The sequence below is a fragment of the Brevibacillus sp. HB2.2 genome (genome assembly GCF_013284275.1).
GTDB lineage: Bacteria > Bacillota > Bacilli > Brevibacillales > Brevibacillaceae > Brevibacillus > Brevibacillus brevis_D.
Genome location: NZ_JABSUV010000002.1, coordinates 57,428 through 115,098, shown reverse-complemented (window position 1 = coordinate 115,098; position 57,671 = coordinate 57,428). Strand labels below are relative to the sequence as shown.

At 47.0% G+C, this 57,671-nt stretch carries 56 protein-coding genes and 1 pseudogene (2 of these 57 running past the window's edge); 4 read left to right on the top strand and 53 right to left on the bottom strand.

The window, feature by feature from the left end; translation table 11 throughout:
• From serA to HP401_RS01810, 3 genes are all read left to right on the top strand, one after another.
• Positions 1–12 carry the final stretch of a phosphoglycerate dehydrogenase gene (serA, locus tag HP401_RS01820; RefSeq protein WP_173603856.1) on the top strand. It extends 1,572 nt beyond the left edge of the window, so only the last 12 of its 1,584 coding nucleotides appear in the window; the start codon falls outside the window, past its left edge; its stop codon occupies positions 10–12.
• Between the two features lie 117 nt (positions 13–129).
• Positions 130–1,413, top strand: coding sequence for an ArsB/NhaD family transporter (locus HP401_RS01815; RefSeq protein ID WP_173603855.1), 1,284 nt, complete (start codon positions 130–132; stop codon positions 1,411–1,413).
• A 13-nt stretch (positions 1,414–1,426) separates the two neighbouring features.
• Entirely contained in the window at positions 1,427–1,702 is a 276-nt protein-coding gene (locus tag HP401_RS01810) for a hypothetical protein (protein WP_041749386.1), read from the top strand.
• 40 nt (positions 1,703–1,742) lie between these two features.
• Here HP401_RS01810 and HP401_RS01805 read toward each other — a convergent pair whose 3' ends face one another.
• The 43 genes from HP401_RS01805 to HP401_RS01595 all read right to left on the bottom strand — a co-directional run bounded on the left by HP401_RS01805 (position 1,743) and on the right by HP401_RS01595 (position 43,966).
• Positions 1,743–2,873, bottom strand: coding sequence for an HAD family hydrolase (locus tag HP401_RS01805; protein ID WP_173603854.1), 1,131 nt, complete (start codon positions 2,871–2,873; stop codon positions 1,743–1,745).
• Between the two features lie 14 nt (positions 2,874–2,887).
• Positions 2,888–4,672, bottom strand: a complete 1,785-nt coding sequence (locus HP401_RS01800; protein ID WP_173603853.1) for an ATP-binding protein — start codon at positions 4,670–4,672, stop codon at positions 2,888–2,890.
• A 1-nt stretch (position 4,673) separates the two neighbouring features.
• On the bottom strand, positions 4,674–5,390 hold the full coding sequence (locus tag HP401_RS01795) for a response regulator transcription factor (RefSeq protein ID WP_012686105.1): 717 nt from the start codon (positions 5,388–5,390) through the stop codon (positions 4,674–4,676).
• 88 nt (positions 5,391–5,478) lie between these two features.
• Entirely contained in the window at positions 5,479–6,708 is a 1,230-nt protein-coding gene (ccsB, locus tag HP401_RS01790; protein WP_173603852.1) for a c-type cytochrome biogenesis protein CcsB, read from the bottom strand.
• A 24-nt stretch (positions 6,709–6,732) separates the two neighbouring features.
• Positions 6,733–8,367 (bottom strand): cytochrome c biogenesis protein ResB, encoded by a 1,635-nt coding sequence (gene resB / locus HP401_RS01785; RefSeq protein ID WP_173603951.1) that lies wholly within the window; start codon positions 8,365–8,367, stop codon positions 6,733–6,735.
• Positions 8,368–8,380: 13 nt separating this feature from the next.
• The gene (gene resA, locus HP401_RS01780) at positions 8,381–8,905 is read right to left on the bottom strand and encodes a thiol-disulfide oxidoreductase ResA (RefSeq protein ID WP_012686102.1); all 525 of its coding nucleotides are present in this window, start codon (positions 8,903–8,905) and stop codon (positions 8,381–8,383) included.
• 107 nt (positions 8,906–9,012) lie between these two features.
• On the bottom strand, positions 9,013–9,762 hold the full coding sequence (locus HP401_RS01775) for a pseudouridine synthase (protein ID WP_173603851.1): 750 nt from the start codon (positions 9,760–9,762) through the stop codon (positions 9,013–9,015).
• Between the two features lie 114 nt (positions 9,763–9,876).
• Complete coding sequence (locus tag HP401_RS01770; protein ID WP_007724050.1) at positions 9,877–10,410, bottom strand: spore maturation protein; 534 nt, start codon at positions 10,408–10,410, stop codon at positions 9,877–9,879.
• Positions 10,411–10,421: 11 nt separating this feature from the next.
• Positions 10,422–11,012 (bottom strand): nucleoside recognition domain-containing protein, encoded by a 591-nt coding sequence (locus HP401_RS01765; RefSeq protein WP_012686100.1) that lies wholly within the window; start codon positions 11,010–11,012, stop codon positions 10,422–10,424.
• Positions 11,005–12,174, bottom strand: coding sequence for a D-alanyl-D-alanine carboxypeptidase family protein (locus HP401_RS01760; protein ID WP_173603850.1), 1,170 nt, complete (start codon positions 12,172–12,174; stop codon positions 11,005–11,007). The genes HP401_RS01765 and HP401_RS01760 overlap by 8 nt, the downstream gene beginning before the upstream one ends.
• Positions 12,175–12,317: 143 nt before the next feature.
• Complete coding sequence (gene scpB / locus HP401_RS01755) at positions 12,318–12,902, bottom strand: SMC-Scp complex subunit ScpB (protein ID WP_173603849.1); 585 nt, start codon at positions 12,900–12,902, stop codon at positions 12,318–12,320.
• A complete protein-coding gene (locus tag HP401_RS01750) occupies positions 12,892–13,656 on the bottom strand; it encodes a segregation/condensation protein A (protein ID WP_142496195.1) in 765 nt (254 codons plus the stop codon). The genes scpB and HP401_RS01750 overlap by 11 nt, the downstream gene beginning before the upstream one ends.
• Positions 13,657–13,675: 19 nt before the next feature.
• Complete coding sequence (locus HP401_RS01745) at positions 13,676–14,344, bottom strand: site-2 protease family protein (RefSeq protein WP_064199941.1); 669 nt, start codon at positions 14,342–14,344, stop codon at positions 13,676–13,678.
• A 185-nt stretch (positions 14,345–14,529) separates the two neighbouring features.
• Positions 14,530–14,961, bottom strand: coding sequence for a peptidylprolyl isomerase (locus HP401_RS01740; RefSeq protein WP_017248063.1), 432 nt, complete (start codon positions 14,959–14,961; stop codon positions 14,530–14,532).
• Positions 14,962–15,028: 67 nt separating this feature from the next.
• Positions 15,029–17,302 (bottom strand): GGDEF domain-containing protein, encoded by a 2,274-nt coding sequence (locus tag HP401_RS01735; protein WP_173603848.1) that lies wholly within the window; start codon positions 17,300–17,302, stop codon positions 15,029–15,031.
• Positions 17,303–17,426: 124 nt separating this feature from the next.
• Positions 17,427–18,749, bottom strand: a complete 1,323-nt coding sequence (gene lysA, locus HP401_RS01730; protein WP_173603847.1) for a diaminopimelate decarboxylase — start codon at positions 18,747–18,749, stop codon at positions 17,427–17,429.
• Positions 18,750–18,928: 179 nt separating this feature from the next.
• Positions 18,929–20,398 carry a spore germination protein gene (locus tag HP401_RS01725; RefSeq protein WP_173603846.1) on the bottom strand — a complete coding sequence of 490 codons (1,470 nt, stop codon included), beginning with the start codon at positions 20,396–20,398 and terminating at the stop codon, positions 18,929–18,931.
• Positions 20,382–20,966: a stage V sporulation protein SpoVABEA gene (gene spoVAEA / locus HP401_RS01720; protein ID WP_173603845.1), complete on the bottom strand. Its 585-nt coding sequence runs from the start codon at positions 20,964–20,966 to the stop codon at positions 20,382–20,384. The genes HP401_RS01725 and spoVAEA overlap by 17 nt, the downstream gene beginning before the upstream one ends.
• Positions 20,967–20,995: 29 nt before the next feature.
• Complete coding sequence (spoVAE, locus tag HP401_RS01715; RefSeq protein WP_007724093.1) at positions 20,996–21,346, bottom strand: stage V sporulation protein AE; 351 nt, start codon at positions 21,344–21,346, stop codon at positions 20,996–20,998.
• Positions 21,346–22,371 carry a stage V sporulation protein AD gene (gene spoVAD, locus HP401_RS01710; protein WP_173603844.1) on the bottom strand — a complete coding sequence of 342 codons (1,026 nt, stop codon included), beginning with the start codon at positions 22,369–22,371 and terminating at the stop codon, positions 21,346–21,348. Before spoVAD ends, spoVAE begins: the two co-directional genes overlap by 1 nt.
• A 13-nt stretch (positions 22,372–22,384) precedes the next feature.
• Complete coding sequence (gene spoVAC, locus HP401_RS01705) at positions 22,385–22,870, bottom strand: stage V sporulation protein AC (RefSeq protein WP_041749384.1); 486 nt, start codon at positions 22,868–22,870, stop codon at positions 22,385–22,387.
• Positions 22,871–22,951: 81 nt separating this feature from the next.
• Positions 22,952–23,371, bottom strand: coding sequence for a stage V sporulation protein AB (locus tag HP401_RS01700; protein ID WP_012686088.1), 420 nt, complete (start codon positions 23,369–23,371; stop codon positions 22,952–22,954).
• A complete protein-coding gene (locus tag HP401_RS01695) occupies positions 23,368–23,982 on the bottom strand; it encodes a stage V sporulation protein AA (protein WP_173603843.1) in 615 nt (204 codons plus the stop codon). The genes HP401_RS01700 and HP401_RS01695 overlap by 4 nt, the downstream gene beginning before the upstream one ends.
• 193 nt (positions 23,983–24,175) lie before the next feature.
• Entirely contained in the window at positions 24,176–24,931 is a 756-nt protein-coding gene (gene sigF / locus HP401_RS01690; RefSeq protein ID WP_005827375.1) for an RNA polymerase sporulation sigma factor SigF, read from the bottom strand.
• An 11-nt stretch (positions 24,932–24,942) separates the two neighbouring features.
• Positions 24,943–25,392, bottom strand: coding sequence for an anti-sigma F factor (gene spoIIAB, locus HP401_RS01685; protein ID WP_007724107.1), 450 nt, complete (start codon positions 25,390–25,392; stop codon positions 24,943–24,945).
• Positions 25,392–25,742, bottom strand: coding sequence for an anti-sigma F factor antagonist (spoIIAA, locus tag HP401_RS01680; protein ID WP_007724108.1), 351 nt, complete (start codon positions 25,740–25,742; stop codon positions 25,392–25,394). Before spoIIAA ends, spoIIAB begins: the two co-directional genes overlap by 1 nt.
• Positions 25,743–25,889: 147 nt before the next feature.
• Positions 25,890–27,074, bottom strand: coding sequence for a D-alanyl-D-alanine carboxypeptidase family protein (locus HP401_RS01675; protein ID WP_173603842.1), 1,185 nt, complete (start codon positions 27,072–27,074; stop codon positions 25,890–25,892).
• A gap of 130 nt (positions 27,075–27,204) precedes the next feature.
• Positions 27,205–29,277 (bottom strand): methyl-accepting chemotaxis protein, encoded by a 2,073-nt coding sequence (locus HP401_RS01670; RefSeq protein ID WP_173603841.1) that lies wholly within the window; start codon positions 29,275–29,277, stop codon positions 27,205–27,207.
• 179 nt (positions 29,278–29,456) lie between these two features.
• Positions 29,457–30,416, bottom strand: coding sequence for an ABC transporter ATP-binding protein (locus HP401_RS01665; RefSeq protein ID WP_064199932.1), 960 nt, complete (start codon positions 30,414–30,416; stop codon positions 29,457–29,459).
• A 14-nt stretch (positions 30,417–30,430) separates the two neighbouring features.
• The gene (locus tag HP401_RS01660) at positions 30,431–31,420 is read right to left on the bottom strand and encodes an ABC transporter ATP-binding protein (protein WP_012686081.1); all 990 of its coding nucleotides are present in this window, start codon (positions 31,418–31,420) and stop codon (positions 30,431–30,433) included.
• 14 nt (positions 31,421–31,434) lie between these two features.
• Positions 31,435–32,352 (bottom strand): ABC transporter permease, encoded by a 918-nt coding sequence (locus HP401_RS01655; protein ID WP_016739968.1) that lies wholly within the window; start codon positions 32,350–32,352, stop codon positions 31,435–31,437.
• Positions 32,353–32,358: 6 nt separating this feature from the next.
• Positions 32,359–33,291: an ABC transporter permease gene (locus tag HP401_RS01650; RefSeq protein ID WP_016739967.1), complete on the bottom strand. Its 933-nt coding sequence runs from the start codon at positions 33,289–33,291 to the stop codon at positions 32,359–32,361.
• 249 nt (positions 33,292–33,540) lie between these two features.
• Complete coding sequence (locus HP401_RS01645) at positions 33,541–35,190, bottom strand: peptide ABC transporter substrate-binding protein (RefSeq protein ID WP_173603840.1); 1,650 nt, start codon at positions 35,188–35,190, stop codon at positions 33,541–33,543.
• Between the two features lie 115 nt (positions 35,191–35,305).
• Complete coding sequence (locus HP401_RS01640) at positions 35,306–35,776, bottom strand: Lrp/AsnC family transcriptional regulator (protein ID WP_012686077.1); 471 nt, start codon at positions 35,774–35,776, stop codon at positions 35,306–35,308.
• A 330-nt stretch (positions 35,777–36,106) separates the two neighbouring features.
• Positions 36,107–37,414, bottom strand: a complete 1,308-nt coding sequence (locus HP401_RS01635) for a pyrimidine-nucleoside phosphorylase (RefSeq protein ID WP_173603839.1) — start codon at positions 37,412–37,414, stop codon at positions 36,107–36,109.
• Between the two features lie 24 nt (positions 37,415–37,438).
• On the bottom strand, positions 37,439–38,248 hold the full coding sequence (locus tag HP401_RS01630; protein ID WP_173603838.1) for a purine-nucleoside phosphorylase: 810 nt from the start codon (positions 38,246–38,248) through the stop codon (positions 37,439–37,441).
• 60 nt (positions 38,249–38,308) lie between these two features.
• The gene (gene deoB, locus HP401_RS01625) at positions 38,309–39,481 is read right to left on the bottom strand and encodes a phosphopentomutase (protein ID WP_173603837.1); all 1,173 of its coding nucleotides are present in this window, start codon (positions 39,479–39,481) and stop codon (positions 38,309–38,311) included.
• Positions 39,482–39,600: 119 nt separating this feature from the next.
• On the bottom strand, positions 39,601–40,488 hold the full coding sequence (gene xerD / locus HP401_RS01620) for a site-specific tyrosine recombinase XerD (RefSeq protein WP_012686073.1): 888 nt from the start codon (positions 40,486–40,488) through the stop codon (positions 39,601–39,603).
• 94 nt (positions 40,489–40,582) lie between these two features.
• Entirely contained in the window at positions 40,583–40,822 is a 240-nt protein-coding gene (locus HP401_RS01615) for a YqzK family protein (protein ID WP_012686072.1), read from the bottom strand.
• A 156-nt stretch (positions 40,823–40,978) separates the two neighbouring features.
• Positions 40,979–41,443, bottom strand: a complete 465-nt coding sequence (gene fur / locus HP401_RS01610) for a ferric iron uptake transcriptional regulator (protein WP_007720739.1) — start codon at positions 41,441–41,443, stop codon at positions 40,979–40,981.
• A 94-nt stretch (positions 41,444–41,537) separates the two neighbouring features.
• Positions 41,538–42,164, bottom strand: a complete 627-nt coding sequence (gene spoIIM, locus HP401_RS01605; RefSeq protein ID WP_016739960.1) for a stage II sporulation protein M — start codon at positions 42,162–42,164, stop codon at positions 41,538–41,540.
• A gap of 67 nt (positions 42,165–42,231) precedes the next feature.
• On the bottom strand, positions 42,232–43,404 hold the full coding sequence (locus tag HP401_RS01600; protein ID WP_173603950.1) for an endonuclease Q family protein: 1,173 nt from the start codon (positions 43,402–43,404) through the stop codon (positions 42,232–42,234).
• 4 nt (positions 43,405–43,408) lie between these two features.
• Positions 43,409–43,966, bottom strand: a complete 558-nt coding sequence (locus HP401_RS01595; RefSeq protein ID WP_012686069.1) for an NUDIX domain-containing protein — start codon at positions 43,964–43,966, stop codon at positions 43,409–43,411.
• Positions 43,967–44,071: 105 nt separating this feature from the next.
• Here HP401_RS01595 and mciZ point away from each other — a divergent pair.
• Positions 44,072–44,128, top strand: a pseudogene (gene mciZ / locus HP401_RS35675) (Z-ring formation inhibitor MciZ); the annotation flags it as partial.
• Here mciZ and HP401_RS01590 read toward each other — a convergent pair.
• The 10 genes from HP401_RS01590 to HP401_RS01545 all read right to left on the bottom strand — a co-directional run.
• A complete protein-coding gene (locus tag HP401_RS01590) occupies positions 44,127–45,326 on the bottom strand; it encodes a DUF3866 family protein (protein ID WP_173603836.1) in 1,200 nt (399 codons plus the stop codon). The pseudogene mciZ and the gene HP401_RS01590 sit on opposite strands and share 2 nt — an antisense overlap.
• Before the next feature lie 144 nt (positions 45,327–45,470).
• On the bottom strand, positions 45,471–46,592 hold the full coding sequence (locus tag HP401_RS01585) for a M20/M25/M40 family metallo-hydrolase (protein WP_173603835.1): 1,122 nt from the start codon (positions 46,590–46,592) through the stop codon (positions 45,471–45,473).
• A 91-nt stretch (positions 46,593–46,683) separates the two neighbouring features.
• Positions 46,684–47,100 carry a methylmalonyl-CoA epimerase gene (mce, locus tag HP401_RS01580; protein WP_012686066.1) on the bottom strand — a complete coding sequence of 139 codons (417 nt, stop codon included), beginning with the start codon at positions 47,098–47,100 and terminating at the stop codon, positions 46,684–46,686.
• Positions 47,101–47,429: 329 nt separating this feature from the next.
• A complete protein-coding gene (locus HP401_RS01575) occupies positions 47,430–49,577 on the bottom strand; it encodes a copper amine oxidase N-terminal domain-containing protein (RefSeq protein ID WP_173603834.1) in 2,148 nt (715 codons plus the stop codon).
• A gap of 240 nt (positions 49,578–49,817) precedes the next feature.
• Entirely contained in the window at positions 49,818–51,155 is a 1,338-nt protein-coding gene (locus tag HP401_RS01570; RefSeq protein WP_217365897.1) for a dihydrolipoamide acetyltransferase family protein, read from the bottom strand.
• Between the two features lie 20 nt (positions 51,156–51,175).
• On the bottom strand, positions 51,176–52,159 hold the full coding sequence (locus HP401_RS01565) for an alpha-ketoacid dehydrogenase subunit beta (protein ID WP_007720847.1): 984 nt from the start codon (positions 52,157–52,159) through the stop codon (positions 51,176–51,178).
• Positions 52,160–52,172: 13 nt separating this feature from the next.
• Positions 52,173–53,165 (bottom strand): thiamine pyrophosphate-dependent dehydrogenase E1 component subunit alpha, encoded by a 993-nt coding sequence (locus HP401_RS01560; RefSeq protein WP_012686063.1) that lies wholly within the window; start codon positions 53,163–53,165, stop codon positions 52,173–52,175.
• 18 nt (positions 53,166–53,183) lie between these two features.
• The gene (lpdA, locus tag HP401_RS01555) at positions 53,184–54,605 is read right to left on the bottom strand and encodes a dihydrolipoyl dehydrogenase (RefSeq protein WP_173603833.1); all 1,422 of its coding nucleotides are present in this window, start codon (positions 54,603–54,605) and stop codon (positions 53,184–53,186) included.
• A gap of 137 nt (positions 54,606–54,742) precedes the next feature.
• Positions 54,743–55,834 (bottom strand): Glu/Leu/Phe/Val dehydrogenase dimerization domain-containing protein, encoded by a 1,092-nt coding sequence (locus HP401_RS01550; RefSeq protein WP_007720838.1) that lies wholly within the window; start codon positions 55,832–55,834, stop codon positions 54,743–54,745.
• A 234-nt stretch (positions 55,835–56,068) separates the two neighbouring features.
• Positions 56,069–57,671 carry the 3' portion of a sigma 54-interacting transcriptional regulator gene (locus tag HP401_RS01545; RefSeq protein WP_173603832.1) on the bottom strand. It continues 467 nt past the right edge of the window, so 1,603 of the gene's 2,070 nt are visible here — the last part of the coding sequence; the start codon falls outside the window, past its right edge; it ends in the stop codon at positions 56,069–56,071.

Genomic DNA, 57,671 nt, shown 5'->3' with positions numbered 1-57,671 from the left:
ATCGAACTGTAGCTTCTCCCTTTCACAGAGAATAGACCTGGCCTTTTGCCGGGTCTTTTTCTTTACCCTGATTTTGGTTAGAGCTATAATGGGACAAGATAATTCTGCACACCAAGGAAGGAGCTTCTTATGACGAATCAGGCATTATTCGCTATTGGTATCTTTTTAGTTACCTATGCATTTATTATTAGCGAAAAGTTACATCGAACCATTGTCGCCATGTCTGGCGGAATTCTCATGGTCTTGTTCGGGATCATTACACAGGAACAAGCAATTCACCATATCGACTTCAACACGCTCGGCCTACTGATTGGGATGATGATCTTGGTTGCCATTACGGCGCAGACCGGTGTTTTCAAGTATGTAGCCATCCGTGCAGCAAAGATCGCAAAGGGCAAACCGATTCGTATCCTCGTCTACCTGAGCTTGATCACGGCCATTGCCTCCGCCTTTTTGGACAACGTTACTACTGTACTTCTCATCGTACCTGTGACGTTTAGCATCGCGCGCCAGCTCCAGCTTAATCCGATTCCTTTTTTAATCAGTGAAATTATCGCCTCCAATGCTGGAGGAACTGCTACGTTGATCGGTGATCCACCGAATATCATGATTGGCAGTTCTGTGCCGGAGCTTGATTTTATGAAGTTTCTCGTGAATTTGAGTCCAATTATCATCGTGATTATGGCTGTCACCGTTGTTTGCTTGGTGCTCATATACCGTAAGCAGTTAGTAACATCACCTGAGTTGAGTGCAAAAATCATGCAGTTAAATGAGCGTGATGAGATTACCGACAGCCGTTTACTGAAAAAGTCCTTAACCGTCATGGCGCTGACGATTCTAGGCTTCATGCTGCACGGAGCGCTTCATTTAGAATCGGCCACGATCGCTCTGACAGGTGCTTTTCTCTTACTTCTGCTAACAGGAGAACACTATCTAGAAGATGCGATAAGCAAAGTGGAATGGAATACGATCTTTTTCTTCATTGGTCTATTTGTTCTCGTCTCCGGTTTAGTTGAAACTGGTGTGATTGCAAAACTCGCCAATGAAGCGATGAAATTGACAGGTGGAGATTCACTTAAAACCTCCCTGTTAATCCTCTGGTTGAGCGCAATCGCCTCTGCCTTTGTTGACAACATCCCATTCGTTGCTACCATGATTCCGATGATCAAGGAAATGGGCTCCCTCGGGATCACCAATTTGGAGCCGCTTTGGTGGAGCCTTGCACTCGGGGCGTGTTTAGGTGGTAACGGTACTTTGATTGGGGCTAGTGCCAACGTGATTGTGGCTGGCTTGGCTGCCAAGGAAGGATATCATATCGGCTTTTTCAGCTTTATGAAGATCGCCTTCCCGTTAATGATCCTGTCAATCTTGATTGCTCATGTCTACGTTTATCTACGCTATTTTATTTGGTGAGGAGGAATCACTCTTGTTCCATTACACCTATAATCAAGAGGAAATCGAGATCAAGGAACAAATTTCACAGCAAGATGCTACCTACCATATTGTCGTAAAATCTGAGTCCATGCGAGCTCGTGTCAAAGAAGTTCGTCGTTATTTTGAAGGGAACAAAGACTATACAGATGTCCTGTTTTTTTCACGAGAGGATGGTTCCTTTGAAGTAATCGTCCGTCTCAATATGATTGAATCCTTTTTGATTCATGCCTTTCGCTTCAAATGCTTGCAATCGATTAGTTGGGAATAAAAAAACTCCGCCGTTTCTACATACGGCGGAGTCTTTTTATCTACAGAATGGAAAGGATATCGCGCACATCATCGAGAATAAAATCTGCTTTTTCCTCTTCAAACTTGCTGCGCGCATCTTGACCAGACAATCCAGTCAATGTCGCTGCAAACTTGCAACCGATTGAGCGAGCCGCTAGAAAATCAGCGAGTGAATCGCCGACGATCAGCACCTCTTCTCCATTTTCGATTGGTAATGAAAAATGGACAGCATCGCTAATCGGTGCATCGAGTCCGAGCAACCCTTTTACATAGCAATAAGGGTGTGGCTTGGACATAGGCGCAAAGCTAGGAAATGCTTCTTCCGCATCGAGTACGTGAGAGGCAGTTACGACACGGTTCGGGTCAAACCATTCCAGTATGTTCATCTCACTGAGGGGAACATGCGTCTCAATGGTAGGACGCCCTGTTCCAATTCCCAGTGTGTATCCTTTTTCTTTTAACGTGCGGAACAACTCGACCATTTCTGCAGGTGGTACAATCGGAATCTCGTCTGACAAGAATCCCTTCTTACCTGGCTGCATGGTTTCACGCCCAATCGATGCCGCCACACGTTCGTCACCGAGATACCATTCTTGAAACGTCTTTTGAATCAACTGCCATAGATCACTATTGCGAGAGAACATTTCTGTTGCAATACCGCAACGCTCTTTTGCAATCTGATTCAAGTAGAGCAGCATTTCTGCTTTTTGTGCAGAACCTTTGGCAAAATCAGCGGTGAACGCTGCGTAGTCTACCTGGAAATCTGGCGCATAAGTGGCAGCCCACTCTTTCACTTTTGCCAGTTGCGGTCGATCGATTTGTTCGACAAGAAGGCTCGTTGCTTCTGGAACTTGCGTTTTAACCACTTCAATCAAACGAATCAATTGATAGGAAAACGCGAGGAAAACCATGTCCCAGTTGGAATTGATTCCACGTGACTTGATAAAGTTTAGCACTTCATCATGAGCGAAAACTTGCTCGCGCACTCGTCTGATTTGCGCTTCTTCTGGAGAAGCTGTGAATTCCTCACCAGCAAGCCCTACATACTGCGGGCTGTACAAAAATTCCCACACTGTCAATGCAGAAGCATCAAAGTATCGCTCTTCACTCAACATAACCCCATCAACATCAAATAAGATCGTTTTGATCATTTCTCTCTACACTCCTATTTGTTTTTATGCAGCATCAAGGCGATTGTAAAAGTCGTTCCCTCACCCAGTTTACTTTGCACACTAATAGTGCCCCCATGTGCTTCGACTAGGTTTTTCGCAATGGCTAGTCCAAGACCAGTCCCACCAAGTCGTCCACGTGTACGAGCCTTGTCAGCTTTATAGAATCGCTCAAAAACAAACGGCAAATCTTCTTGTGGGATGCCACTGCCTGTATCGCTGATCTCAACCAGCAATGTTTTATCCCCGCGAGCCCGAATGGTGACGCTTCCTCCACTTGGCGTATGTCGCAGCGCATTATCGATCAAGTTCGTTAGCACTTGCTCCATACGATCAGGATCAATGAGCACATGGGTATGCGTCGTCGATATTTCAAGGAAGAGATGGATTTCGCGTTCTCGCGCCAGATTGGTGAATTTTCGTTGAATGCGCTCCAAATACGGACGCAGCTCCATCGTCTCCTGGAACAATTCAACATGCCCCGCTTCCATCCGTGCCAGGCTAAGCAATTCATTCACCAGCTTGGTCATACGCGCTGACTCATCATAGATAATCTGCGCCAATTCTTTATGCTCTTCCGGTGTCGCTACGATATCATCCACAATCGCTTCACTGTACCCTTGCAACATGGATAGAGGTGTTCGCAACTCATGGGATACGTTTGCCACGAAATCATTCCGCATCTTATCCAGCTTTCGTTCCTGTGTGATGTCTCGAAGAACAGCAACCGCTCCACGGATTTGATCCTTATCGTTCAAAGGTACCATGACAACAGACCATATCCGCCCTTGAACAGGGATATCCTCTATCACTTCCTGTCCGGTTTGCAAAACCTGCTGATAGAACGGGAACAGTGGCACAGGCTCATCCGAATGCTCGAAATCCCAATCTCGCAAAAATCGTTCCGCTGGCGGATTCGTTACGGCCAGCTTACCGTTCGCATCTATCATCACAACACCATCTACCATGCTTCTAAGAACGCTCGCCAGCTGCTCCTTCTCTTTGGACAGTGCATCGACTAACTGATTGAGCTTGCTTGCCATCGTGTTAAACGAAGCTGCCAGTTCACCAGTCTCGTCTTGGGTCCTGATCGGGATTTCAGCATGAAAGTCTCCTTCCGCAATACGATGCGCCGTTTCTTTCATCTGACGTAATGGAGTCGCAATACGCGATGAGAGGAAAAAGGCGAATACAGTGGTAGAGACAAATCCGATGACGCCAACCACAAAGATTAAAAATCTGACTTCCCTAACCGTATCATCAAAATCTTCAATCGCCTGATACATGACCACTGCGCCCGTTTTCCCTGCTCCCATTTCTAAAGGAACAGCAACCGCAAGAAGTTCATGCTTGTTATTTGTACGGTCAGCGGATTTATTCACATCAATATATATCGTTTTGGTTGCCGGATGCTTGCCTGCCAGCGCATCAGTCAAACCCAATGCAGGATTTTGGAGCAAAAGGTCTATTGGAATACGAGGAAGCCCAGCCCCTTCGCTCATACTGACTTGCTTTCCTTTTTCATCTAGAATGACCATGCCCGTATGATGGACCAAGCCAAACCTGGAAGCCATCTCCATAGCGGCTGTCATATCTGGACTTTGCGCCAAACCGACTGCGATACCGTCTGCCAGATCATGCAAATTTTTGGACTGCCGATTGCTATAAAAGCTGTCAAAGGATTGAACGAGCAACAAACTGAAGATCGTCAAGACGAGAGCAAATAAAGCAATAATCGTCATCCATAGCTTTCCGACTACACTGCGAAAAATAACGTCCACTTTACTTAGGCACCTCTAGCTTGTATCCGACGCCCCAAACCGTGGCGATCATATTGGCTGCTTGTGGAGAAACACGGTTCAATTTTTCGCGGAGACGCTTGATATGCGTGTCCACCGTACGCAAATCGCCAAAGAATTCATAGTGCCACACATCTTTCAACAGTTCTTCACGCGTAAACACTTTATCCGGCGACAATGCCAGGTAGTGCAGTAGCTCATATTCTTTTGGGGTCAGGCTCACCTCTTGGCCACTTGCGATGACTTTGTGTGCATCGTGGTCAATGGTCAATTCCGGGAAAACAAGAACAGAATGACTGTTGAATGTCTCTGTCTTCAAATACGCTGTTGCAGACGAGCGACGAAGAATCGCTTTTACCCGGTACATGACCTCACGTGGGCTGAACGGTTTCACGACATAATCGTCTACCCCTGCCTCAAACCCGTGAACGCGGTTCGTTTCTTCCCCTTTTGCCGTCAGCATAATAATAGGAGTTGCCTTGAATTCACGAACACGCTGGCATACCTCGATCCCGTCCATACCTGGCAGCATTAAGTCGAGCAAAATGATATCATAGTCACTGCCCACAGCCATTTCGACAGCTTGCTCTCCATTATCTGCTTCATCAATCAGGAAGTTTTCTCTTTCCAAGTACATTTTCAGAAGTCTGCGAATGCGCTCTTCATCATCCACAACGAGAATACGTGCCATTTTTTCCATCTGGAACACCTCTTGCTCTCATATTATCGTAAAACTGTTAGAAGATAGTCCAAAAAGCTGGTGGTAAAACCAGCTTTTCGAGGAATTTCTACACCCCAGCGTAAGAGTGCAGACCAGCAATGACCAAATTGACCACGACCAGTGTAATCAAAATAATGACAAAGCCGATGACGGACATCCATGCTGATTTTGCACCGATCCATCCTCTGGATAGACGCAAGTGCAGGTAGGCACTGTAGAAGAGCCAGACAACTAATGCCCATACTTCCTTCGGGTCCCACCCCCAGAATCGTCCCCATGCCTCTTCTGCCCAAATCATCGCAAAGATAAGGGCCCCGAGAGTAAACACCGGATATCCGATACTGATTGCTCGATAACTGATTTCGTCCAGAAGCTCCGGATCGACGCCCTCAACTGAAGGCTTGATAGCAGCCCCTAATCGTTTTCGGAAAATTAAACGCAAGCCGCCATACAAAATTGCCCCTGTCAGGACTGACCACAGCATCGTGTTCAATTTGCGTGCGGCGTCTTTTCCTTCCATCCAGGTAGGTGCCTCAAAGAGTGGTGACATTGGGCCTTCCTTGATGATGGTTGAATCAGCAGGCGCAACAATTGCAGGCAGAATGTACTCCACTTTTGGTTTTACCTTCTGACCCACAGCATTCATTTCTTCTTTCTTCATCTCAAATACTGTCTTTTGATCCATCCGCGCAAACGTAGAATCCATCAAAATGAATCCAACGAGCATCAGAACTACAGCCAGCACGATCTCCAGCCATTTCGTGCTTTTGGTGGAAATATGCTGCGGAACGGTACGGATCAAATACATGAGACCCGCTGCAAAACCAACCGCCAAAATACCTTCACCCAGTGCAGCGGTAGTCACGTGAATATGCAACCAGTAACTCTGCAAAGACGGAATCAATGCGGTGATTTGCTTCGGGAACACGTACGAATACGCGAGCATGATCACCCCAAGCGGAAGGACAAACGCTCCAATCGAAGTCAGCTTGTAAATCCGGTAAATAATTAAGTAGGCCAAGATAATACAGTAATCCAAGAATGCCATAAACTCAAACATGTTACTCGTCGGGCTATGGCCGCCGGCAATCCAGCGAGCAGCCACATACCCTGTTTGCGCCACAAAACCGATAACGGCTAACCAATACGCAATCCGTCCATAGCGCCCTTCATGTTGTTTGGGATCACGCCCTGCCCAGTTTTTTCCCGTCACGGCTACAGCGAAGAAGATAGACGAGATCACGTAGAGCAAAAACGCGATATCCAATAACCAGTCACTCAGTTGGATGAGCTGCACGTTGTTAGTACCCCCTTTGAAGCTTTAGGCCTTGGCCTTTGTTTTATCTTCTATCGTGACAGGGAGCTCCGCTTGTTTAACCAGCCCGTCTACTTCCCTACGAAGACCGAACCAGTTTTTATTCGTATGAGCCGCTACCATGATACTTCCCTCTTGCGTTTGTACCCAAACCCGGCGATGTTGCCAGAACACACCGATTGCAACGCCCGCAAGGAAAATGAACGAACCAAAATAAATCAGTGGCAATGCTTTGTCCACCCGTACATTCAGCCCCGCAATATCGACCAAATCAGGCATTTTGATGTCGAGTCCGTAACGAGGATCATTTTTCTGCGTAAGAATGGTTCCTTCTAGATAAACCAATTTTTCATTATAATTGCCCTTGTCTCCAATGAGCTCCAATGCGACCATCGGATTTTTTGGCAAATTGGTTTTTGTCGCAGGCTTCCCATCTTTCCCCATTATAAAATCGGGGAAGTAATCCAAAATCCGTACTGTGAACCCATCTGCAATGGTTTGCTCTGGCTGTGGATTGTACAGATCAATTTTGATAAGGCCGACCTCTTTTTTATTGTTTTTCAAATCGACCACTGTAAAATTGAGCGCTCCAAGCTGCATCTCTTGCACGCCGCTCTGATAAATGTAGAGGCTGTCCTGTTCCATCGGATGATTCACGACGATCGGCCCCTTCTGCACTTCTACCAAATCCGGCTTTTTCCCTGGAACGTCAGCGCTTTTATTTTTATACAAAATGGCATCTGTCTGGTAGCTCTTCACGATGGCTCCGCCCTTAAGCTCCAGTTGCTCCGGCATTTCTTCTTCTGACCAATACTCTGTCGTGTAGTTCTCGTTTTTTATGTAATAAGGGGTATTCGGAATCGCCATTGTTTGTCCCTCACGCACCCAGACGTACTCGTCCAAGTAAAAGCCAGGCAGGCTTCGCATTAAGGTACCGACCAAAAACAAAATCAATCCAATGTGATTAATGTAAGGACCCCAACGGCTAAAACGGCCTTTTTCAGCCATAATCGCTCGTTCTGTGCGAAAAATGCGGTATCCTTTTTCTTTCAATGCCAGAGCAGAGGCATCCAGTATCGCTTCGTGATTGGCTTCTGGAGCAAGCTCACCCTCTGCAAACAGCTTTTGCCCTTTCAAAAAGGACTTGTGCTGGTTCAATCTCGGCTTGTTTAACGCTTTATACAGCGGTACTACCCGGTCCAGACTACAGATAACCAAAGAGGTACCGAGCATAACCAGAAGCGTCACAAACCACCAGGACGAGTACATATTGTGAAATCCAAGGCCGTAAAAAATCGTACCAATCATTCCATATGTTTCTGTATAAAAGCGGGCAACATCTGCTTCTGTCGGTACGGGTACTGGTATGTACATTTGCTGCGGAAAGATGGTTCCAACTGCGGACGCCACCAAAATGACAATAATGATACCGATTGCAATTTTGACCGAAGAAAAAAAGTTCCAGACTCGATCGATTACCTTCGTGTTATTCGTTTGAGAACGTCTTGCCATTCCTTCATAACGCATGTCAGGAAACGATGTCTGCTCGTGGACTTCCACATTCAAAGGCTTCCCGCAAGACTCACAGAGCAGCGTCCCAACCGGGTTGGTATGACCGCATTCGCATTTTCGCTGATCCATCATTGCTCCTCACTTACGGCAAGATTTTTGTTATTTTCGACTCAATCATCGCTTCATCTAACTGCCCGATGAAAACTTCCTTCACTTCTCCATCTGGATCGATGAAAAAGGTTGTCGGAATCGGACCGATTCGATACAACTTTGTAATTTCCGATTGGCGATCGAGCAAAATAGGGAAGTCAATCCCGAACTGCTTTACAAATGGGTCTACGGCAACTGGAGATTCTCCGATATTGACGCCAAGTACAACCAATCCCTTGTCTTTGAATTTCGTGTATTGTTTTTGCAATGCTGGCATTTCTTTCTTACAGGGTTCACACCATGTGCCCCAGAAATTCAGAATAACGCCCTTTCCTTTCAAACTTTCCAGAGTCAGCTCTGGCCCATTCAATTGTTCCAAACTAAAATTCGGAGCGTCGCTTCCTACTTTCACAGCACCGGGGTCCTTCACAAAGCTGGAATAAAGTGCAAAGACCAGCGCTACAAGCAAAACACCCAATACCGCGATCCTGACATATGTACGATTGCTTTTGTTCATGACGCCTACTCCCATCTACTGCTAATAAATTGCATCCTTTTTCCATTCTATTATAGCGTTCCTAGTTTTTCCGACAGCGCACAACTTATGAACAGATTTTGAACGAATCAATGTTTCGAACGCGGGCTGCGTTTCTTTTGAACCAATCCCCGCTTCAAGCTCTCCACTTCCTCATGAGTGAGCTTGCGAAATTCGCCCGGCTTTAGTCCATCTAATGTGAGAAACCCTAAACGGATTCGCTCCAATGTTAACACCGGATGACCGATCGCCTCACACATTCTGCGAACTTGGCGGTTTCGTCCTTCATGTATGGTCAGTTCTACCAATGCCCGCTGGCTGCTAGACTCTGCCTTTAACAATTTTGACTGACCGGGGGAAGTCATGCCGTCTTCCAAACGAATGCCGGTTGCCAGCTTGCGCACTTTTTCCGGACTGGGGATTCCCTTTACCCATGCCCGATACACTTTATCGATTTCATAGCTTGGATGGGCCAGCCTGTTGGCGAGCTCCCCGTCGTTCGTCAAGAGCAACAAGCCGGAAGTATCGTAATCCAAGCGACCTACTGGATATACCCGTTCTTGAATTCCCTTCAACAGATCGATCACTACCCTTCTGCCTTGCGGGTCTGTGACGCTCGTAATGACACCCGTAGGCTTGTACAGCAAGAGATAAACATGTTGCTCCAGCTTAATCTGCTGTCCATTCACCACAATTTTGTCTTTGAGCGGATCGACTTTTATTCCTTGCTCTCGTACAACTTGGCCATTTACCTGCACCTTGCCTTGCGCAATCAATTCTTCACAATGGCGACGAGAGGCGACTCCAGCATGCGCCAATACTTTCTGTAAACGTTCCATCGTTGGTTCACCTCTACAACATCATACCCATTCTTACTAGTGTGGACAAGAAAAAGGGAAAAACTTCCCCATAACGAAGAGGAAGTTTTCTATGCCTACTCTATTTGAGCTCTTTTAAGCGAAAATGTAGGAGACAATGAGCAGCGAGAAGATGACACCTGCCAGGTCCGACCACAAGCCTACCTTTAGTGCATACGCAGAATTACGAATGCCAACTGCGCCAAAATAAACGGTTAAGACGTACAGTGTCGTATCTGTACTCCCTTGCATAGTAGCGGCCAGTCTACCCAAAAAAGAATCGGGACCGTACTGCGCGATCAGATCTGTTGCAATCGCAAGTGAGCCTGTACCCGTCAACGGACGAAGCAACGCCAACGGGACCAGTTCTTCCGGAAAATGCAGCAGGTCAAGAAGCGGCTTAAGGGCGCGAAGCAGTAGATCCAATGCTCCTGACTCCCGAAACATACTCACCGCGACCATCATGGCGATCAGGTGCGGGAGTATGCGAATCGTAGTGGTTAAGCCGCCTTTTGCTCCATCTACAAACGTCTCGTAGACGGGGACTTGTTTCCGCCACCCATACAACAAGACAAAGGCAATCGTAACGGGAATGGCCCAAAGAGAGAGCAGGGATACCCATTGGTACATAAGGACTCCCCCTATCTGTGTCTTCGTATATGCCGATAACGATACATCCGATCAATCAACAGGGCGACAATGGTGGCAGCAAAGGAAGATAACAGCGTAGTACCGACGATTTCTACGGGGTTCACGGACCCATACTGCATGCGGATCGCGATCATCGTCGTAGGAATAATCGTAATGCTTGCCGTATTAATCGCCAGCAGCGTACACATGGCAGGCGAAGCGTTTTGCTTATCTGGATTCAGCTTTTGAAGCTCTTCCATTGCTTTTAGCCCCATTGGAGTTGCTGCATTTCCAAGCCCGAGCAGGTTTGCGCTCATATTTGAGAGGATATAGCCCATGGCAGGATGCCCTTTTGGTACATCGGGAAAAAGGACTTGGATGATCGGAGACAACACCCGCGCCAATAGCTCAAGGAGTCCTGACTTTTCAGCAATCCGCATCATTCCCATCCAAAAGGCGAGAACACTGAGTAGTCCGAGACAAACCGTAACGCCCGTCTTGGCTCCCTCAAACGCTGCTGCGTTGATCGCTTCCATCCGCCCTGTCACGGCCGCAACGACAATGCTAATGACAATGAGCCCGAGCCATATGACATTAAGCACTCCACAGCCCCCCTGACACTATTCCCCAAAACTGCTCCCACATTGAGCGTGAAGCTTGCGGAGCTGCTAACGTCGGCGTATCCACATGAACCAGCAACGGAACCTGCCCAATCCTCTTTTCCTTTAAATAAAGTTGAAGAAATCCCGCTAGTTGACCATTCATTTTTGATGTTACCGTTGATTCTCCCATAACGACACGCTTGTGAATCGCCTCTATCTCTGCCGTTTGCAGTGGATACTGAAAAGCGTTTGTTGTGACAAGATGAGTTCCTGCTTCAAGTGTGACTGGCGTGTCAGGCTTTACCTCCTGCCCATTTTTGACCAGTTCTTGTAGCGGATAATTCGCAAAACCCCAGTCCATCAGCTTGGCCGAGTCGTTCCAGTCATCAGAAGCATTTAGAGTAATCGTCGCCAACTGCCTTCCATTCCGTGTGGCAGAGGAAGCCAGGCAGCGCTTCGCGAGCTTTGTGTATCCCGTTTTCACACCATCAGCACCATTGTAGAGGTGAAGCATCTTGTTTTTGTTCAGCAGGCGCCGGTCCCACTGTTCGCCTTCCCATGAAATATCCTTGACTTTCGTTGAGACGATTTGACGAAATACCGGATTATGTAAGGCGTAGGCGGACAGCTTTGCCATGTCTTCCGGAGTAGAGTAATGCTGGTTACTGTCATCTAAACCATGTGGATTGGTGAAATTCGTATGCTCCATTCCAATCATGGCCGCCTTTTCATTCATCAAGTAAGTGAATCCGGGGACTGATCCTCCGATGTGCGTTGCGATGGTGACAGCCGCGTCATTGCCAGATCGCAGCATCAAACCGTACAGCAGTTCTTCCAGCGTGAGCTTCTCCCCATTTTTCAAGTAGATCGATGACCCTTCCACCCCTACTGCTTGTGGTGGTACCGTTACCTGTGCATCCAATTTGCCCATCTCGATTGCTACGATCGCTGTCATCGTTTTGGTCAAACTCGCAATCCTCATTTTTTTCGTACCGTTTTTGGAATAAAGAATCCGTCCACTCTCGACATCGATTAGTGCTGCCCCTTCTGCTGACAAGCTAGGTGGAGCTGCAGCAGCCTTTACCACTGCTGCCGGCGCAAGAGCCATCTGTATAAAAAGAAAAACGACGAGTACGCCGGACAGATATTTTCGTATGTTCATAAACGTCCTCCCCATTTGAAAACTTGGCTCAACCTTGACTATAAGTCAAGAGAAAAGCCGTCGTTATACCACGATACACAGGTTTGTACCATAGTATATGGGGACGAGTCGTATGATAGTACGAAAAACTGTCCGGGCTGTAACTAGTCGTTTGTCGCTTCTTCTGCTTTTCCGAATAGCGCTGATGCTTCTAGACGCGCTTCTTCAATGTCAAGATTGACAGGCGGTTCTGGCAAATCCTCCAGTTCCCGTAGACCAAAATGCTCCAAAAATTCTTTGGTAGTCGCGTACAAAATGGGGCGTCCGATCCCCTCTGCTCTCCCCGCTTCGCGAATGAGTTGTTTGGATAAGAGGGTGTTCAGTGCTTTTTCACATTTAACGCCACGGATTTCTTCAATCTCCGAACGGGTCAGTGGCTGCTTGTACGCAACAATGGCGAGAGTCTCCAATGCTGCTTGGGATAGCGTTGACTGACCTGGCGATGTTGCTAGCCGTTCAAAATAGGGTACATGCTCGGGCAGCGTGGTCAGCTGATACGCTTTTGCCACTTCCACGATTTGAATACCGCGTCCTGCCCGGCGGAAGTCAGCTTTCATGTCTTCGATCAAATCGATGACCTCTTCTTCCGACACCTCAGTAATTTCACTGATTTCTTTGGCATCGATTCCTTCATCACCCGAGATGAACAGCAAGCCCTCGATTACGCCTTTTAGCTTGTCATAGTCCATCAGTATGGGCTCCTTCCATTCCGTTTTCACATATGATGATGTCTTGAAACAATTGATTTTGTACACACGTAATGTGCTTGGCCTTCATGAGCTCAAGCAAGGCGAGAAAGGTCGTCACAATTTCTGTACGCGTCGCACCTTGCGTAAACAACTCAGAAAAACGAACCATCCCACCGCTGCGTACCGCTTGGCGTATCTCGGTCATCCGATCCTTGATCGAGATTTCGTCGCGCGACACCGTGGTCATCGGTTCTTTTTCTTTCGTTTTCTTTACCAGCTTTTCCAACGCGTTGATCAAATCGTAGAGGGTCACATTCGTTACGGTATGATCCTCTTCACGCACGTAAGGAGACAAATTTTCTGCGGGACGCGTAAAGACTTGATTACGACCGATTTCCATTTCTCTCAGGTTCTCGGCGAGCATCTTATATCGCTTGTACTCCAACAGACGCGCAACCAGTTCTTCACGCGGGTCTATCTCGTCGACATCCATATCGAGGAACTGCTGAAAGACATGCTCCTCCTTTTTCGGTAACAGCATCTTGCTTTTAATAGAGAGGAGCGTAGCCGCCATGACTACGAACTCACTGGCCACATCCAGTTGGAGCTCTTGCATCTTGTCAATCGTCGCGAGGTATTGCTCCGTAATTTCCGCTACCGGTATGTCGTAGATGTCCACCTCAGCCTTGTCGATCAGATGGAGCAACAGATCGAGTGGTCCCTCAAAGGAATCAAGTTTGATGCTGTAAGCCAAAAGTCGTCCCTCGTTTCCGTTAGATGAACACGCTTAAGATACTATTTCCAATTCGTTGAACCAATTCTAGAGCAATCCCGTGGGGAATACCAAAAACGATTGTGCTGACCCCCGGAATAAAGATGAGTAATAGGAGAATCCACGGCCCGTATACTTCATAATTGTAAAACTTTCCATCCCAACTCCGCGGCGACAAAAATCGCAGTATTTTGTAACCGTCCAATGGCGGAATCGGCAAAAGATTGAAGATGAAAAGAGCTGTATTGATCAAAACAGAAAAGCGTAGTGTCAAATCAATTGCGTAAGCCACTTTTTCTTGCATGCCTACCAGCACTCCGGAATTCACTACTACGAAATACACCAAGTAAAACAAAACCGCGAGTATCAGGTTAATGAGTGGACCTGCAAAAGAAACGTAAACAATCCCTAATCGCTTGTTCCCACGGAAATTCAGAGGGTTGATCGGCACTGGTCTCGCCCAACCAAATGGACCAAACAGAATGAGAATCAAACCAAATGGATCAATATGCGGGATTGGATTTAATGTTAAGCGGCCCTCCGATTTCGCCGTATTGTCACCCAACTTCCAAGCAACAAAGGCATGCGCCCATTCATGCAAAGTGAAAGCGATAACGAACGCAATTAAGCGAAACGGTACCGTTTTCCAATCAAAGTGAAAAAGATCCATTGCTTCCTCCAATCATGCGCGTTCAAAAAGTCATCTTTTTGAACAACCCCTTATAAAAATCGTCTATCTTCTAGCATACCAGCAGATAGATAGGCTTACAACCCCATTCAAAACTGCCCTAACATGCATCCTGACGAAAAAACACCGACAAGGTTTCCCTCATCGGTGTTCATTTCACGAAACTTTTATTCGCCTACTTTAACTGTACCCATTTTATCGCCTTGTTTGATTGCATCAACGTGTTCCATACCGGAAGTGACGCGACCAAATACGGTATGTACGCCATCGAGATGAGGGAAAGCATCATACAAGATGAAGAATTGGCTTCCGCCTGTGTCTTTTCCTGCGTGTGCCATGGACAGGTAACCGCGCAGGTGCTTGTGTGGGTTTCCTTTTGTTTCACATTTGATTGTGTAACCAGGACCGCCTGTACCTGTTCCGTATGGGCATCCGCCTTGTGCTACGAAGCCAGGGATAACGCGGTGGAAGGACAGACCGTTGTAGAAGCCTTCGTTGATCAATTTCTCAAAGTTTGCAACTGTGCCCGGAGCTTCTTGATCGAACAGCTCCAGCTCGATTTGGTTACCATTTTCCATGGTGATGAGCGCCTTTTTCATATGTTGACCTCCATACCTTGTAAAGTTAACGTACCCATTCTACCATGGAGATCGATTGGCGTCCAATTTATCCCTCGATGCGGATCTGCTCTTCGCTAGGCAACTCACAATCGGTAATAAAAACGGTCCCCGCCTTTGCTTTTGCGACCATTTTCACGTATGCTGCCTTCTCTGCAATTTGTTCCGCACTGGTGTACTTCCCTACGTAAAGGACGACACCTGCCATCGACATCGAGAGCTCCTGACCGTCCCCCATTCTGCGCTTTTCATAAATGTCCGAAAAGTATGGCGTAAAAGCATCCATGATAAACAAAGCAACATCATTGGCACATTGCGCTGTCGTAATCAAGATAAAATCATCTCCGCCAATATGACCGATGAAGTCAGACCCACTTCCGTACCATTTCGAGGCTTCCCGCAACAAGTTCGCGGTTCGAACAATGATCTGATCTCCCACTTCAAACCCGTAGCGGTCATTAAACCATTTGAAACGGTCGAGATCACAGTAGATGACCACCTGATGATCATTCCGTTTTAGCCGTTGGTTCAATTCTCTTTCAATCTGTACGTTCCCCGGCAATCCTGTTAGCGGATTGGCTGAGCTCGCCATCTCGAGTTTGATGGAAGCCATTTTGTCCAACAGCTTTTGCACAGTAACGATACCGATGTACTCACCATTTTCATCAATAATAATGACCACATCATACAAATGATACGCATCTCTGGCCATTGCCCGCTTCGCTACCTCATCCAACTTGTCGTCTTTGCTAGCTTTTAGCGGATTTGTATTCATGATTTGAGAAACGGGCCTTTCATAATACAGTGCAATTCCGTATTGACCACCGAGAATTTTATACAGAGAAGACCGCATCACAAGCCCGACCGGTATGCCGTTCCCAAGCACAACCACACTTTCAATTCGCTGATTTTGTTCAAAAATCTCATGGATACGTCTTACTTTCACATGCTTTTCAACACTGATTGTCTTCGTCAAAATTTCCGTCATAGCCGGAGTGGGCAGTATTGATGCTGCTTCCTGCTCAATCCGCTTTTCCATCGAAAACCGCAGAAAGTTCATTGCCTTTCCACATAGCTGCGCCATCCCTTTATCCGGCTTGCCTAAATAGTAACCCTGTCCGTAGATGACACCGACGTCCATGAGCGTTTCCAGCTCACGTTCTGTCTCGATCCCTTCTGCTATGATTTTGCAGTTCACCTTGTCAGCAAAGGATACAAACGTTTCCAACAACGCCTGTTTAATCGGATCGACATCAATATTGCGGATCAAGGACATGTCGAGCTTAATGAAGTCTGGATAGATTTCTGTAATTGATTCCAAGCTGGAGTACCCTGCTCCCGCATCATCTACGGCAATCATATAGCCCTGCTTGCGGTACTCCTCGATGATTTTTCGAAAGACAGTGTAATTCGTAATCGCGTGGCGCTCTGTAATTTCAAACACAATGTTTTGTGGTGTCAGCTCATACTCTGCTAAAAGCATCTGCACTTTGCCACGCAGCAAAAACGGATCGTCAATCGCACGTGGGTCCAAATTGATGAACAGTTTTTCATGAGGCTTCAGGTAGCGGATATGCTCCAATGCCCGTTTGCGACATATATGCTCCAAACGAAACAAAGTATCTGTCTCTTGTGCATAATTGAACAAGGCAGCCGGAGTTGCAAAGAGACTGTTGACTGGTCCTCGCGCCAGTGCTTCCCATCCCAAAGCTTCGCCATTTGGCAAATGAATGATCGGCATGAAGTGCATCTGAACGTTTTCTTCTGCAAGCAGCTTGTGAAATTGTCTAATGTGCGCATATTTTTCGGAGGTAATCCCATACTTGGCCATATATACGGCATGTTTGACAGAGGTATACATCTCTTTCACGATATCTTCTCCGATGATTTCCGAATAGCCGATATGGACACGAAGCTCCTCGCGATTAACGAAGCTCACTTGTCGATTTAACTGCCGTTCAGCCAGCTCCTGAAAATGAATCGATAGCATTTGACAGTCTTCCTCACTCATCATATTCGAAAAGGAAGTGTAGATGGCAAAATCGTCTCCCCACAGCTTTTGAATTGCGATGATTCTCCCTTTGATTTCAAATGCTTGGCGAGCCACAGCAGGCAAAATGCTTTCGAATATATGAAGAACTCTCTTGGCACTTGTATCTCCGTAGCGATTCTCTACCTCTGTCAGCTTGACGATATCTAAATAAAACATGACGACTTTCTTCTCTCTCTCCACTTCTTGCCGAATCATCGCCTTCATCCATTGGCGTTTGTCCAATGAAATGTAGGGTATTCGTCGAAACCGCTTCATAAGAGTCGACAACATGATGAATCGCTCCCCCTCACCCTTCCATTATGCCGAGAAAACATTAAGCAATCATGAATGAGAGATGAAGGAAATACAAAACCTTCCCAAACAATCAGGAAGGTTTGTGCATTTTTTATGAAATTTAACGCAGAAGCTGTGCGCGTTTTGGCAAAACATCATGACCGACTACTTCTGCGTACGTTTCGCGTCTTACGACTACTTCTGCTTCTCCGTCCTTTACAAATATAACTGCCGGACGAGCGATCCGGTTGTAGTTGTTCGCCATCGAATAACCGTATGCACCTGTACTTGGGACGGCGAGAATATCGCCTGCTTGCGCTTCTGGCAGCTTCACATCCCAGATGAGCATATCACCTGACTCACAGCACTTCCCTGCAATGGATACAACTTCAGTGGCAGGTGCATTCATTTTGTTCGCAATCGCTGCTTCGTATTCTGCATCGTACAAAGCTGGTCGCAGATTGTCTGTCATCCCACCATCGACCGCAATATATTTCCGGACATTGGGAATGTTCTTATGTGACCCAATTCGGTACAAGGTTGTCCCTGCATCGCCTATAATACTGCGACCCGGCTCGATCCAAATCTCAGGTAGAGGAATCGCAAGCGCCGTGAGTTCCTCGCGAACGATATCTGTAATGGCTTTGATATACGTTTCCGCTGGCTGCGGTGTATCGCCTTCTACATACCGAATACCGAAGCCGCCTCCTACATTCAGTACTTCTGGGAGGAATCCCAGCTTTTCTTTTGCTTCGCCCAACAGCTCTGTCAACCGTTTGACAGCGACGAGGAAGCCTTCTGTTTCAAATATTTGTGAACCAATATGGCTATGAACTCCCAATAAATGGAGATGATTGCTTTCGTGAGAGAATTGAATCGCTTCAAGAGCCTGGCCGTTTTGCACATCAAAGCCAAACTTGGAGTCAATTTGCCCTGTAGAAATGTATTCATGGGTATGAGCTTCTACACCCGGCGTGACACGCAAGAGAATGGCGACTTTTTCGTTTCGCTCTTCGGCCAATTGTGCTAACATGTGCAGCTCATAAAAGTTGTCCACAACGAAACAGCCAATTTTGGCATCAAGCGCCATGATTAACTCATCATAAGATTTGTTGTTGCCGTGAAAATGGATACGCTCTACGGGGAATCCAGCTTGCAGGGCCGTATACAATTCGCCGCCAGATACTACATCGAGTGACAAACCTTCCTCTTCAACCAGCTTGCACATCGCCATCGTGCAAAATGCTTTGCTCGCGTAAGCAACTTGGAACGAAAAACCCGTATTGTGAAACGCATTGACAAATTCCCGGCATTTGGTGCGAATTTGTTGTTCGTCATACACATATAAAGGTGTTCCGTAAGTAGCAGCTAGCTGTGTCGAATCACAGCCTCCGATTTCCAAGTTTCCTTGTTCATTCACTCGACTTGTCCCGTGTAAGTACATGTTCCGTTTCCTCCCCAATTCGTTCGCACCGATGATGTATATAGACAACTTTTTATAAAGAAAGGCAACCAACAAGGAGCGTCAGTTGCCATACAGAAACTATTGTTCGTAAGGCTTCCCTACAATTTACTACAAGGTTGTGCGTTTGACAATGGGTGATCCCATCCGTTTTCAGAATATTATTGCCGAGAGGAATTTTGCGAGCGAACGATACTCGGCCTGTTGTTTTTGCTCGGCACAGCCAGCCGTACCACAATATCTTTCATCCCTTTGTAGTTGAATGGAATGAATGGCCATAAGTAGGGCGTATTGAGTGAACGAGTGGAAGCCAAGAAAATCAGGATGAACGTAATCCCGATCATCAGTCCAGGCGTAGAGAAAAAGCCTACCATAAGTATCAAAAACAAGCGAATAAGTCGATTTGCCAAGCTCAGCTCATAGCTGGGAGTCGAGTACATCCCGATTGCCGCCACTGCCAAATACAAAATAACCTCGGGTGCTAGGAGTCCTACCTTGATCGCAACGTCCCCGACCAGAATCGCGGCCAATAAACCTACGGCAATCGAGAGCGGCGCAGGCGTATGAATGGCGGCCATCCGCATCAAGTCCAGACCAAGCTCAGCGATCACGAATTGTGCCAAAATAGGAATGCTGCCCATCTTTTTGATCCCTAAGAAATGAAGCGGCTCCGGTATCATGGAAGGGTGCATGACCAAAAGCAACCAGACCGGTAATATAAAAACCGATGCAAAGATTCCCAGAAAACGAACCCAGCGCAGATAAGCACCGATTACCGGTGTTTGCCGATATTCCTCCGCATGCTGGACATGATGAAAATAGGTGGCGGGTGTGATCATGACACTTGGCGAAGTATCCACATAAATCAGTACGTGACCTTCCAATAGATGTACAGCAGCCACATCGGGACGTTCTGTATATCGGACTAATGGAAAAGGGTTCAACGTTTTTCCGATGATAAATTCTTCGACGGTTTTTTCTGCCATCGGGATCCCGTCAATCTGGATGTTTTGTAGACGCTCCTTCAACGTATGGACGAGCTCTTCATTCGCTACATCGTGCAAGTAGGCAACTGCAACATCTGTTTTGGTACGCTCCCCAATCTGCATGATTTCGAATCGGAGCCGTTCGTCACGTATTCTTCGGCGGGTAAGAGACGTATTGGTTACGAGTACTTCTGTAAAACCGTCATGCGCTCCGCGTACGATCCTCTCCGTATCTGGCTCCTGCGGTGTGCGATTTGGCAGGATTTTGGCATCGAGGATAATGGCCTGGGAAGATCGGTCAATGATCAGACCTACTTGACCGACGAGCAATTTATCCATAAACTCGTCAGTCGTATCTACCTTACTCAGTTGGTAGAAAGGGATGAATTTGTGAAACAAATGGTCGAAAGCGTTGTCAGCCATATCCCGCTCACGTACATCATTCAGCTCACGCATGATCTGTGAAATCAGTAGGCTTTCCGCGAAGCCGTTTATGTAATACAACAACATGCGTGTATGGCCCACATAAAAATCATGGACCCCAATATCAAAACTCTTGCCGACACCAAGTCTGTCGTTCAAATACTTCTGATTCTCTTCAAGATAAGGCGAGATGGGATGACGTTTTTCAGTGACCTGTGCCATGAGCGCCGCTCCTTTCCATTATCCATTGCACCGCTCTCTTCGTGATGGGACAACCGTTTTGCAAGCTGTCCCTCCCCTCCATTTTACCTATATCTCCAATCCCGATGACATTGGGTATATGCAGCGAATTCAAAATGTCTACGGTATCTCCATAAATATGATGCTGAAGTTGCTCATCTGCGTACCCGTCCTTGTCCACCGCTTCGTCTACAATTTGTCCTTGGTTATTGACGGAATAAGCGACCGTCGCACCTGTGACCCATTGTGTATTCGAGGCTACTGCAATCGCACCAATTACTTCAATATCAGGATGCTTCACCACGTATTCGAGTGCTTGTTCCCCTCTCCCCTTGCCGTAATCTCCGTTGTCATCGAACATGACGATAACAGGATCATAAGGTGTCATCTTAATCAGTTCGACCATCTGATTCCCTCGCAATGGAGTCGGATTCCCGGCAGACAGTGAGATACATCGACCACCAAATTGTTTGGCGACATTCTCGATAACCTTTTGGGCAATATGATCACCGTCTGTCACCAATATGACTTTCCGGCGTACTGTGTCCATGCTGGGTCACCGCCTTTTACTGCCTAGACTTACCCTTTGGGTTTAAAAATGAGAGAAGCAAAAAATCCGAATGCGATCGCAGCCGATATACCCGCACTCGTAACCTCAAAAATCCCCGTTGCTACACCGATCAATCCATGTTGTTCGGCCTCGCTAATGGCTCCATGATACAAAGAGTGACCAAAGCTCGTGATCGGTACAGTCGCACCTGCGCCTGCGAAATCGATAAATTTGTCATACACGCCGATAAAATCGAGAAAAACTCCTGCCACGACCAGCGTACTCATGACATGAGCAGGCGTTAGCTTGCCAACATCAAGAAGGAGTTGACCCACTACACAAACCAATCCCCCTACGACAAAAGCAATCAGGTATTCCATTAGCTGCCTCCTTCAAGCGCGACCGCATGTGCGATGCACGGTATCGAATTTCCCTGCTGAGTGCTTACCGGGCTTAAAAGTGCTCCCGTGGCGCAAACCAATACATTTTTCAGTAAGCCACGGTTTAGCTGATCAATAATGTAGCTATACGTGACCACGGCACTGCTTGCGCAACCGCTCCCCCCTGAAAATACATCCTGATCTGGGGAGTAAATCATCAACCCACAATCATTGTAGACTTGATCCATGTCATATCCTTCGGTTAACATGAGCTCCTTTAGAATCGGGTACCCGACAGCAGCCAAGTCGCCAGTCACTATCAAGTCATAGGATTGTGGGGAGCGCCCCGTATCTTGAAAATGAGTCTGAATCGTCGATGCAGCAGCTGGAGCCATGGCCGTCCCCATGTCGAACGGATCTTTAATCCCCATGTCCACTACTTTTCCCATCGTCGCATATGTAATGCGTGGACCATTTCCCCCGATTCCAACCAATCCTGCACCTGCTCCTGTCACCGTCCACTGGGCACTTGGGGGCTTCTGTCCTCCGTATTCCGTGGGATAACGATACTGCCTCTCCGCTGTGGCATTGTGGCTACTGCAAGCAGCGATCGCCTTATTTGCATAGCCTGCGTTTACCAGAGCCGCTGCATTTGCCAGTGTGAGCATCGAGGTTGAGCACGCTCCGTACATGCCGAGTAGAGGCATCGCCAACTTTTCTGCTGTAAAGTTGGTCGTGATGTTCTGATTCAACAGGTCGCCAGCGAGAATGAGATCCACATCCTTGCCTGTGATGCCCGCCTTTTGCAACAAGGTATTGACTGCATCCTCCATCATCTGGCGTTCGGCGTCTTCCCATGTCTGTTGGCCTGCATACATATCGTCGTGAATTTTATCAAACAAGTGCGCCAGTGGTCCTTCGCCTTCTTTTGGTCCCACAGCAACTGCCGAGCTTTGCAGACGAACATTTTGATCAAAGTGCCAGGTTTGCCGATTGACTCGTTTCACTGGTTGATTGTTTGACACCCGCAGCCCTCCCTTAGAAAAGCATGTTGAACAGGCTCTTTATAATTCCCGCAATGAAAGCAGCAACAACTCCAAATACAATGACCGAACCAGCGAGCTTAAACATATTTCCGCCAACGCCGAGCACCAACCCTTCGCTCCGATGTTCGATGGCAGCAGAAGCGATCGAGTTGGCAAAGCCTGTAACAGGCACGGCTGATCCTGCTCCAGCATACTGCCCGATATTGTCATACACGCCTAATCCTGTAAGCAAAACGGATAGAAAGATAAGCGTCGCAACGGTCGGATTGCTTGCCGTTTTCTCCGTAAATCCGAAGAAGGTAATATACATATTTTGAATGGCCTGACCCAACAAACATATGGTCCCTCCTACCCAGAAAGCACGAAACGAGTTCAGCAGAACGTTTCGTTTGGGCTGGAACTTCGAAGCCTGCTGTTGATACAGTTGTTTGGTCATCTGCATCGATCCGGAATTTTTGGATTTTGTTTTGGTTGCCATGCCCTTTCACTCCCTGTGTATGCTTTCTTCCTATATCCTTCCTTTTTCTAAAGATGCCTATGAATAGTGGTATTTACCATTTCACAGATGGAGCAGCCATTGTAGTAAGGAACCCGTCACTTTTCCCAAAACGACGGCCATCAACAGAAAGAGAAGACTGCCATCCATGTGGATTCGCTTCGCTAATATCGGGAAGACATTCAGTACCTCCGTTAGGCCTGCGGCGAGTGTCCCCACAAATATCCCTGCAAATATCCCGTAAATCGAAGAAACAATCACCGGCAAATGAGCTCCCCAATGAAAAAAATCAATAAACGTAAAAAAAAGCGCTCCTGCCACCAAAGCCCATTCCAGCGAGCGGATATATCGTTGAGCATTCGTTAATTGTGTCAACCTAGGAATGATGTCCAGAACGGTAATAAACGCGACCAGCCCGCTCCCTACTGCAAGTCCTCCACCCAGCCCGATCAAAATAAGCAACAAGCACTTGATGACGCTCATTTCTTCGTCCGTTGGTTTTCCTTGTTTTCATTTTGTATGTAGTATTGATCCAGGCTTTGCTGATACATAAACAATTCAACTTCTAGCGGACTAGGTTCTTCGTTGATTTTTTTCTGGAAGATATGATTGAAAAACAGAATCATCCCCAAGCCGATTCCGATTGAATATGGAATTTGCATCCACAAGGGCTGATGACTTTTTTCACCTGTAATCAAATAGTAGATTCGTTCGTGAACCTGCATCATACTGACATCGGTATGGAAATTCATGATCGCCAATCCTGAGCCAATGAACAGCAGAAGCCACACCATCCCCACCAAAATCGGGTTTGCTTTCTTTCGTGGACTAAGCACCTCCACAATGATTTGGGGAGCACCCTGGACGTCCAGTTCCACGTCGGGATAGACTGAACGCAGCCTTTTAATCACCTGCATGATATCGATGATGATCAAATTGCCATCTTTTGGCTTTGCCTGGTAAATGGGCATCCGCTTTAACGCTTCCTCGCGCTCTCCATCCCAGTAAAGCTGGCAAATGTCCCCAAGCGTAATCATGGCTTGTGGCTTTACCGCCAATCGCTTTCTCAGGCGCAGAAACAACGCGTCTTTCATGGTACCTTCCCCTTCCATCACATACCTGATTATTCGCTAGTATGTGCCGAGGCACAAAACCCATGCAGATAAACGGAAATGACCGTTTATTTGCTGACTGCAGGTGGTCACCTTCTGTTTAATGAAAAGCGTCGAGTCGTTATACACAAAACAAAACACCCCAGCCACGTAGTGACTGGAGTGTTTGGATCTGTTAGTGCTCAATTTGGTCTTTGATCGTTTGCAAAATGCGCTTCTCGAGGCGCGATACCTGTACTTGCGAGATTCCCAGTCTCTCCGCTACTTCCGACTGCGTCTGATCTTTGTAGTAGCGCAGGTAGACAATGAGTTGTTCTCGCTCGCTCAATCGACTAATCGCATCCTTGAGCGCAATCTTTTCAAACCATTTGTTGACCCCTTCATCTGCAATCTGATCGATCAGTGTAATGGGGTCCCCATCATTTTCAAAAACCGTTTCATGGATGGAAGAAGGTGCCCGATTTGCCTCTTGGGCAAACACGACTTCTTCTGGTGTAATCCCCACCGCGTCCGCAACCTCAGCAATCGTGGGTGCGCGACCGAATTGCTTGTACAGCTCATCCTTTGTGCGTCGTACCTTATTGGCTGTTTCTTTGAGTGATCGACTTACCTTGACTGTACCGTCATCGCGTAAGAAGCGTTGAATTTCCCCGATAATCATCGGCACAGCATAGGTTGAGAATCGAACATCATAGGAGAGATCAAACTTGTCTACGGCCTTCAATAGGCCAATACAACCGATCTGAAACAAATCATCCGCTTCGTATCCACGGTTGATAAAGCGCTGGACGACGGACCAGACCAGCCGAATATTGCTGTTGACGAGAAGCTCGCGTGCCTCAGTGTCGCCAGCTTGGCTCTTGGCGATTAGCTCTTTTACTTGGTCATTGGTCAGAAATGGTTGACTCGCGTTTTTGATATCGGCACCCATTGGCACTACCCCTAATTTTGCAAGGCTTTGGCAAACGCCAGGCGTTTGGTGAGGCGGACAGTTGTTCCCTTACCCACAACCGTTGCCACTTCCAAAGAATCCATGAAATTCTCCATAATCGTAAAGCCCATCCCAGAGCGCTCCAGCTCCGGTTTCGTCGTATAGAGTGGCTGCATGGCCTGCTCCACATCCTCAATTCCACGTCCATTGTCTTCCACAATCAGATCAATGCTGTCCTCTTGAATTCGCACAGAGATCTGTACCACACCCTCTGGATTTTCGTCATAACCATGGATAATGGCATTCGTAACAGCCTCGGATATAACGGTTTTGATTTCTTCCAGCTCGTCCATCGTAATATCGAGTTGCGAAATGAAGGCTGCAACTGCTACACGTGCGAATGCTTCATTTTGGCTCAATGCTGCAAACGACACTGACATAAAGTTACGCTGTACCATCATTACGCCACCCCCAGAACATGCAAAGCATCCGCTTCATTTTCGCGAAACTTGATCACCTTGAATAACCCGGACATCTCAAATATTCGATAGATCGTTGGATTGATCGAGCAGACGTACATTTCTCCAGATCGGGCAGAAATCTGCTTGTATCTTCCCAAAATAACCCCGATACCCGAGCTGTCCATAAACGTCAAGTCAGCTAAACTCAGCACAATATGACGGATAGTAGAGGTACGCAAAAGATCATCCGCCTTCTTGCGCAACTCCTCTGCCGTATGATGATCAAGCTCACCCTGCAAACGGATCACAAGCACGTCCTGCCGTGTCTCCATCGCAACTCGTAAACTCATAGCTGCCACACTCCTTCTCCCTTGATAGAAACTCTCTTTCTTCCTCGGCGAAACCAATTCCTGCCAGCCGACAAAAGAACAAAAAAATCGAGCAGCCGCGCCATTCCATTCGGGGCAACTCGATTCTTTTCGCGCTCATGCTGTCTGTTAGTAGCTAATCAAAATGCTCTTGGTGGTTCGCTTGAGAATCTCCCACATGTTGGCTTTATCTACCTGATCTTCCGGGAACAGATCGATTCGATTTACTTCCTTGCCATCTTTTGTACGGATGAAAATGTGGCCGATTACTTGGTTCTTTGCTATCGGTGCGTGAACCGCTTCCTTGATGACAATTTCCTTCTGGAAGGTATCAGCCGATTCTCCTTTTTTCATCAACAAACTAACTGCATGGGGTGTCACCGCATTGATTTGCGATTTCTGACCCTTATCTACTACGAGTGTGCGCACAGGTTCTCCCTTTTTGTACATCGGCGTCACCTGAAAGTGCGTGAATGCGTAATTGAACATGGTCGATACTTCATTGTTGCGTGTTTTTACATCAGGCTCACCCAAAACGACTGCAATGACACGCATGTTGTGGCGTTTGGCAGTCGCTGTTAAACAGTATTTCGCTTCGCCTGTGTACCCTGTTTTCAAACCGTCCACCCCTTCATAAAAGCGCACCAGCTTGTTCGTATTCACAAGCCAGAAGGGGCTTTCTGTATCTTTTCGCAAGTAGTCTTGGTACGTACCAGTGAACTTCGTGATGCCTTCGTGTTTTAAGAGCTCGCGTGACATGATCGCAATGTCTCCTGCCGATGAGTAGTGATTCGCGGCAGGAAGTCCATTCGAGTTGACAAAATGCGTATTTTTCATGCCGAGCTGCTGTGCCCGTTCATTCATTCGCGTGACAAAACTCTCTTCCGTTCCAGCCAAGTGCTCAGCCATCGCTACAGAGGCATCATTCCCTGAGGCAATCGCAATTCCTTTCAACATGTCCTCTACCGTCATTTCTTCACCGGGCTGTAGAAAGATTTGCGACCCGCCCATCGATGCTGCTCTTTCACTTGTTCGAACCTTATCGGTAAGCTTAAGTTCTCCCCGCTCCACCGCTTCCATGATCAAAAGCATGGTCATTACTTTGGTGATACTGGCGGGTGGCATTTTTTCATTGGCGTTCTTTTCATACAAGACTGTTCCCGTATCTGCTTCGATCATCACTGCGGATGAAGCTTGTGGGGCAAAATGATTGTCACTCTTTTGCTGTCCAGCCTTTTCTCTGGCAATCGCCATCGGAGAAAAGATGGTAAAGCACATAAGGAAGCATAGAGCGAGGTATCCATTCCGTTTCATAGCAGTCTCTTCCCTCCATTCATGGTTTTATTCTCACCATCAGGAAAGGAAAATATTCACACAAAAACGGCAAGATTATCTTCTCGAAAGCGAAAAAATCCCTTCCGCTACTAGCAGAAGGGACACTTTCTTAAATGACGAATCGGCTCACATTTTGGGTTAGCTCATCCGCCATTTTTTTCAATTGCTCTACGTTTTCATTAATGCGTGCAATTGAATTCAATTGTTCATCCACAGTCTCTACCACACCTGAAATGGATTCACTAATTTCATCCGACATGGTGGCAAGACGTTGCATGGAGTTCGTCACTACCTGATTACCAGCCGCCATCTCTTCCGAGGTCGCCGTCATCGATTCGCTTTGCTCGGCAGCCGATTGAATCTCTGCCACGATATTATGGAAAGCGGTACCCACAGACTCTACTGACTGCAAGCCTCCACTCACCATGGTAACGATCTCGTCCATATGCTTGCTCATATCCATTGCCTCATCATTGATCGAATGGGCAATGGCAGCGATACGCTCAGAGAAGGAGCTGCTTTCCTCTGCGAGCTTGCGAACCTCGCTGGCTACAACTGAGAAGCCTCGTCCAGCATCTCCAGCACGCGCAGCCTCAATAGCTGCATTCAGCGCCAACAAATTCGTCTGTGATGCAATACTCGTAATCATTTCAACGATGCTCGTAATTTCACGAGCCCGCTCACGAAGACTGTGCATTTGCCCAGCAGTACGCTCTACCTCACTAGTGGCACGTCTTACCGTATTGATTACGTTCTCGACTAACTCCATACCGCCTTGCGCTCTCTCAAACGTACGAGTCGTGGCAACCGATGTAGATTCGGCAGCCACAGCAACCTGCTCAACACCTTCCGATATTTCCGAGACGGTATTAGCCGTTGCTTGCACTTCATTCGTCTGTGTAGAGACGCGTTGGGCAATCGTCGAAATATTATCCGTGATGACGTTAATGGCTCCCTTGTTTTCTTGCGCAAATAGAGTCAGCTCATCTGTCGCTACGTTCAGTTGAGTCGCTTGTCCTTGTACAAGGGCAATCAGCTTTCGGAGTTCAGCTGCCATGTCATTCATTTTGCGGCCAACCATAGCCAGCTCGTCATTTCCGTTTACTTTTACGTTGATATTAAAATGTCCCGCGCCGATTTGATCCATATCCTGCGCGATCGCAAACAGAGATAATCGAATCCGTTTCGCAAACCACCAGATCGCCCAAACCGAGAGTCCGATGATCGGCAAGCTGAAGAGTACGAAATACAGCCACATTCCGTCTACTTCACCATACACCTCGTCAGTTCCCGTAGACAAAACGACATTCCATTTCAACAAGGGAATCGGTGCAAAAGCAGCAAATGAATCAATTCCATGGTCCGAGTACAATAAGCTGTTACTTGTCTCCTGCTTCATCAGGGCCAGCATCTTTTCATAATCTTTGTCCCCAGCCAGCACGAGCTTGTTGTTGTTGTTCGGATTTTGATGGGCCACAACCAAACCATCTTGGCGAACGACAAATGCGTAGCCATTCTCCATGAAAGAGATCTCAGGAATCTTTTGAATCATTTGATCAATCGTAAAGCCAACAACGAACAACCGGCTTGTATCATCGGCCTTTTCCCCAATGGGTGTCGCAATATAAAGAAAACTCTTGTTGCTACCTTCAACGATTTCTTCATCAGAAACGACCAAAGATTTCGTGGTTAGCGCTCTTTGGAAGTATTGCTTTTGCTTAAAGTCAATCTCATTTGTTCCGGTCAAGGAATATAGGGATTTCCCAGTAGAAGTGTCGATCAGATAGATTCTGGATACTTCTTTATGCGCCTGACGCAATAGGGTAAATTGCTCCATGATAAGCGGTTGCAGCTCTGTCATCATCACACGTTTGGATGCTGCCGATTTGGTCGAGTTCACAATCGCTTTCAAGTCATCTTCCATGCTATTTGCATGCTGGTCAGCCAGCATTTTCGCTTGGTTAGAGGTTATGCTAAACAATGTTGATTTCGAAAAGGAAAGGGCTATGTATTGCAAAGAACCGATAATAATAAGTACAAGAATTAGACCAAACACAATCATCTTTGTGGCAAGTGAGCCTTTTAGCTTTTCCGATGCTACTTGGCTAGTCAGGTTCACTTTTTTTAAGAGATTGGATATTCCCTCCTTCTTTTTCCATCGTGGCGACAAAAATTTGCTCATGCTACTTGCCCCCTTTATCACTGCTACGATTTTCCAGTGCAAGAACTCCGAAAAAATACCCCTGAAAAAACTGCCTCTGGGTACAATACCCATTTTTTTCAGAGGTAAAACCTCCCTTATGAAGGGAAACGAGTTCCGGGCTGCACGAGTAGCCTCGGAACTCGCTATTTGTAATTGATTTAGTTATACAAATGACAAGCAGCGAAATGTCCTGGCTCTACTTCTTTCCACACAGGTACGGATGCAGCGCATTCCGGCATTGCTTTCGGGCAACGCGTACGGAAATGACAACCACTTGGTGGGTTCATTGGGCTAGGTACATCGCCTTGCAGTACAATTCGCTCACGGTTACGCTCAATTTCTGGATCCGGGATCGGAATCGCAGACAACAGCGCTTGCGTATACGGATGGAGTGGCTTTTCATACAAAGCATCACTTTCTGCCAGCTCAACCATTTTCCCCAGATACATAACCGCTACACGGTCGGAAATGTATTTTACCATGGACAAGTCATGCGCAATAAACATGTAGGTCAAGCCCATTTTTTCTTGCAGCTGTTCGAGCAGGTTTACAACCTGTGCTTGTACGGATACGTCCAAAGCAGAGATTGGCTCGTCACACACGATGAATTTTGGCTCTACTGCCAATGCACGGGCAATTCCGATACGTTGGCGCTGACCACCTGAAAACTCGTGTGGGAAGCGGTTCATATGCTCAGGATTCAAGCTCACCAAGGAAAGGAGCTCCTGAATGCGCTCTTTGCGCTTTTGACCAGATGCAAGGCCATGAATATCCAGTGCCTCGCCAATGATATCCCCGACTGTCATACGCGGATTCAACGAAGCGTAAGGGTCTTGGAAAATCATTTGCATGTTGCGGCGCATCGCCTTCATTTCCTGCTGGTTCAAATTCATGATGCTCTTTCCTTCAAACAGGACGTCCCCTTCAGTCGCATCATACAGTCTCAAGATGGTGCGACCAGCAGTGGACTTTCCACAGCCTGACTCTCCTACTACGCCCAGTGTTTCTCCACGTTTGATTTCAAACGAGATATCATTCACAGCTTTCAGCGTGTTATCGCCAATGGAAAAGAATTTTTTTAGATTGCGTACTTCAATCAAATTTTCACGTTTATCCACTGATATCCCTCCTTCTACGCACGGTTCTGAGCAAGCGGATGTTGAAGCCAACAAGCTGCTCGCTGAGTAGTGCTGATGTCGTTCAGCTCAGGATCGATCTCTTGGCACACACGCATCGCTGATTCGCAACGCGCAGTGAATCCACAGCCAACTGGCGGACGCAGAAGGTCTGGCGGCGTACCAAAAATCGGTGTCAGTGGCTCGTCACGGTTCAAGTCAAGACGTGGTACCGAGCGAAGCAAGCCTTTGGTGTAAGGGTGTTGCGGATTATAGAAAATATCGTCAACGGTTCCAGTCTCGATCACTTTTCCTGCGTACATAACGATTACGCGGTCACACATCTCGGCAACAACACCAAGGTCATGCGTGATCAAGATAATGGAAGTGCCTGTTTTCTTTTGCAATTCTTTCATCAGGTCCAAAATTTGCGCCTGAATCGTTACGTCCAAAGCTGTCGTCGGTTCATCTGCGATCAACAGCTTCGGTGAACAAGCGAGAGCAATCGCGATCATCGCACGTTGACGCATACCGCCAGAGAACTCGTGTGGATATTGCTCCACACGTTTCTCAGGTTGCGGAATACCAACCATAGTCAACAGCTCAATAGCACGATCACGTGCTGCAGCTTTCGACATGTTTTGGTGCTTGATCAAACCCTCGGTAATTTGGCTACCGATGGTCATCGTTGGGTTCAAGGAAGTCATTGGATCTTGGAAAATCATCCCGATATCTTTACCGCGGATCGATTCCATCTCTTTTTTCGACTTCTTGACGATATCCTCGCCATTGAAGAGAATTTGTCCCTTTTTAATTTCACCTGGAGGCATAGGAATCAGCTTCATGAGGGTTTGAGCGGTTACGGATTTACCGCAACCGGACTCCCCTACAATCGCTACAGCCTCTCCGCGGTTGACGTGAAAATTCACACCGCGGACTGCTTTTACTTCACCTGCATACGTATGGAAGGATACGTGCAGGTCTTTTACATCAAGAATGCGTTCCATAACGACTATCCCTCCTATTTACGCAGGCGTGGGTCTACTGCATCGCGCAGACCGTCACCGAACAAGTTAAATGCCAAGATGGTCAATGAAATAAAGATTGCCGGGAATGTCAGACGCCATGGATAGTACTTCATGGCCGGCAAGCCCTCATTGGACATCGTTCCCCACGATGCAATCGGAGCCGAAACCCCTAACCCGATAAAGGACAAGAAGGATTCTGCGAAAATCGCGGAAGGTACAGTCAAGCTCAATGTTACGATGATTGGACCCAAAGCATTAGGAATCAAGTGTTTGAAGATCAGACGGTTAGCGTCAGCACCAAGGGAGCGCGCTGCCAGTACAAACTCTTGGTTTTTCAATTGAAGGATCTGACCACGCACAATCCGGGCCATACCGATCCATCCCGTTATCGTTAAAGCAATAATAATCGTTCCGACACCAGGCTCTAACACAACCATCAACAAAATAACAACCAGCAGGTAAGGAATCGCAAACAGGATATCCGCGATACGCATCATCATTTCATCGACTCTGCCACCATAGAAACCTGCGATACCGCCCCAGATCACACCAATGATCAGATCGATAAACGCTGCGGCAAGACCTACTTGCAGAGAGATACGTGCACCGTACCAGATTCGCTCAAATACGTCACGACCCAAGTCATCTGAACCAAACCAGTGTTCAGCAGATGGCTTCTTGTTCTTCCCAGCCAAATCGGTCGTAAAATAATCTTGTGGAGTAAGCCACGGAACCACAATGGCACATACGATCAAGGCAATAATAAAGATCATGGAAGCCATTGCAACTTTATTCATTCTCATACGGCGCCAAACGTCAGACCAGAAAGAGAGACTAGGGCGCTTGATTGATTCTGCTTGACGAAGGTCAACGGAAATTGGCTCAAAATGTTCTTTTGTCAAGTTTTGCACGTGTCATTACTCCTTTCCTGCGTCCGAAAGTTTGATCCGTGGGTCTACCAAGGTGTATGCGATGTCAACAATCAGAATCATCACAACCAGGATAATAGAGTAGAACACGGTCGTACCCATGATTACCGTATAGTCGCGGTTTGTAATGGACAATACGAATTCGCGACCAAGACCAGGAACACCGAAAATACGTTCAATAACGAATGCACCTGTCAAAATACCGGCAATCAGTGGACCCAGGTAAGTAACAACTGGCAAGAGCGCATTACGAATTGCGTGTTTTACTGTAATGGCAACAGTGTGCAATCCTTTTGCTTTTGCAGTTTTGATGTAATCTTGACCCATAACTTCAATCATATTGGAACGCGTCAAACGCGCGATAAATGCCATCGGTGATGCGGCGAGTGCCAATGAAGGAAGGATGGTGTACTCGAATCCTTCCCATTTCGCGATTGGAAACCAGCCCAATTGAATAGCGAAAATGTATTGGTAAAAGGACGCCAAAATAAAGCTTGGTACCGATAATCCCAAAACAGCGATAACCATTGCAGAATAGTCTTGCCATCTATTATGGTTTAGTGCTGCGATAACCCCTAACGTAATTCCACCAAAGATAGCGAGCAATAAAGCTTGTGCTCCCAAGTGAGCAGAAACAGGGAAACCACGATTAATCATGTCGTTAACATTCGAAGATTTCTCCGTAAACGACGGACCGAGATCCCAAGTTACTACACCTTTTAAATATTCAAAGTATTGTTCATGCAACGGCAGGTTCAGCTTGTACTTTGCCTCTAGTGCTGCCTTAATTTCCGGCGGGACCTGCTTCTCGGATGTAAATGGACCACCTGGTACTGCTTTCATGATGAAGAAGGTGGCCGTTACAATTAAGAAGAGCGAGATGAGCATAAAAATGATGCGCTTACCGAGATAACGGATCAACTAACTTACCCCCTTGGTAGATTTTTGATTGCTTTCACGTCCCATCTTTACACTGCGGAACGCTGCCGACACAGTGTAAAAATCGGCTGTGTAAATAACCCTTAGATCTCTTGCAATAAAGCTTCTCTCTCTATTTTCTCTTTGCTGGCAATCATGCCAGCTGGTATTTATGGGAAGGGCTTGCATAGCAGAGGGCATATGTGCAACCACATACCCTCTGCTGCAAATCCCGTTTCCTTCGTTATGAAATTACTCGATGTACGCGCCTTTCCAATCCACATCACCTAGGCCCGTTTGGTGAACACCTTTGACCTCTGGTTTCTGTACCCAAGATTGTGTGTACCAGTAAATTGGCATGATTGGCATTTCATCCATCAGAATCTGCTCCGCATCTGCCAAAATTTTCTTACGTTTCTCGAGGTCGGATTCCTTAGCGGATTGGTTCAACAACTCTTTATATTTTGCATTTTCCCAACGTGTATCGTTGTTTCCACCCATTTTATCCTTGAAGAGTTCCAAGAAGTTGATTGGGTCATTGAAGTCACCCAGCCAGCCCATCCGTCCAATCTGGAAGTTACCCTCATGCATATCTTCCAGGTAAACCTTCCATTCTTTATTCTCGAGTTTCACATCTACGCCGAGATTTTTCTTCCATTGGTCTTGGATGGCCTCAGCAATCTTCTTGTGAGCCTCAGATGTATTGTAGGATAAGGTAATCGCTGGCAACTTGCTCATGCCAACCTCTTTCAGTCCCTCTTCCAAAAGCTTTTTCGCATTTTCTAGATCCTTGTCTTTGAAATAGCCATTTGGATTCAGTACCATGGATGGAGGTACAGCGCCTGTTGCCGGGATTTGACCCGTTTGGAGAATGTTGTCGATCAAGGCTTGTCGATCGATCGAGTAGGCAAATGCTTTTCTTACTTTAATGTTATTAAATGGCGGCTTTTCGGTATTGAACTTGTACCAATACGTACCCGCGATTGGATTGGTTTGAATCTTGCCTTGCTCTTTCAATGCTGAAATCGCATCTGTTGGCAAAGCACTCATCGGTGCGCCAGCCCAATCGATTTCGCCATTTTCGAACATGGAGAGCTCTGTATTTTCGTCTTCTACCATGGAGAATTCGATTTTTTCGAGCTTTACATTGTCTTTATCCCAGTAATTTTCGTTCTTCACGAGCACCATCTTGCTCTTGTGCTCCCAAGATTCGATTTTGAAAGGACCGTTACCGACGTGCGAGCTTGCTTCGCCTGCCCACTTCGGATTTGCATCCAGTACTTTTTTGTTAACTGGGAAGTAAGTACGGAATGCGAGTAATTCCAGGAAGTATGGAGTCGGATTCTCCAGCTTAACTTCCAGCGTTTTATCGTCAAGTGCCTTCACGCCTACTTCATCAAGCTTTGCTTCGCCCTTATTTGCTTTTTCGCCATTCTTCACGTAGTACAGCTGATATGCGTAGTTGGAAGCTGTTTTTGGATCGAGAGCACGCTTCCAAGCATACTCAAAGTCATGTGCTGTTACAGGATCACCATTGCTCCATTTCGCTTCTCTGATTTTAAATGTGTAAGTGAGCTTATCATCAGAGACGGTATAGCTCTCAGCAGCAGCTTCATGCGGCTTGTCATCGGTTCCAATGCGGGTCAAGCCATCAAAGGTTGCCAAGATAATCGCGCCTGAAGTCGTGTCCTCTGCGAGCCCTGGATCAGTTGTAGGTGGCTCCGAGTGCAGGTTCATCTTTAAAACTTGTGGCTTCTTCTCAGCAGCTGGTGTTGCAGGCTGTGAAGGTGCTGGTGTACCTCCTGCCGGTGGAGCGGCAGTTTGTTGTCCTCCTCCGCACCCTGCCAGGGCGGTTCCTAATACAGCAATCGAGCTCACAAGTGCAAACACATTCTTTTTCAACGCAATAACCCCCAGTACGTTTTTCTTTTTTGTCTTTTTTCTGAAAATAAAGGACGAAAAAAAAACGAAAACTATACGAAGCTGCTTGACTTCGGCTGGAAGGCATCAACCCCTTTCATTGCAGGGTCACCTCGTCGTCTTGAACGAAAGAGAAGGTGTCTTTGTACTGCTTCAGTTCCAGTGAAACATCCGCAGCTGCAATTCCTTCAATTTGAGAGAGTCGTTCATTGACAAAGGTGATCAGCTCATCATTACTATGGAAACACGCTTGGATAATCAAGTCGTGCTTACCGCTATAAGCGCCTACAAAGCGTACTGCAGAAAATTTGCTTAATTTTTCTGCCACTTCTTTCTGCAAACCTAACTTTGTGGTTAACCCGATGATAGCCTGCACATGTAATCCTAATTTCTCTGGATCGGGTTGTATTACGAATTGGAAGACTCCGTCTTGTAAAAGGCGAGTGATACGTGATCGAATCGTTCCTTCACTTACGCCTAGCTGATGGGCGATTTCTGTATATGGGATACGCCCATCTTCATGGAGAATTTGCAGAATCTGTCTGTCGACATGGTCCAGCTTTTTCATAAATACGATTTTCTGGGAACCTCCATCATTTTTTTACGAATTTCGCAACAATCTTTTACAAACAGTCTAATACAATAAAAGTAATCGGAAATGATAGCGGTGTCAACGAAATTTGACAAGTAGAATAATAAAACTTTATAAAGTCAATCCGAACAGTAAAATATTTTTTATATAATAAAAAAACGACTTACATCTTACTATTGAATATGAAAAACTAGATTTAATCAACAATATTTTTTCGAGAAACTGTATTTTTACTCATAAAACAAGGCGTGCTCATGTGCTGTGCACGCCTTGTTTTATTTGATTGATCAACTAACATCCTACAATCTATGCTTCGATAATTTTATAGATCAACGGTCGTTCTCCGTCGATTGCCGTCGAAATCTGGAAGGCACCTTCCATTTCTTTCAACGCATTTTTCAGAAGTTGGTCTTCGTTGGCATGGATGGTGACCAAAACTTCTCCAGCCTTCACCTGATCCCCACGTTTTTTGTGCAGAACGAGACCTACTGCCAAGTCAATTGGCATTTCTTTTGTCAATCTGCCAGCCCCCAGGACAACAGAAGCATGACCGATCGCTTCCGCATCAATCGCACTTACAAAGCCGTCCTGTTCGGCTGTAACGGTATGAATGATCTTTGCTTGAGGCAGACGAGACAAATCATAGACGTCCTGCTTATTGCCGCCTTGAGCTTCTACCATTTCCGCCAGTTTATCTACTGCCTTTCCGGAAGCCATCAGGTCTTCGAGCTTCTTGCGTCCTTCTTCCACATCACCAACGAGGCCCCCCATTACAAGCATACGGGAACCAATAGACAACACTAGCTCGGTCAAATCGCGTGGACCTCTACCTGCAAGTGTCTCCACCGCTTCTTTCACTTCCAGTGCATTGCCCACAGCAAAGCCAAGCGGCTGGTTCATATCGCTGATAACCGCCACCGTTTTACGTCCTACTTGGCTGCCGATTGCAACCATCGCATTTGCTAACGTTTCTGCCTCTTCAATGCTTTTCATGAAAGCGCCCTTCCCTACTTTTACGTCAAGCAGGATGGCATCTGCTCCAGCCGCAATCTTCTTGGACATAATGGAGCTTGCAATCAACGGCACAGCCTCTACAGTAGCTGTCACGTCACGTAGAGCATACAGCTTCTTATCGGCAGGTGTCAGATTGCCAGACTGTCCAATTACGGACACGCCAATATCACGCACCTGCTGCAAAAATTGCTCGCGTGTGCGCTCTACTTCAAAACCTGCGAAGGACTCCAGCTTGTCGATGGTGCCTCCTGAGTATCCAAGGCCTCTTCCAGACATTTTTGCCACAGGAATACCCGCTGCCGCTACCAGTGGCGCAACAACAAGAGTAGTTTTGTCCCCTACTCCGCCTGTACTATGCTTGTCTACCTTAATTCCTTGCAGAGAAGACAGGTCAAGCTGTTCGCCTGACCCTGCCATTGCCAAGGTTAGATCTCCCGTCTCTCTCGCCGTCATGCCACGGAAAAAGACTGCCATTGCCCATGCAGACATTTGGTAGTCGGGAATACTTCCATCTGTATAGCCTGTCACCAGAAATTGAATCTCTTCTGTTGTCAGTTCTCCGCCATCACGTTTTTTGGCGATCATATCGACCATACGCATTGTTAATCCCTCCGAATCCGTTACTTACAATTTGGCTACGATACCGTTGACCAGAGCCAAGAATTGAGATTTTACCTTCTCTGTTGTTTCCATAACTTCATCATGGGACAGAGGCTGTTCCAAAATCCCTGCTGCCATGTTGCTAATGCACGAAATACCGAGCACCTTCACACCCATGTGTCGTGCCACGATTACTTCTGGTACAGTTGACATCCCTACAGCATCCCCGCCCAACAGACGAAGCATACGGATTTCCGCAGGAGTTTCGTAGGAAGGGCCTAGCAGACCTGCGTATACACCTTCACGAAGCTGTATTCCTTGTTCAGACGCAACTTCATGAGCGAGCTTGCGGAGCTGTTTGGAATAAGCCTCAGACATATCCGGGAAACGCGCTCCCAGTTGTTCATCATTTGCACCGATCAACGGATTGCGGAACGTCATGTTGATGTGATCCGAAATCAGCATGAGGTCGCCTGGATTGTAGCCTTCGTTAATTCCGCCAGCCGCATTGGTCACCATAATAATCTCTACGCCAAGCAGCTTCATGACACGGATTGGGAAAACAACAGCATCCAGTCCGTGCCCCTCATAAAAGTGGAAACGACCTTGCATGGCAACGACTTGTTTGCCTTGCAGCTTACCAATCACGAGTTGTCCTTTGTGGCCGACAACCGTGGACACAGTGAAGCCAGGGATTTCATGATAAGGAATGATCACTGGATTTTCGATTTCATCTGCCAATACACCAAGCCCTGATCCGAGTACGAGACCAATGGTTGGTTTTTCTGTCAATTTCGGTTCGATATATGCTACTGCGTCATGGAAATTTGCCAATTTAACTCTCTCCTTTTTTGTGTTTCTTCTATTATATAAATGTTTATTTTTACTTTACCTTTATAAACGATTCAGGAAGCTCTTCCCAATCACGGGAGCAGTTACTCCAAAATTGTCTGCGATGGTCGCACCCAAGTCCGCAAATGTCTCGCGGATACCCAAATGTTGTCCAGCTTGAATACCCTTGTGATAAGCAAGCAACGGAACGTATTCTCTGGTATGGTCGCTGCCATGATGTACAGGATCGTTACCATGGTCTGCCGTGATTACCAGCAAATCATTTTCTTGTAGCGCTTCCAAAAGCTCTGGAATACGAGCGTCGAACTCCATTAATGCATGACCATACCCTTCTGGATCACGGCGATGACCGAACTTCGCATCGAAGTCCACGAGATTGACAAAGGAAAGGCCCGTAAACGATTGTTTCATCGTGCCCAAAATTTGATCTACACCATCCATATTATCTTTGGTACGGATAGATTGGGTAACACCCTCTTCTGCGTAGATGTCGCTGATTTTGCCAATGGCAATAGAAGCAAGACCAGCATCTTGCAGACGATTCATGACTGTCGGAGCAAATGGTTTCACGGAATAATCATGACGATTTGCTGTGCGGCTAAAATTGCCTGGCTGCCCAACAAATGGACGCGCGATCACACGAGTAACTGCGAATTCATCACGAAGCGTCAACTCACGGGCTACCTCGCAAATATGGTACAGCTCTTCAAGCGGAACGATCTCTTCGTGTGCTGCCACCTGGAATACACTATCCGCAGATGTATAGACAATCACTGCACCCGTTTTCATATGCTCTTCGCCAAGCTCGTCGAGAATGTCTGTTCCAGAAGCGACTTTGTTCCCGAGCACCTTGCGACCGATACGCTGCTCAAATTCCGAGATCAACTCTTGGGGAAATCCGTCTGGATACGTGTTAAACGGAGTAGACACATGCAGTCCCATGATTTCCCAGTGACCCGTCGTCGTATCTTTCCCCATGGAGATTTCCTGCATTTTCCCATAATGGGCCATAGGAGCTGCTACTGGTTCAACGTTTTGTAGTGGTGCTATATTTCCCAAACCCAATTTTTCCAGGTTGGGCAATGAAAATCCTGCCACTCGTTCCGCAATATGACCTAAGGTATTCGCTCCTGCATCATTGAACTTAGGGGCATCAGGTTGTTCGCCAATCCCTACGCTGTCCATGACGATCAGAAAAACTCGAGAATATTGCATCTTAACGCCTCCTGTTTACCAGTCATTCATTTTCTATCATCAAGTCGTCAGACGTCTGACCTGATTCAGAAAATTTTTCTCCGCCCGACAATCAGGCGGAGTCGATCGTTTTTTCATACTCATGCTCGCGGATGTGTCTTGGCATAGATATCCTTAATCCGCGTTCTGGTTACATGTGTGTAAATCTGGGTGGTTGAAATATCAGCATGCCCAAGCATCTCTTGAACAGAGCGCAAATCGGCTCCATTTTCCAATAAATGAGTGGCAAAAGAGTGGCGAAGCGTATGGGGTGTAATCTCAGCACGGATGTTTGATTTTTGGGCATATCGCTTAATAATTTTCCAAAAACCTTGCCGCGTAATTTGTTTGCCCAAGTGATTCAGAAATAATGCAGTATCGCCAGTTCCTTTTACCATCTTGGGGCGCCCTGCCTGCAAATAGTGGCGAACCATTTGAATGGCAACTGAGCCTAACGGAATGATTCGCTCTTTTGAGCCTTTTCCCAAGCATTTGACAAAGCCCATATCCAGATTCACATCAGCACTATCCAGATTGACTAACTCCGAGACACGAATGCCTGTCGCATATAAGAGCTCAAGCATTGCCTTGTCCCGCAGCCCGGCAGGATGATTGACAGGAGGACTTTCCAAAAGACGTTCCACTTCCTCAACAGAGAGCACTTTCGGCAAGCGTTTCTCGATCTTCGGTGTTTCCAGATGGATGGATGGGTCTTTGTCTATGTATTTATCCCGAATGAGAAACTGATAAAACGCCCGTATCGATGCCATGTTGCGAGAAAGCGTTGCTGTAGCACGTCCTTTTTCCCGTAAAACAAGTAAGTACCCAATGATGTGCGTCCGAGTAGAATCCTCTACGCGAGTGACACCTTGCTCTTGTAAATACGAGGTAAAGGCCACCATATCCCGTTGATAGGATTCCAGGGTATTTCTCGATAACCCTTTCTCCACAGTCAGGAAATGAATAAACTGATCAATCAGACTGTCCATGAAGCTGTCCCCTTCTAGCTGATAAGTATCTTGTATTGCTTTCCACAAAGAAAAAGAAACTCCTGCTTCTCCAGATAAAAAACTCAAACCTGCATTACTCTCCCGTTAAAAAAAAGAGCTGTAGTCGTGCAACATATCCGTCAAAATCCTGTGTCTGAGAGGTATTGATCACTTTTACTACCTTCACCGCGTTACCATGCGGTTCATGATATGGGTTTGCCGGGAGAAATTTGTCTGCTAGCAACGTAATGATGCCATAGGAGAGCAAGGTACAGGTAATGAATAGAAGCAAAAAACGAAGCCCCTCCATCAAGCGGCGATAAGAGACCTTCATCCGTAAGCCTCCTTACAGACTTTCTTTCATTTATATGCACTTGTCCCCTACTCCATTCGAATCGATCCTCTCTTAGGATTCCACAGGAATAGGTCTGCCATTACAAAAGCTCCCAAGGAAAAAAGAAAAACTTCTCCGTTCCCAGAGAAGTCGACTTTATTTGAAGTCCTCCACGTTCACTTTATCTACACAACGATTGCAGATCCCGTAGAAGGTCAATCGGTGGTCGGTAATATAAAAGTTGTAAACATTCTTGACTTTTTCTTCTGCTGTGACAAGCAGATCTTCAAAAATTTCATCCACCGTACCGCAATTAAGGCAAATGAGGTGATGATGGTGATAGGCAGCATTATCATCACGAAGATCGTAACGAGCTACGCCATCGCCAAAATTCATTTTATGAAGGATCTTCAGTTCGCTCAACAGCTCTAATGTCCTGTATACGGTTGCAAGCCCGATTTCCGGTGCTTTATCCTTCACCAGCAAGTAAACATCTTCCGCACTCAAATGATCTTCTTCATTCTCCAACAACACGCGAACAGTGGCTTCACGCTGTGGTGTCAGCTTGTAGTTTTGTGAATGCAACTGCTGCTTAATTTTCTCTAATTTTTCTTCCAACATTAATGCCCCTCCCCGCTCGCATGAAACCTGTTCCTATTATAGTAGAGGGGCATCGAATAAGTCAAATGCATAAGTTCTTACCTGAGAATTATTCTTAATTAAGTACGAGCTGCATCAGCCTTGGGGAGATGAAGGTTTCAAACAAGGCTGCAATCGTCAATACCGCCAGCATGCTAAGAACAAGAACGGTATAGCCCATAAAATGCGGCATGATAACATCCCTTTTACTTAGCACTCTCGTCCGTATGAGTCGAAGCGAGAACGAAATTCCGCTGACACCTACAATAAAAAGGGCAGGGACGACTAATAAATTTTGCGGGAGAACACCCACCATGGCAAATGTTACCCCTTGCCATTGGAGCTGACTCACCAAAAAACCAACAGTGAAACCAACCACGACTCCTTTTAAGAAGAGCATCAACAAAATCATAGGCAACCCAATAATGGATAATCCCAGCACCCACATGATCGCTATGGTTTTGGCATAATGACCAAACGCCTGCTGAAAATGGGCACTGGTCTCAGGGATGCCATCACTGCCAAGACTGTTGAAAAAATATTGCAGAAAACCGTACAGCTCCTGCTTCTGTGATAATGGCAATGAATTGACGAGGACGGCTCCGAAAATAATGCCCATCGTAAACAGGACGATCGTGAACCAGTAGAGTGACTGATGCTCTCTCGCATAGGATTGGATAGTTTGTCCGACTCGTGAACGCACGCTTCGTCGCCTCCCGCTTGGCTGATTACTGTACAGCTTATGCGGACGAGTTCCACCCTATGACAACCTACATCGGGACGATCTTTCCGTAAGTACCGGCGCCGCCCTTTTGAATGGAGAGCTTTCCCTCTCGTGCTTGTACGATAAGTGAAGCGATTTTCTCGCCGACCACATGGGTGAGCTCTTCTTCAGTCGCACGATGCAGCACGTTCATCTGTGTACCAAACGACCGATACAGCTTATCCAATAATTTCGGACCAACTCCCGGAATGAATTCCAACGGGATTTGCTCGATATAAGGAGGACGGAACGTCGGATGCTGGCCAACCTCTACATCCGCCAGCTGATCAATGCGCGCTGCAACCCCTCGCACAATTCGTTGAAAGCCGCATTCCGGACATTTGCCTGAGGCATCCGCCGCGAGTAAGGACTGGCACCCTTGGCAAGCCGTTTGATGATACTTTCCAAGCTCGGGATGCAGACCATAATTCACATGAACCCCTCTTCCACCGTTGCGCTTAATCGCTTTCACCCACTCTACGAAGGACCGCTCTTGCATATGCATCGCTTGATATTCCCGGCCTATCTTCGCCAGAGAATGGGCATCTGAGTTTGTGAGAAAGGTTTTGTCATGGAGCTCGGATATGCGGTCCGCCATAGTAGTATTGGCGCTCAATCCGAGCTCAACCGCATACACAAGCGAAGGATCAAGCACTTCGGCCATCGAATCTGTACAACTTCCGTACATCCCTTTATGTGGCGTAAAAATATGGGCCGGGATCATAAGGCCCTGCAATTGGTGGACACAGGCTTGCAATTCCCTTAGTGAGGTGTAAATACGCTGAGAGCTTAATTGCACATTTTTGCAGTGTTCAGACAGCCATGCGGTAAATTGCTTCATTTCTTGCAGCTTCGGCAAATAAACGAGAAAATGAGCTGCACCACGTCCTGGCTCTTTGATTTCTACTTCGCACCCCAAGATTAACAACGTATCTTTGTAGGAAATTCCTCCATCCTCCTGTTCAGTCGCTAATCCCTTTTCCAACAGATCTACCAGCTCATCCTGAACCTCCGGCGAATGTGCATCGATAATTCCGATGACATCCATCCCTTTTTTATCTGAGGCCTCCTCCAAAATTTTGGTGAGAGTCATTTGGCGAGAAGCCGTTATTTTCACAGGTTTACCCGTCCACGTACCACCGATGTGAATATGCATGTCACAAAAATACGAGGTAAGCATGGTACTAGCGACGCTCACGCAGCATTTTGTTTTCCCATGCAAACAATGCCACTACTGTCTTGGCATCTCGAATTTCTCCACTTTGATGCAGAGCATGTGCTTCCTCCAGTGTCACTTCCAGCACATCAACGAACTCATCCTCGTCCGGCTTGCTTTCTCCTTTTTTCAAACCAGTAGCCACAAAAACATGCAATATTTCATCCGCGAAGCCTGGCGATGTGTAAAAAGAGCTAAGCGGTGTGTACTGACTCGCAACGTAGCCTGTCTCTTCCTCCAGCTCGCGAATTGCACATGCGAGCGGCTCTTCCCCTGGCTCCAGTTTTCCCGCTGGGATTTCTACAATCGTACGCTCCAATGGCTTGCGGAACTGTCGAACCACAACCATTTTGTTATCATCTGTTATCGGCAATACAGCAACCGCTCCTTGGTGATTCACGATTTCTCGCTTCGCTGTGTTGCCATTTGGCAGAAGTACCTCATCTACCTTGACCTTGATAATTCTTCCGTCATAAATCGGTTGACTCGAAATGGTTTTTTCATATAAGTGATCATATTTACTCACGGTCGTCATCATCCTTTTTTCGTGAAGTCGTTCTAAATCGTCGATTCCCTCCATAAGTTGGGAGCATAGAGCTTGTCCACCTTATTGTATCGGAGGAGATCATGAATGAAAACATATGTTAGCGAAAAGCAATTGCGTATGGTAGGGAAAGCTTGGGAGATCAAGGCTGCGCTTCGTTCCTGGTCAAATAAAGACGCAACCCTTCAAGAGTACTTGCTGAGACGGGCAAATGCGGGACGTCGTTAACGGTTTGGACGATATAGCCCAGACTGTTTCCTACAAAATCGGCTGCCATCCATGCCGTTTGAAAAGGCGCAGGGTCCTCTTGCCAATTTCGCCCCATTGTAGAAAAGGACAAGCCATACCCCTTTTCCAGTGATGCCAGTTCTGACAGGTCTGGGACTTTTCCCTTGATGAAAATGTGCTTCTCCCCAACTTCTATTGTCTTCATTTGCCGCGAAAGGATTTCATCTCTTTCATCCCCGAAAATCGGGATTGTAACCAGAGCAGGGCAAAGAGCAAATCTGTTTACGATCGATACGGTATGGTGACTGACACCGTAATGTCTGGCACGTTGGTCCCCAAAGCTGATTCTGGGAATAAAAAAGGGTATTCCTCCAAGAGTGGATACGGCATGAATGACCTCAGCTAACTGAATTCCCGAGAAGCCATAAGATGTACCCGTACCTGCTACCCCAGGTCCCAGCATACAAATAATGATATCGGCATGCTCTACATGGCGTGCTGCCAATAAGCCACTATGAATCGTCAAAGACTCACGATCTCCGCCCCACGCATGACCAGTCGTCACTGTCGCATCCAAGCCCCCGATTGCTTTTAATAGATGGACGTGCTGGCTCAAGGCAATCGGCAAAGATGCGCCGTCCGGCATCACATATACGATACGGGCATTTGGATTTTTTTTACGCAGGGCAAGGACAGCAACCGGTAGAAGACTGTGCAGCTCGCTGATCAAAACAGGGGTACCTTCCAAGGATAAGTCTTCTTGCAGAAACAAATGGTGGTAAGGACTGGCCTGTTCTTCTACCGAATCAACCGCAAGCTGCCATGGCGAATAGCGCATTTTCATGACATGCCCCCACTCATTCGGAAGGACATCCGTTTCCTCTGGTTGTGTGACCTTTCCTACTACAAAGTGATAACCGCCTGTCCCCAATTCAAGGCGAACAGCGGTTATATTAATCAAAAGTAAATCGCCACTTTTATAATCCTCCTGCAAAAAAGACAGCACTCTCTCCATTTTGAATCCCGCAACCGATTCTATCCGAACTTCGAGTAGCTGCATCCCTTTTTGCTTTTCCAGAACTTTTTGGACCGTCCCTACCACCAAACGGAGCACTCAGCCTCCCCCTTTCATTCCTGACTCGTCCCCGAGCTTTCTATTCAGTCTATGATGAACAGTGGTTGTCTCAATCATGCAAACAAGTAAACGAACGAACAAAAAGGCCGGAACCCCTCGCAAGGAGATTCCGACCTCTTTTGGTTACTCTTGTACTTCTGCAATAACAGCAAGCACCAGCTCAGCCGCTTTGTTCAATTCAGCGATTGGCATGCGCTCGTTTTTTGTATGGATTTCTTCATAGCCAATGGCAAAGTTTACGCTTGGCACGTTGTAGCCGTTAAATACGTTACCGTCGCTTCCGCCACCGCTTGCAACCAGCTCAGGATTGCGGTCTACACGTTTAACCGCCGCAATCGCTTTTTGTACAACTGGCGTTTCTTCGTTGAATTTGTAGCCGTGGTACATAAAAATAACCTCATTTTCGCAAGTCGCACCCATCTCAGCTGCCACTTCTTCAAATGCTGTTGTCATTTTCTTCACTTGCGCTTCCAACTTGTCCATTACCAAGCTGCGAGCCTCGGACCAAATTTCCACATAATCCGTTACGATATTGTACGCTTTTCCACCTTCAAAGCGACCGATGTTTGCTGTTGTGTCTGCATCGATACGGCCCAACGGCATACGGGAAATAGCTTTACTAGCAACCGTTATAGCACTGATGCCATCCTCTGGATTCACACCTGCATGCGCTGCTTTGCCGTGGATTTTGGTTACGATGCGGTATTGACCAGCACCAGCTACTGTAATTTTTCCGACTGGACCTTCTGAATCGAGGATGAAGCCCATTTCTGCCTTCAGCAGGCTGGAATCCATTGCGCGGGAGCCAACAAGTCCGGACTCTTCTCCCACAGTCAATACAACTTGGATCGTTGGATGTGGCAGGTTTTGCTCTTTCAAGCTGCGAATACCTTCAAAGATCGCCGCGATTCCTGCTTTGTCATCTGCACCGAGGATCGTTGTTCCATCAGAATAAATGTAGCCATCGCGAATTTGAGGCTTGATTCCGTTTCCTGGTACGACCGTATCCATATGGCTGCTAAACAGGATGGTTGGACCTTTTCCAGTTCCCTCCAACGTTGCGATCAGATTGTTGGCACCATGTCCGGTTTTCGCTGCTGCGTCATCCTCTTCTACGGTAAAGCCCATCTCAATCAGCTTTTTTTTGAGAACCTTGTTGATCTCTGCTTCGTTCTTCGTTTCACTGTCAATCTGGACGAGCTCCAAAAATTCATTTAACAAACGCTCTTGGTTGATCGTACTCACACTCGTTACCTCCTGATTGTACTGCCCGATTTTGGTACATATTCACAAGTTCCAGTATACCGCAAAAAATTTTTTTCTACTACGTAAACGCCTATGATTCTTTCGGATATTGGCACAGCTCATACAAAACGCCATTTGCTGCCTTCGGATGCAAAAATCCAATCAACGCATCATGCGCACCCGCTTTGGGGATCTCGTGAATAAGGGGTACACCTTGCTCTTTTAATGTGGCTAAACGAGCCGTAACGTCATCTACATCAAAAGCAATGTGATGGATGCCTTCGCCGCGCTTTTCCATAAATTTTGCTATCGGACTCTCATCACTCAACGGCTCTAGTAATTCAATATGACTTTCACCGATCTTTAAAAATGCCACCTGTACTTGTTCGCTCTCTACGATTTCGGTTCCAACCAACTCCAATCCCAATTGCTCGGTATAAAAGGGAAGCGTCTTATCCAAGCTTTTTACCGCAATGCCAATATGGGCAATTTTTTTCGGTGCGCTCATGAATCATCATCCTTTTGTAAGTGGTTGTCTCATTGGCTGCAATTCGGTACAATTTCAGCATAGGCAAAAAAAGAAAGCCAATGATATCCTTTTCTTCATTCTAGCACAGCCACTTACAGAATCACCTGATAATTTCCTCTACATTGAAAGGAGGTTTGATTAGAATGAGACACCAATCGCTCTTTGCCAAAATCCTGATCGGCATTCTAATACTCTCACTCATCGTTCCCACGTTTTTTTACTTTCAATAAACGAGGGATGATCAACAAGTAAAAACCCCTTTCCGACCGAAAAGCGGAAAGGGGTTTTTCGTTTATCCCAGCTTGTTTTTATTTGTATACGTATACGCTTGGAGCAGCCCAGCCGACTTTGTAACCAAGATTATCAGTAACGGTACGGATTGGAATCATTGGCATACCGTTTTTGAGGACAACAGGTGTTGGCAGTTGAATGTCTGTTTTCCCTACTTTTGCTGTTTTCGACCCAACTGTAAACTTCACGACTTTGGTTCCACTGATAACAGCAACGCTTGAATTGTTCCATTGCGTAGTCAGTGCCAGAGCTTCTTTAAAGAATTGAGCTGGAACCATGGTCGTATTTCCTTCAATGTAAGGAGCTACAGAGAGAGGATACGTTTTGCCGTGCAGGGTGAAGCTTGCTGTATTTACTTTAAAGGAAGCCGAGTTCGCTGGAATTGCTGTCGACGGTTGTTGCGGCTGTTGTGGTGTAGGCGTTACAGGCTTTGTTTGAGCCGGGGTAGGCATTCCTACACCAACAATACGAGAAAACAACAAGCCTCTTTCTTCGGACGTAAATACGCTAATGCTATATGTGTTTTTCACAGCAGGGTTTACGATGTTCGCTGCTGGATTGATCGCAATATTAGCGACAGTTGCCGCAGGAATATCCTGAGACGGATAAATCAGAACGTTTTGTCCACGAACGGCAACAAAATTCGAACCTACACCATTCACAGAGATGTTAGCTGGCGCGATATAAGCCGGTACCTTGTAGCCCACTGGGAATACGATCTCGATGAAATCACGCTGCTTTTGCAGACCAACACCCATTCCTTTGATTGCTACATTCACACCCGTCTGCTTGCCAAGTGCATTTTGTGTCAATGCGATGGTTGCGGTGCTATTGTTAATACCAGTATTTGGTGTAGGTACTGGTGTTGTTGGGTTAGTAGGCGTCGGATTGGTTGGCGTCGGGGTCACCGAAGAGCCACCGATGCTGAAGGATTTGGATTCCAAAGTTCTTCCGGAAACAGTAGCCTTCAACGTGTAGCTACCAGCCGTTTTTGGATTCGAAATCCACGCTCCGTAAGTCACTTCAACCTTCACTTTGCTAGTCGCTTTGAAGCCTGTTGGTGCAACCAAGGCGACTCTGTTTCCGACTGCAGTTGCTTTCCTCGCTGCTTTCCCGTTGATCAAGAAGTCGGATGCTGTCAAAATGCCCGGTACCATATCAGACGACGGGAACTCAAGAACCAGTTCTCCATCTTCTTTCAACTCTTTGCTGCCGAAGTCAGCATCAAACGTGTAGCTAGTGCGAGCTCCTACTCCTGGATCAGACAAATTAACCGTAAAGCTGTCGGAAGCGTTTGAGCTGGAGCCGTTTTTCGTAATTTCGAATGTATCTGACTCATATGTCGTACCATCGTATTTCACTTTGATAACATATTTGTCACCGGAACTTGGATTCTCAATGCCAGCAGCTTTGTCAAATTCCAACGTAATGTAATCATCTGAGTCTGCTCCACTCGGAATCTTGATATCTACCGAGCTACCGCTAACACTAACGGATTTCGCTTTCGTACCGTTTACCTTTACATCGTCTTCATCAATGCTCGAAGGCAGCATGCCTTTCTCTGGGAAAGTGACGGTAATGGTGGAGTTCGTCTCCAGCTCATCGTTACCCTTCAGAGAAATTTTGCCGAGCTTGAGGCTTACTTTATCGCCTGCTGCTTTGCTGCTCAGCGTTACGCTGTAATCGTTTTTGGACTTGCTACTGCTGCTGGAGCTGCTTTTTTTGATCTCAACTTCGTCTGTGTCAGAGCTTTCATTTTCTGTTTCTACTTTTACATCATATGTACCTTTATCATCAGGATTGGTGATCCCGCTTTTAATGGTAAATGAGATTTTATCTCCTTCATCAAAATCCTCATCCACCGTGATAATCACTTCATTGTCATCGACTTCAACTTTTTTGACATCGATTCCGGAAATATCTTTCTTACTGATCTTTTTATCCACATCGAAATCATCGTCGAACTCAACCGTGATGGTATCTCCACTCGACAAGTCTTCTTCAAGCGTGAATTTAATATCATAGTCACTTTCTTTACCGGCACCATCGTTGTCAGCTGATACATCCAATTTTTCAATAGCATATGCTTGCGGTACTGCAACAAAAGGTGTAGCGGCCAGCGCTGATGCCAGCACTATTGGTAGTGCTTTTTTACTTTTCTCCATGTTTTTCCTCCCATAATTACCGTTAATCTGGAAAACCCTCTAGCATGACGCTACCAGTCTACCACAAATGCTATCAGGTGGGAATCATTTCTATGTCATTTATGAGACTTCCTGGCTCCAATTGTTAAGACGAAGATGACTCGGAAAAAGTTACATACGAAGTGATCCATTTGGAAAATTTTTTTGGTGATTCTTTTATCAAAAAAACCAGGTCTTTGCTTGACCTGGTTTTTCGACACTCTAGTACAGCTTGGTATCCGGTCCTACATTCTCAAGCTTTTGTTTCACACTCTGCAGGAATCGCCCGCAAACCAGACCATCCAGCACGCGGTGATCCAAGGACATGCACAGATTAACCATAGAACGCACTGCGATCATGTCGTTAATGACGACAGGGCGTTTCACAATGGATTCGACACTTAGAATCGCAGCTTGCGGAGCATTGATAATCGGCTGGGACAACACAGAGCCAAAGGAGCCTGTGTTGTTAACCGTAAAGGTCCCGCCTGCCATGTCATCCATCGTCAATTTCCCCGCACGGGTGCGTGCTGCCAGATCATCGACTGCCTTCGCAATGCCAAGAATTGATTTTTGGTCAGCATGCTTGATGACAGGAACATAGAGAGCCTCTTCCGTAGCTACTGCGATGGAGATGTTGATGTCCTTTTTCACAATGATTTTGTCATGAGCCCATGTGGAATTGATCATCGGGAACTCTTTCAACGCTTCTACAACCGCTTTGATAAAGAACGGTAGGAACGTGAGGTTGAGGCCTTCTTTTTTCGCAAATTCGCCTTTTGCCTGATTACGGAAGTTAACGAGATTGGTCACATCTACTTCGACCATCGTCCAAGCGTGTGGAGCTTCATGCTTGCTCTGTACCATCCGGTTTGCAATCGTACGACGAATCGACGTTACAGGTACAACTTGATCACCACTTGCAACCGGAATATCTACGGAAACAGCAGGAGTCGTAGCTGGTGCTACCGGTGCAGGTGTTGAAACGACAGTAGCTTGTTCGACCGCCGCTACGGGAGCCTGCGCGACTGTTTCTTTTACTGTCTCAGCTGGCTTTTGGCCGCCCGCGTCGATAATCGCTTGGACATCTTTGCGGGTAATGCGACCGCCTGCTCCAGTCCCTACAACACGGGACAAATCAATGCCATGTTGCTGTGAGAGCATGACAACAGCAGGTGAATAACGTTGTTTTGGCCCATCGACGACTGGTGCTTGTTGAATGGATACAGCCGGTGTAGCTGCCTTTGGCTGCTCGGTTGCAGGCGTTTGTGGAGCCGGAGTTTCCGTCGTGCTAGCAGGCGCTGCAGTTCCACCTTCTGCACCACTTTCTTCTATATAGAGGATCAATGTGCCGACAGCGACTGTCTCGCCTTCTGGCACGACGATCTCCGTAACGCGTCCTGAAACGGTAGAAGGAACCTCTGCGTTTACTTTATCCGTCGTTACTTCAGCCAGTGAATCGTATTTCTTGACTGTGTCGCCTACATTGACCAGCCATTTGCTGATGGTGCCCTCGGTCACGCTCTCTCCGAGCTGGGGCATTAGTACTTTCGTTGCCATGATCCTTGGTCCTCCTCGCCTTAAAAGTTGGCCAGCTCGCGCATTGCTTCCAATACTTTTTCCGGGTTCAGCATAAAGTATTTTTCCATCGGCGGGCTGTATGGCATAGCTGGTACATCTGGACCACAAAGACGTTTAATCGGTGCATCCAAATCGAACAGGCAATGCTCCGCTACAATAGCAGCTACCTCGCCGCCTACGCCGCCTTCTTTGTTGTCCTCGTGTACGATCAATACTTTGCCTGTCTTCGAAGCCGCTTCTACGATCGCTTCTTTGTCCAACGGATACAGTGTGCGCAAATCGAGAACATGCGCGCTAATGCCTTCTTGTGCAAGCTTTTCCGCAGCTTGCAGAGCGAAGTGCAGAGTCAAGCCATAGGAGATCACTGTGATGTCTGTCCCCTCTCGCTTGACGTCCGCTTTGCCAATCGGCAGAACGTAGTCGTCCTCAGGCACTTCGCCCTTGATCAAACGATAGCAGCGCTTGTGCTCGAAAAAGAGTACCGGATCTTCATCGCGAATAGCTGCTTTCAGAAGACCTTTTGCATCATAGGGTGTCGAAGGTGCCACTACTTTCAAACCTGGGGTGTTCGTGAACATCGCTTCCACAGATTGTGAGTGGTAGAGTGCACCGTGAACCCCGCCACCGAATGGGGCACGAATCGTGATCGGGCAATGCCAGTCGTTGTTTGAACGATAGCGCATTTTCGCCGCCTCACTGACAATTTGGTTCACTGCTGGCATGATAAAGTCCGCAAACTGAATTTCTGCGATTGGGCGCATACCGTAAGCGGCCGCACCAATCCCTACACCGACAATTGCGGATTCAGCCAGTGGCGTATCAATCACGCGCTCCTCGCCAAACTCTTCAATCAATCCGTTTGTCGCACGGAAAACCCCACCGCGAACGCCAACGTCTTCTCCGAGGATAAACACGTTGGAATCACGACGCATTTCTTCACGCATCGCCATTGTAATTGCATCAATAAAAGAAATGACTGCCATAAAAGATCCCCCCTTATTCCCCGTATACGTATGTCATAGTCGATTCTGGTGTTGGATATGGCGCGTTTTCTGCATATTCAGTGGCTTCATCCACTTCCAGTTGTACGCGAGCAAGCATATCTGCTTCCTTATGTTCATCCAAGAGTCCGATCTCTCTCAAATACTCAGCGAAAACAATCAACGGGTCCTTTTTCTTCGCTTCTTCCACTTCTTCTCTCGTACGATACACACGATCGTCATCGTCGCTAGAGTGCGGAACTAGGCGATACATAACGGCTTCGATCAGCGTCGGCCCTTGACCACTGCGGGCACGTTCAACCGCTTCTTTCATGACACGATATACTTCAATCGGATCGTTTCCGTCCACACTGACTCCCGGGAATCCGTAACCGATCGCACGGTCTGCTACACTTTCACAAGCCAACTGCTTTTTCAGTGGTACAGAGATCGCGTATTTGTTGTTTTCGCAGAAAAAGATAACCGGGAGCTTGTGGACACCCGCAAAGTTCGCACCTTCGTGGAAGTCTCCCTGGTTGCTGGAGCCTTCTCCGAACGAAGCATACACAACAAAATCTTCTTGCTTCATTCTACCCGCCAAAGCCATTCCGACTGCGTGTGGGACTTGAGTCGTCACAGGGCTTGAACCCGTCAAAATATTGTACTTCTTGCCACCGAAGTGACCTGGCATCTGTCTACCACCGCTATTCGGATCTTCTGCTTTCGCAAAAGCGGACAACATACAATCACGGGCTGTTTGGCCAAAGACCAGCACCAAACCAAGATCGCGATAGTACGGGCACAAGAAATCTCTGTCTTTCTCCATGGCAAAAGCGGCTCCCACCTGAGCTGCTTCCTGACCCTGGCAGGAAATCACGAACGGTACTTTGCCCGCACGATTTAACAGCCATTGGCGCTCGTCAATTTTTCTGGCCAATAGCATGTAATAATACATGTCAAGGACTTGCGCATCGGTCAATCCCACTTGCTCATGTCGCTTGGTTGTCATCGTTACATACCCTCCTTGCTAATTGTGTATCGCTTTTCCGTCGACAGCCTGCGCTGCCTCCATGATTGCTTCGGATAAAGATGGATGCGGGTGAATCGTCTGACCGATCTCCCACGGAGTCGCATCCAGTACACGGGCCAAGCCCGCTTCAGAAATCATATCTGTCACATGTGTACCGATCATGTGAACCCCTAACAAATCATTCGTCTTGGCATCAACGACCAACTTCACAAAGCCGTCATTCTCACCGTGAATCAGCGCTTTGCCCAGCGGCTTAAAGCTGAACTTGCCGATTTTCACATCGTAGCCTTGCTCTTTTGCTTCTTTTTCAGTGAGTCCGACATTTGCGACTTCAGGTCGGCTATACGTACATTTCGGAACCTTGGTGTAATCCATCGGGTGCGGGTTTTGTCCAGCCATGTGCTCTACCGCAAGTATTCCTTCATGCGAAGCAACATGCGCCAATTGCAGACCACCAATAACATCACCAATCGCATAAATATGGGGCTCTGCAGTCTGGAAAAATTCATTAACCACGACTACTCCGCGCTCGACTTTGATTTCTGTTGCTTCCAAACCGATGTTTTCTACATTCGCTTGGCGTCCTACTGATACGAGTACCTTTTCAGCTTCAAAGGTTTGGACTCCATCCTTGACTTCCGCCTGAATAGAGACTTTGCCTTCCCCTTTTTCCAACGATTCAGGCAGCACCTTTGCTCCCGTCACGATGTTGACTTTCCGCTTTTTCAAAAGACGAGCCAATTCCTTGCTCACTTCTTCATCCTCAAACGGCAATATACGGTCGGCGTACTCCACAACAGTCACTTCTACCCCGAAATCATTGAGCATGGAAGCCCACTCAATCCCGATGACACCGCCACCAACGATGACAACAGAAGCAGGCAATTGCTCCCACTGCAATGCTTCATCGCTAGTTACCACATAAGCTCCGTCGATGACCAAACCTGGAAGTGTGCGTGGACGTGAACCCGTTGCCAGCAAAAGGAATCGTGGAACGATCATTTCTTGGTCCCCGTTTTCCTTTTCAATGCGCACAGCACCTGCCTGCGGAGAAAAAATGGAAGGCCCCATCACTCTTCCAAAGCCTTCAAAGACAGTAATGCTGCCTTTTTTCATCAAGTATTGAATCCCTTTGTGAAGTTGGTCGATAATGCCCTGCTTACGCTCTTGTATTTTTGTGAAGTCATAGCCTACTGCACCTGCCGAGACTCCGTATTTGTCAGCTTCCTTCAGGGTGGAGAATACTTCTGCACTGCGCAATAGCGCTTTGGATGGGATGCAACCACGGTGTAAGCAAGTACCACCGAGCTTTTCTTTTTCCACGATTGCTACCTTCATTCCCAATTGGGAAGCGCGGATTGCCGCTACATAACCGCCGGTACCTCCCCCGAGGACGACTAAATCAAACTCTTGAGACACCACGATCTCTCCTTTCATTCGGAAAGCTAACCTGCGTATTAACGAGAATATGAATATTCAAAGAAAATCGTTTATGTATTCCCGACCGCCCTCCATCGAAGAGCGGACAGGAGTATGAACTTACTAGAGAAACGAGATTAGCGCTTGTAAACAGTCTTGCCGTTTTGCAGGAAAGTATTACGTGATCTTGCAACACTTGCAATGCGTTCTTCTGCCATGCGGTCAGCAGCTTTGTAGGAAGCCATGCCATCACGTTCAGCTATTTCGTAAATTTTCAGGATGCTGTCATAGATCGTTTCTACTTTTTTCAGTGCACGCTCGCGGTTGTAGCCTTGCAGCTCATCTGCCACATTGATTACACCACCAGCATTGATCACGTAGTCAGGTGCGTAGATCAGACCCATTTCGTGAATTTGGTCGCCGTGTTTCTCTTCTTTCAGCTGGTTGTTAGCTGCCCCTGCAATCACTTTTGCTTTGAAGAGCGGAATCGTGTCATCGTTGATGATCGCACCCAATGCGCAAGGAGAGAAGATATCGCACTCTACGCCAAAGATCTCGTTAACGCCAACGGCTTTCGCACCGAAATCGTTCACTGCACGATCTACGTTTTCTTGATTGATATCCGTTACGATCAAATGCGCGCCTTCTTCATGCAGATGGCGGCACAGATTATACGCTACGTTTCCTACACCTTGTACAGCAATCACTCGTCCGGAGAGAGAGTCGGAACCAAACGCCAATTTAGCAGCAGCTTTCATTCCACGGTAGACACCGTAAGCTGTTACAGGGGATGGATTGCCACTGGAACCGAATGCAGGAGAAACTCCTGTTACGAAATCTGTTTCCAAGTGGATCATATCCATGTCTGCAACCGTTGTTCCTACATCCTCAGCTGTGATGTAACGGCCATTCAGACCTTGAATATAGCGACCGAAAGCACGGAACAGCTCTTCGCTCTTATGCTCGCGTGGATCACCGATGATGACTGCTTTACCACCACCGATGTTCAGTCCTGCTGCTGCGTTTTTGTAAGTCATCCCACGACCAAGGCGCAGTACGTCTACAATCGCCTCTTCTTCTGTTTTATACGGCCACATGCGCGTACCACCGAGTGCTGGTCCTAATGTCGTATCATGAATGCAAATGATTGCTTTCAAACCGGAATTTTCGTCTTGGCAAAATACCAATTGCTCGTAATCGTACTTTTGCATGTAGTCAAAGATGTTCACTGAAGAAACCTCCCTAGTATCTTTCGTTTTCCGCTTAGGTAAGCTGGCGTAACAGTGGGCTCCATTTGGAGAATTTCCCGACAAGAGGTATATGCAAAAGTCATGCCAACAAAACCAAACTTATGAAAGCGCTTTATTTACAAGAACGCGGAATGAGTGTCCCTACGTCAAGTCTGCATTTTTTTGCATATACGCGCAAAGATTTGCGTGCAATATTTTGCATAGTCTCTTTTCTTACTCTTCCTGCACATCCATGATGCCCAATTTTTCCATCTTGTAGTACAAGCTGCGAATCGCGATTCCGAGGCGTTTGGCTGCAAGGGTGCGATTTCCTTTGGCTGCTGCCAGTTCCCGCAATATGTGCTGACGTTCTGCCTTTTCCACCGCTTCTTTTAACGTGGTGCCCGTGGAACCCTCCTGCGGGACCTCTTCCTTTTTGGTCGAGACGATTCTTCTTTCCAGTGGAGGTAAATGCTCGGGCATAATGATTCGCTCGTTAATCCTCATATGAATCATCGCCCTGCCCAGTACATTCTCTAGCTCGCGTACATTGCCTGGCCAGTGATAGGACAGAAGCATCTGCAATGTTTCTTCATGCAGCTCCTCTACATTTCTTCCGTACTCCAGATTGGCTTTTCGTAGCAGATACATAGCAATCGGCTTAATATCTTCCAAGCGCTGTCGGAGTGGAGGGATATGAATCGGTACGACGTGGAGACGATAGTACAGGTCTTCACGGAAACGTCCCGCTCCAATCGCAGCCTCCAGATTCACATGGGTAGCCGCAATGACGCGAACATCGATGTTGATCGGCTTCGTTCCACCGACTCGCACAACCTCTCGCTCTTGCAGAACGCGCAAAAGCATGACCTGCATGCTCATGGATAGCTCGCCGATCTCGTCCAAAAAGATGGTTCCGCCGCTCGCTTCCTCAAACAGCCCCCGCTTTCCTCCTCGACGGGCACCTGTAAACGCGCCTTCCTCGTAACCGAAAAGCTCACTCTCCAAGAGGCTCTCTGAGATCGCTGCACAATTAACCCGAATAAATTGGTTGTATTTTCGCTCACTTTCATTATGTATGGCGTGGGCAAACAGTTCTTTCCCCGTTCCCGATTCCCCACGAAGAAGGACAGTTGCTGGTGTTGACGCCGCCTTTTTGGCTTGCTCGATCGCTTGCTGCATAGACTCGCTATAGCCGATAATGTCTGCAAAGCTATATTTTGCCTCCAGATTGCGGATGATACGACGAGCACTCTCCAGCTCTTCTGTCAGGCGCTTGAATTCGGAGACATCGTGAATGACGCCAACGCTTCCTTTCATCTCCCCATCGACGACAACCGGTGCAACATTGACCACAACGTCCTTGCGCTTTGGTCCCAATTTCATAGGGACGCCTCTCACTGCCTTCTTCGTTTTCAGGACTTGCATGTGCATACTATCGCCTTCAGAAATGTCTACCGTCGCTGGTTTTCCGATAATGTCTTCTTGCGAAAAACCCGTAAGCCTTGTGTAGGCCGGGTTGATCAAAAGTCCATTCCCGTATTGGTCAACGACTGATATCGCTTCGTCCGATGATTGAATAATCGCTTGCAGCATGCTCTGCAAATCCTTCAAGTTCGTCACTTCTTCTGCCAACGCCATGATTTCTGTAATATCACGGAAAATGGCAACAGCTCCGACAACTTCCCCACGATCGTTGCGAACGGGCACGCGGTTTGTAATAATCCGCGTCTGGTTTGGCAATACCTGCTCTTGATTCAATTCGGGAGAGCCTGTCTTTAATACGATATGTAACCGAGTGTTCGGTATACGCTCCGAAACTTTTGTATCCAGCACT

Excerpts from the sequence above, each read along its gene's own strand:
- resB (WP_173603951.1), bottom strand. The coding sequence starts at position 8,367 with ATGGATCAGCGAAAATGCGAATGCGGTCATACCAACCCGGTTGGGACG.
- HP401_RS01660 (WP_012686081.1), bottom strand. The coding sequence starts at position 31,420 with ATGGAACGCATTCTTGATGTAAAAGACCTGCACGTATCCTTCCATACG.
- HP401_RS01700 (WP_012686088.1), bottom strand. The coding sequence starts at position 23,371 with ATGAGCGTCATCAAGTGCTTGTTGCTTATTTTGATCGGGCTGGGTGGA.
- HP401_RS01615 (WP_012686072.1), bottom strand. The coding sequence starts at position 40,822 with ATGAAGGTCTCTTATCGCCGCTTGATGGAGGGGCTTCGTTTTTTGCTT.
- HP401_RS01805 (WP_173603854.1), bottom strand. The coding sequence starts at position 2,873 with ATGATCAAAACGATCTTATTTGATGTTGATGGGGTTATGTTGAGTGAA.
- HP401_RS01675 (WP_173603842.1), bottom strand. The coding sequence starts at position 27,074 with ATGAAACGGAATGGATACCTCGCTCTATGCTTCCTTATGTGCTTTACC.
- spoVAE (WP_007724093.1), bottom strand. The coding sequence starts at position 21,346 with ATGGAATACCTGATTGCTTTTGTCGTAGGGGGATTGGTTTGTGTAGTG.
- spoIIAB (WP_007724107.1), bottom strand. The coding sequence starts at position 25,392 with ATGATGGTACAGCGTAACTTTATGTCAGTGTCGTTTGCAGCATTGAGC.
- HP401_RS01760 (WP_173603850.1), bottom strand. The coding sequence starts at position 12,174 with ATGAACATACGAAAATATCTGTCCGGCGTACTCGTCGTTTTTCTTTTT.
- HP401_RS01815 (WP_173603855.1), top strand. The coding sequence starts at position 130 with ATGACGAATCAGGCATTATTCGCTATTGGTATCTTTTTAGTTACCTAT.
- lysA (WP_173603847.1), bottom strand. The coding sequence starts at position 18,749 with ATGTACTTACACGGGACAAGTCGAGTGAATGAACAAGGAAACTTGGAA.
- HP401_RS01695 (WP_173603843.1), bottom strand. The coding sequence starts at position 23,982 with ATGAAAGACGCGTTGTTTCTGCGCCTGAGAAAGCGATTGGCGGTAAAG.
- HP401_RS01670 (WP_173603841.1), bottom strand. The coding sequence starts at position 29,277 with ATGAGCAAATTTTTGTCGCCACGATGGAAAAAGAAGGAGGGAATATCC.
- HP401_RS01795 (WP_012686105.1), bottom strand. The coding sequence starts at position 5,390 with ATGGAAAAAATGGCACGTATTCTCGTTGTGGATGATGAAGAGCGCATT.
- HP401_RS01745 (WP_064199941.1), bottom strand. The coding sequence starts at position 14,344 with ATGGATCTTTTTCACTTTGATTGGAAAACGGTACCGTTTCGCTTAATT.
- xerD (WP_012686073.1), bottom strand. The coding sequence starts at position 40,488 with ATGGACAGTCTGATTGATCAGTTTATTCATTTCCTGACTGTGGAGAAA.
- spoVAC (WP_041749384.1), bottom strand. The coding sequence starts at position 22,870 with ATGGCAACCAAAACAAAATCCAAAAATTCCGGATCGATGCAGATGACC.
- HP401_RS01770 (WP_007724050.1), bottom strand. The coding sequence starts at position 10,410 with ATGTACCAATGGGTATCCCTGCTCTCTCTTTGGGCCATTCCCGTTACG.
- sigF (WP_005827375.1), bottom strand. The coding sequence starts at position 24,931 with ATGGGTGCCGATATCAAAAACGCGAGTCAACCATTTCTGACCAATGAC.
- HP401_RS01640 (WP_012686077.1), bottom strand. The coding sequence starts at position 35,776 with ATGAAAAAGCTGGACCATGTCGACAGACAGATTCTGCAAATTCTCCAT.
- scpB (WP_173603849.1), bottom strand. The coding sequence starts at position 12,902 with ATGGACTATGACAAGCTAAAAGGCGTAATCGAGGGCTTGCTGTTCATC.
- spoIIAA (WP_007724108.1), bottom strand. The coding sequence starts at position 25,742 with ATGAGTTTACGAGTTGCGATGGAGACACGGCAGGACGTGCTTGTGATC.
- HP401_RS01600 (WP_173603950.1), bottom strand. The coding sequence starts at position 43,404 with ATGCTTACCTCGTATTTTTGTGACATGCATATTCACATCGGTGGTACG.
- mce (WP_012686066.1), bottom strand. The coding sequence starts at position 47,100 with ATGAGCGCACCGAAAAAAATTGCCCATATTGGCATTGCGGTAAAAAGC.
- HP401_RS01575 (WP_173603834.1), bottom strand. The coding sequence starts at position 49,577 with ATGGAGAAAAGTAAAAAAGCACTACCAATAGTGCTGGCATCAGCGCTG.
- resA (WP_012686102.1), bottom strand. The coding sequence starts at position 8,905 with ATGAACAAAAGCAATCGTACATATGTCAGGATCGCGGTATTGGGTGTT.
- spoVAEA (WP_173603845.1), bottom strand. The coding sequence starts at position 20,966 with ATGGACACAGTACGCCGGAAAGTCATATTGGTGACAGACGGTGATCAT.
- HP401_RS01740 (WP_017248063.1), bottom strand. The coding sequence starts at position 14,961 with ATGAAAAAGGCGCTCATCACCATGGAAAATGGTAACCAAATCGAGCTG.
- HP401_RS01635 (WP_173603839.1), bottom strand. The coding sequence starts at position 37,414 with ATGCGTATGGTCGATATGATCGCCAAAAAACGTGATGGCGGAGAACTG.
- HP401_RS01570 (WP_217365897.1), bottom strand. The coding sequence starts at position 51,155 with ATGGCAACGAAAGTACTAATGCCCCAGCTCGGAGAGAGCGTGACCGAG.
- HP401_RS01735 (WP_173603848.1), bottom strand. The coding sequence starts at position 17,302 with ATGTTGTCGACTCTTATGAAGCGGTTTCGACGAATACCCTACATTTCA.
- HP401_RS01775 (WP_173603851.1), bottom strand. The coding sequence starts at position 9,762 with ATGGAACGTTTACAGAAAGTATTGGCGCATGCTGGAGTCGCCTCTCGT.
- deoB (WP_173603837.1), bottom strand. The coding sequence starts at position 39,481 with ATGCAATATTCTCGAGTTTTTCTGATCGTCATGGACAGCGTAGGGATT.
- fur (WP_007720739.1), bottom strand. The coding sequence starts at position 41,443 with ATGTTGGAAGAAAAATTAGAGAAAATTAAGCAGCAGTTGCATTCACAA.
- HP401_RS01725 (WP_173603846.1), bottom strand. The coding sequence starts at position 20,398 with ATGGCACAGGTCACTGAAAAACGTCATCCCATCTCGCCTTATCTTGAA.
- HP401_RS01565 (WP_007720847.1), bottom strand. The coding sequence starts at position 52,159 with ATGGCAGTCATTTCTTTTATTGATGCAATTACAATGGCGATGCGTGAA.
- HP401_RS01560 (WP_012686063.1), bottom strand. The coding sequence starts at position 53,165 with ATGACAACCAAGCGACATGAGCAAGTGGGATTGACCGATGCGCAAGTC.